This window comes from Flavobacterium sp. Arc3, assembly GCF_041431375.1.
Lineage (GTDB): Bacteria > Bacteroidota > Bacteroidia > Flavobacteriales > Flavobacteriaceae > Flavobacterium.
Window position 1 is genome coordinate 1 of the sequence record NZ_JASMRI010000026.1, and the last position, 54,741, is coordinate 54,741.

A 54,741-nucleotide genomic window follows, 5' to 3' on the forward strand; every position below is an offset into this window, starting at 1 on the left:
AAATGTATAATCATATTTGACTTTTCTTTCCATAAAAATACCCCCAAATAGTGTCTAACTTTTTGGGGGCAGTCTAATTTTCACAGGCTTTTTTATTTGTTTAATTTTTTTGGTATTTCTTTTTCTTCAACATATCCGAAGCAGTTTGATAGAATGAGATCGTTTCGTTTACTAAATCTTCCCTTTCTTTCGCTAAAGGTTTCTGATCATAATACAATTGGAAATCATCTTCAATTCCTTCTTTAGGCAATACTGTCAATTGAAATTGTTTTACTTGTTGTTTAGGAGAAATGATGGTCAAGATATTATCCTTAATCATCCCTAAATCCTGATATGTTGCAATTAAAGCTCTAGGTTTATAATCTGCTTTTAAAACATCTTGCCCAAAAAATTTGCTTTGGTAATTGAAGTTCAACAGTCCAAAAACAGTTGGCATAATGTCAATTTGAGAAACAAGATTAGTATAGCGTTGTGGTTGTATAAAACCGGGGCTATAAATCATAGCAGGAATCCTGTATTTATCAACTGGAAGTTCTGTTTTACCAGCACTTGATGCACAATGATCCGCCAAGATGACAAAAACAGTATTGGCAAACCAAGGTTGTTTTTTGGCCATTTCAAAGAATTTTTTCATGGCATAGTCCGTATATTTCACACCACCATCTCTGGATTTTGCATCTCCAGGAATATCAATTTTATTATTAGGGTAGGTAAATGGCCTATGATTACTAACCGTCATTATGTGATTGAAAAATGGCTTGTTTTCCTTAGCCTCTTCATTCATTACCTTGATAGCTTTATTATACATATCTTCATCACATACACCCCAAATATTGTCGAAAGTGATTTCGTCAGGGGAGAACGTTTTTTTGTCCACAATGTCATAACCATTACCAGAAAAGAAATCTTCCATATTATCAAAGAAAGCATCACCTCCATACAGGTATTTTACATTGTAGCCTTTTTGTTTGAATACATTTCCTGTTGAGAATTTGTCCTTGTTATCTTTTCTTTTTACTACGCTTTCACCGGCAGTAGGAGGCAAACACAAGGTTACAGCTTCCAGACCACGTACCGTTCTATTCCCTGAGGCATAAAAATTAGTAAACAACAAACTTTCTGAAGCTAAACTATCTAAAAATGGGGTTAGGTTCTTATCGCTACCATATATTTTCATGAAATCAGCACTATAACTTTCAATAGTAATTAAAACGACATTTTTATGGTTTTCAGTCGCAGCACTTTTAATGTCTCTTAAGGTAGATTCACCAGTTAGACCAGGAATTTGTTCTCCTAATAAGGCATAGACTTCTTTTTCCGGTAGTGTTTTATAAAATTTAAAATAGTCTAATTCACTATTCATAAAAGCCAAATAAAATTTATAAACTCCATTGGCCTGCAACTCGTTTGAAAATATATTTTGGGAATTTTCATTGGTTGCTAATGATGGAATAGCCAAAAGGGAAAATCCAAACAATACAAAATACAAACCTGAAATTTTGACTTTTTCAACAAAGGTAGGAATACTGTCAATGTAGGATTTTGATCTCCCAACAATAAAATAGGTAACAATTCCCGCAATAATAAATAAGCCTGTAAATAATGGAACTACAGGATAAGACTCCATTATGTTTCCTATTACCTCATTGGTGTAAACCAAATAATTTACTGCTATGAAGTTATATTTTACTCCAAATTCATTCCAGAAAAAATATTCGCTAATTGCATTTTGCAAGATTAAAACGACAAACAAAAACATAACAAAGCTAAACAACCAAAACCTTACTTTGTTACGGTATTTTGGTAGAAAAAGGAGTAAGCCAAATAGAAACGTTTTAATTCCAATGAAGATTAAACCAATTTTAGGCAGTGCACCACCATATTCATTAAGAATTGATTTTCCTGAGGCTATATAAAGAAATAAAGCCAAAAAAAGACCAAAAATGACGTATCCATAAGGTTTTAGGTATTTTGTATTTGATATAAAAATCAAGTACAACCATAGAAAACCAGTTGCGATAATGAATACAAAGAAATCAGAAACGATTCCTAAAGTAAAAATTTTTAAGGAGTCAATAAAAGAAAATGATGCCTGAGTAATGGGATGAAAGAGCAATACAATTCTTAAAATAAAACTGACTACAACATAGAAAAAGATTAGATTGTAGAAAGGGGATAGTTTTTTTAAAAAAGACATAGATATTTTTTTTGGTAAAATTAGGTAATTTGTTAAAACAACCTACTAGTTTACTGTGCTATCTATTCTTAAATTTAGCTTAAGAACATTTAACTTTAACAATAAGTAGCTTAGAATTGAGTTAAATTTGTTGACAATTGAAGTGCAAAATTAGTAATAAATAGTTCTTTATAGAATTTAAAATAATACACAATGAAAAATAAAATGGCATTCTTATTATTGTTCATGGTAACAATAGGATATTCTCAAAAATGGAATACTGATTTTAGTAAAGCGACAACTGAGGCCAATGCTCAGAATAAGCCAGTTATATTAGTTTTTGCAGGCTCAGATTGGTGCGCTCCATGCATAAAATTGGATAAAGCTATTTGGCAATCCGAAGCATTTAAAAGTTATTCGGCAACAAATTATATTCTTGAAAGAGCCGATTTTCCTAAAAAGAAACAAAACCAATTGACAGAAGAATTAAAGAAACAAAATCAAAATTTAGCCGAAAAATACAATCAAGACGGTATTTTTCCCTTAGTTGTTGTTTTGGATTCTAACGGTAAAGTATTAGGTAAAACAAGTTATAAAAACGTGACTCCTGAAGAATATATCGAATTACTTAATTCATTTATAAAGGGATAATAATGCGACAGCTCTCTTTAATTTTAGTCTTATTTGCTAGTGTAGCAGTTACAGCGCAAGTCACGCAAAAAAGAACGTTGTCCATGCTGGGCAGTCCGTTTGAAATGATTGTTGAAGCAAAAGACATTCCTCAAGCTGATACTTATATTGACATGGCTGTAGCCGAAGTGTCCCGCGTTGAGAACTTAATTTCAGATTGGATTCCGACGACGCCAATTTCTGAAGTCAATAGAAATGCAGGAATAAAACCAGTTAAAGTACCTCAAGAAGTATTTGATTTAGTCCAACGTTCCATAAAAATATCTGAATTAACTTCAGGTGCTTTTGACATTAGTTATGCTTCTATGGATAAAATTTGGAAATTTGATGGCAGTATGACCAAAATGCCATCTCCAGAGGAAATTAAAAAATCGGTAGAGAAGGTGGGATACAAAAATATAATTTTGGATGCTAAAAATTCTACTATTTTCCTTAAGAACCCAGGAATGAAATTAGGACTAGGAGGAATTGGACAGGGTTTTATTGCTGATAAAATAAAAGCATTGCTTGTTTCAAAAGGTGTAGTCGCCGGAATCGTAAACATATCTGGTGATATTAATACTTGGGGAAAACAGCTCAATGGAGAAAAATGGAAAGTTGGAATTAAAAACCCATTAAATAAGGACAAAATTTTCGCCACTTTTCCGCTGGAAGACAGTGCTGTGGAAACTTCAGGAAGCTATGAAAAATATGTGACATTCAACGGAATTAGATATTCTCACATAATAGATACCAGAACCGGTTATCCTGCCTCAGGAGTGATTAGTGTTACTGTTTTTGCTAAATCAACAGAATTTGCTGATGCATTAGCTACTGGTGTTTTTGTAATGGGAGTAGATGTAGGGTTGGATTTAGTCAATCAATTACCAGGAATCGGTTGTATATATGTCGATGATAAGGGAAAAATATTCGCTTCAAAAAATATAGATTTAAAAAAATTCAAAAATGAATAAACTAGCTCTTTTTATAATCGTTTTAGTCACTATGCAATCGTGTGTTGCAGTGAAAGAATATGATAAATTATACATTAACGATCCTGACATGAAGTTAGCGGCAAAACCGTCTGAGAAATACGAAACTACTTTTCAGGTGTATCGTGAGGCTGCAGCAGGAGCCAATGGCGGAAAAACAGGTGGTGGATGTGGTTGTAATTAATATACTAAGATGAAAAAAATAATATTTGTGCTGGCTTTGTTAATAAACATGGCTGCTATTGCCCAGGTCAAAGACTCAATGACTACTTTTAAGAAGAGAGTTTTAGAAAATACCGAAGTAGATCTTTTATTGAGTTACTACAATCAAGATGGTGAGCATTCTGCCGTTGGTGGAGGGACAGGCTCAGAGAAACTGTCTGACATCGCTTCAAATATCGTGGTTGCTCTTCCGTTAAATGACGATGATGTCCTAACTTTTGATGTTGGAGTTTCGGCTTATACGTCTGCGTCTTCAAGTAATATTAATCCGTATGATGCTTCAGGAGTTTCAGGAACGGCTAGTCCAACTCCTTGGCAAGCCTCATCGGGAGCTTCAGAAAGTGACCAATTGGCGTCTATTAGTGCAAATTACAGTCATAATTCAGATGATCGAAATAACATCTGGAATGCTGATGTTTCTTTTTCTAATGAGTATGATTACACTTCAGTTGGCTTTGGAGGTGGTTTTACCAAATTATTTAATGAGAAAAACACCGAAATAAGCATTAAAGCCAATGCGTATTTAGATCAATGGAGACCTATTTATCCTACTGAATTAAACGAATATGCAAAGTATGGAGCTAATTTTAAAAATACCGGAATCTTTTCTGGTGTTCCTATATTAGATCAAAATGGTGCGACATCAAATGCATATTTACCATCGGCATTTGAAACTTACGGCAAGTCAAATAGAAATTCGTACTCGGCTTCTTTTTCATTCTCTCAAATTCTTACAAAAAAGATACAAATGTCTATTTTTATGGATATTTTGCATCAGGAAGGTTTGTTAGGAACTCCATATCAAAGAGTGTATTTTGCTGATAAAGCAAATTTTTATATAGGTCAGTCACAATATATTCCAGTATATTCTACCTCAGAAAATAAAGGAGTATATCAATTAGCCGATGACAAAGAGCGACTACCAAGTACCCGTTTTAAAATTCCGATAGGAGCACGAGTAAATTTTTATATTAATGAATACGTAGTCGCCAGAACCTATTATAGATATTATCAAGACAATTGGGGGATTCAAGCGCATACAGCCTCAATCGAGTTACCTATTAAAATTAGCTCCAGCTTCACTGCTTATCCTATGTTCCGCTACTATACTCAAACGGCTTCAGATTATTTTGCGCCTTATGAAAAACACCTTTCAACGGAGAATTATTATACTTCAGATTATGATTTATCAAAATTCAACAGCAGTCAATATGGTTTAGGGTTCACTTATACTGATATTTTTACGCGTGCTAAAATCTTTGTTTTAGGATTAAAATCAATAGATTTACGATTAAATCATTATTCAAGAAGTGATGGGCTTTCGGCAAATATTGCTTCTTTAGGTTTTAAATTTGTAGTGGAATAAAAAACAAGGGTATGCATATTTTAATAGTGGAGGATGAAGCAGGTATTGTTCAATTTCTCCAACAAGGTTTAGAAGAAGAAGGCTATCAAATTACCAGTGCTTCTGATGGATTACAAGGGTTTGAACTCATTCAGAAGCAGCAATTTGATTTGATTCTTTTGGACTGGATGTTACCCAAGATTAGTGGGTTGGATTTGTGTCGAGCTATTCGAAAAAAAGATAGTACCACGCCAATAATATTTTTGACGGCCAAAGATACGGTTCAAGAGACAATTGAAGGCATTAAGGCTGGAGCCAATGATTATATCAAAAAACCGTTTAGTTTTGAAGAGTTAGTGGAACGCATTAAAATTCATTTTCGAAATCAGAATGAACAGGATATTTTAACTCTTGGAAGAATACATATTGATATTGCAAAACACATTGTTTTATCCCATGAAACTGAAGTACAGCTAACTAATAGGGAATTTAATCTTTTATGTTATTTAGTTAAAAATAAAGGTAAAGTATGTACTAGAAATCAAATTATAGAGGATGTTTGGGATATTCATTTTGATTACGACACTGGTGTTATAGATGTTTTCATTAACGCGATCCGCAAAAAATTAAATTTAAAAATAGAAGAGGACTATATAAAAACAATTCGTGGTGTAGGTTACATCGCAAATGACTAAATATTAATGCAACAATTTTCATTCAAAAATAGAATTGCCTTCAATTACATTATCACCACAGCTTTATTGATTTTTGTGGTGTTTTTTACTATTTATTCTATCGTCAAGTTCAGCGTTTACAACCATCTTAATAATGATATTGGTAATGAGGTAAAAAATCACTTAAACGAAATTGAAGTAAGAAATAGTTCTATTTTTCTTATCCATGAGGAAGAATGGAAGGAAAGAGAGCACAACACTGTTGATGTAAACCCCGTTTTTATTCAGTTTTTAGATACTAAAGGAAATCTACTTGAAAAATCACCCAACTTAAAAAAACAAAACTTAACGCTTCATAAGAATATTGAAGACAAGGAATTATTTGACACTAAATTGTTAAATAACAAAATTCGTCAAATACAGATTCCGATATACCAGAATACTGAAAAAATAGGCTATTTATTGATTGCGATGTCTCTGGAAGATGCCACAATGGTCCTTCAAAATTTATTCGAGGTATTGATTATTGCTTATCCCTTAATTCTAATTGTACTCTTTCTGATTGCAAGATTTATTGCCGGAAGAAGTATAAAACCGATCAGTTCTATCATTGAGACTTCTAATATCATTACCAAAGATAATTTAATATCCAGGATTCCATTACCTCAAAACCGTGATGAACTTTATGTTTTATCTAAGACAATAAACAATTTATTAGATAGAATTGAAAATACGATCGAAAGGGAAAAAGAATTCACCTCTGATGCTTCACATGAATTAAGGACTCCGTTGACGGTAATAAAAGGGACGCTGGAAGTTTTAATAAGAAAGCCAAGAAATCCCGCAGAGTACGAAGAAAAAATTAATTTTTGTATTTCTGAAGTAGATCGCTTAAACAATTTGGTAGATCAATTGCTGTTGCTAGCTCGGTTCGAAAATCAAAAACAAAGTTTAAAAAAGGAAAAATTTTGTTTAAATGCAGTTATTCTAGACTCAATTTCAAGATATTCGAATACAATTCAAACTAAAAATATTCAGGTTATAACTGAATTCAAAAAGGACTACTATATTAAAACGGATGTTTATTTATTCTCAATAATAATTAACAATTTGATTTCCAATGCGTTAAAATACTCAGATAAAAATGCTAAATTAGCTATTGCCATTATAGAAAAAAATAACAAGATTGAATGCAGTATAATCGATTCTGGTATCGGGATATCGTCTAAGGATGTTGAAAAAGTGTTTAATGCGTTTTTTAGATCAGATGCAACTGATCATCCTGAAATTAAAGGAACGGGATTAGGTTTGTCAATAGTGAAAAAATTATCCTTATTACTTTCTATTGATATTCAAATTTCAAGTCAGGAAAACGTGGGAACGGCAGCAAAGTTAATCTTCTTAAAAGAAGACCTTAAGTAGTTCTTAAGACAAACCTTACCTATTTACTGTATTTTTGAAATATAAAATAAAGTGAAAAATGCTTGAAAAAATTATTGCTTTTAGTCTTAAAAACAAACTTATTGTTTTATTATTTACCTTAGGAATTTTCGGATTTGGAATCTATTCTATTTTCCAAATTTCTATAGGTGCTGTGCCTGATGTAACTAATAATCAGGTACAAGTGATTACTACTTCAAGTAATCTTTCTACTCAAGATATTGAACAATACATCACGTATCCGGTAGAAATTGAAATGGCAAACTTGCCAGGCGTGCAAGAAATTCGATCTATTTCTAAATTTGGTTTGTCTGTGGTAACCATTGTTTTTGACGATGACTTAGGAACCTATTTACCCAGACAATTAATCGCCGAAAAAATAAAATCGGCATCAGAGAAAATTCCAGCGGGTTTTGGAACACCTGCAATGGGACCGATTACCACAGGACTTGGAGAAATTTATCAATATACGCTAGAAGTAAAACCCGAATTTAAAAACCTCTATTCAGTAACCGATTTAAGAACCATTCAGGACTGGGTTGTAAAACGCCAATTATCAGGGATAAAGGGAGTGGTTGAAATAAATACCTGGGGAGGCTACTTGAAGCAATATGAAATTGCGATTACGCCTTCTAAGTTAAAAGCCATGAACATCAGTGCTACAGATGTTTTTACGGCGCTTGAGAATAACAATAGTATTGCCGGTGGTGCTTATATCGAAAAAGTAAATCAGAGTTACTTCATTCGAGCCGAAGGAAAAGTAAAATCACTAGCCGATATTGAAAATATAGTAGTTAAGAACTTAAACGGAATGCCTGTTTATGTAAAAGATGTGGCTGATGTCCGTTTTGGTTCTGCCAATCGTTTTGGAGCAATTACAGGTAACGGAGAAGGCGAGAAGGTACTCGGACAGGTGATGATGCTGAAGGGTGCCAACTCTAAACAAGTAATAAATGATGTAAAGGACAGAATTGCCGAAATCCAAAAATCTCTACCACAAGGAGTTTATATTAACGGATTCCTAGAGCGTAGTGAGCTTGTTGGTAAAACGACTTTTACAGTTGCAGAGAACCTTATTCTAGGTTGTTTAATCGTAATTTTTGTCGTAGTCCTATTACTGGGTAACTGGCGTTCGGGATTAGTGGTAGCCTCGGTGATTCCGTTGTGTTTATTATTTGCTATTTCGTTGATGAATATTTTTGGAATAGATGCTAACTTAATGAGTTTAGGGGCAATCGATTTTGGGATAATTATTGATGGAGCCGTCATTATCGTTGAGTTTATTGCCTTTCAAATAGCTAGTAAAGCAAACCAATTAGGCCCAATGTCTAACGAAGATCGCCAACTTGAAATTGATCAAATCACCTATAAGAGTGCTTCTAAAATGATGAATTCGGCTATTTTTGGACAATTGATTATCTTGATTGTGTTTATTCCAATTCTTTCTCTATCAGGTATCGAAGGTAAAATGTTCAAACCTATGGCGATGACTTTTAGTTTTGCCCTAGTGGGAGCCATGATTTTTTGCTTTACTTATGTTCCTGTCGTCTCTTCACTTTTTTTGAAACCTAAAGAAGAAAATCCTAACTCATTTTCCAGTAAATTAATTCGAAAATTAAATTCTTGGTATCTTCCTGTTATAACATGGGCTTTAAGTAATACTAAAAAAGTATTGTATGGCGCTTTGGGATTATTAGTGATGGCAGTAGTTCTATTTACTACAATGGGAGGAGAGTTTATTCCCACTTTAGACGAAGGAGATTTTGTTATTCAGCCCGTTTTAAAAACAGGAACTTCCTTGACAAAGACGATTGCTACAACTACTAAAATTGAAAAAATTATTCTAAAAAACTTTCCTGAGGTAGATCAAGTGGTCAGTAGGATAGGTGCCGCCGAAGTTCCTACAGACCCTATGAGTATGGAAGAAAGTGATATTATAGTTAAGCTAAAGCCAAAATCAGAATGGGTATCAGCAAAGAGTAAAGATGAACTTGCAGATAAAATCAAAGCAGCGATTGAGAAACAAATTCCAAATATGGAAATTGAATTTACGCAACCAATCGAAATGCGTTTCAACGAATTAATTTCGGGAACCCGTTCTGATGTGGCTGTAAAAGTATTTGGTGAAGATTTGAATGTATTAGCTAAGAAAGCACATGAAATCAAAAAAGCAATTGAAAAAGTCGAAGGAGCTTCAGATATTATTATTGAAAAAACGGAAGGCTTGCCGCAAATGAGCGTACGATATGATCGTTCTAAAATTGCGCGATATGGTTTGAATATTTCAGAGTTGAATGATATGATTGCGATGGGATTTGCCGGAAAAACAGTGGGTAATGTATTTGAAGGTGAAAAACGATTTGACATGGTAATCCGTTTGGATGAAACCAATAGAACCGATATTAATGACTTGAAAAATTTATATGTTTCAACTTCTACTGGAGAGCAGATTCCGTTACAGGAATTAGCAAATATTGAATATACTGAAGGCCCAGCAAAGATTTCCAGAGACAATACAAACAGACGAATTGTCGTGGGGATTAATGTGAGAAATAGAGATCTACAAAGTGTCGTCACTGATATTCAAAATATTATAAATAAAGAAATCAAACTACCTCCAGGTTATTATGTTCAATATGGAGGACAGTTTGAAAACCTTCAAAGTGCCAAAGCCAGATTAATGGTTGCGGTTCCTATAGCCTTAATCTTGATTTTCATCTTATTGTATTTTGCCTTTGGTTCTATCAAAGAAGCTTTAATGGTATACTCAGCAATTCCGCTTTCGGCAGTGGGTGGAGTACTATTTTTATGGATGAGAGGACTGCCTTTTAGTATATCAGCGGGTGTTGGTTTTATAGCGCTCTTTGGTATTGCAGTATTAAACGGAATCGTATTAATCGAACATTTTAAAGAACTAAAACATCAAGGAATGAAAAATATTGATGAACTTATATTGAAAGGAACTACAGATAGATTGCGCCCTGTTTTGTTAACGGCAGCCGCTGCAGCCTTAGGATTTTTACCAATGGCAATATCTTCTTCTGCAGGAGCAGAGGTTCAAAGACCTTTAGCTACAGTCGTAATTGGAGGATTATTTACAGCAACAATTTTGACTATGGTAGTGCTACCAATATTATTTAAAGTTTTTGATGGAAAAGAGTTTAAAAAGGCAAAGTTTAAAAAACATCATAGTAGCTCCTATTTAATTCTATTGTTGTTGAGTACGTCGTTTGCTTTTTCACAAAATTCAAATCCCGAATTAGACAGTTTGATAGGAAAAGGGATTACTAATAACCAAGGGCTAAAAGCGTATCAATTGCAGGTTGATAAATACCAGGCCAATATAAAAAGTGCTTATACCTTTGACAAAACCAATATTTACTACAATTACGATCAGAATAATTTAGCTTCCAATAATGAACCATTGAAGATTTTTGGAGCGCAACAACGCTTTTCTTTTCCAACGGTTTATGGAGCACAAAAAAAAGTAAATGAAACGGAATATGAAAAGGAAAAAGCCAACTTTGAAATTCAAAAAAACAAACTTTCGTTAGAAATTTCTAAAGTATATTATCACATTGTCTATTTACAAAACCAGGAAAAATTATACTTCTATTTGGATAGTTTATATCAAAATTTTTCAAAAGCAAGCGACAGACGTTTTGAATTAGGTGAAACCAATTATCTCGAAAAAATAACGGCACAAGCCAAATTTCGACAAATAAAAACAAGTCTTTCTCAAATTGAAAATGATAAAAAAGCAAAGTATGATTTGTTGTATTCCTTGATTCAAACGGATGAAAAAATAGTCATAAAAAACAATTCGATCAGTCCGCTATTTAATTCAACTGAAGAATTAAGTAAAAGTATTCATAACAAATATTTAGAGAGTGTTACGAATAATTATAAAAGCCAAATTAAACTTGAAAAACAACATTGGTTACCTGATTTGCATTTGGAATATTTTAGAGGGTCAAACAAAGGCTTGTCACAATCCTTGAATGGTTTTCAGATCGGAATTGGAGTTCCACTTTTATTCTCCGGAAATATTTCGAAATCAAAAGTAGCTGAGCTAGAATTACAAAGCTGGGAGCAACAAAGGCTAAATGAAGAACAAAAAAGAGAGCAGTTTGTAAATCAAAAAAAGAACGAATTAGCAAAGTATCAGGAAGCAATAAATTATTACAATCAATACGGAAAAAAGTTATCGGATGAAATTATTAAGGTGGCGAATTTAAGTTATAAACACGGAGAAATAGATTTCTTTCAATACATTCAAAGTTTAGAGAACGCAACCACTATTCAAGTAGAATATCTAGACAACGTACTTCAATTCAATGCGACCCAACTCGATTCACAATATCTTAATTTCTAATACCTTAAAAATGAAAAAAGCACTATATATATTCGCCTTATCAACCGTTCTATTGTCATGCAAGGATACTAAAACAGAAGAAGCAGTTGTCAAGGATGACACCATGGTTACTGTTACTGCATCGCAATTTAAATCTTCGGGAATGGAAATAGGAAGCCCTACGGAACAAGACTTTGAAGTAACTGTAAAAACAGCTGGAAAGATTGATGTTCCGCCGCAAAACAGAGCCAAAGTAACAACTTTCGTGGGAGGTAATATAAAATCAACTACGCTATTAGTTGGAGATAAAGTGAGAAAAGGACAAGCACTATTAACTTTAGAAAACACAGAATTTTTAGATATTCAAAAAGAATATTTGGAGATAGCAGAACAAATTAAATATCTAAAATCAGAATACGAGCGTCAAAAAACATTGTTTGACGAGAAAATTACTTCTCAAAAAAATTACCTAAAAGCCGAAAGTGATTATCGCAGAGCAAAAGCAATGTATCAAAGTTTAAGAGCCAAATTGCAGCTGTTAAGTATTAATCCTGCAAACGTCGAAAACGGTAAACTGACTTCGGTAATTACCATTTACGCGCCTATTTCGGGTGATATCGTGGTAATGAATGCCAACGTTGGGATGTATGTAGCGCCTTCGGATGTTATGCTTGAAATTATTCAAACAGAACATTTGCATTTAGAGCTAAATGTATTCGAAAAAGACATTTTAAAAGTAAAAGTGGAACAAGATATCAATTTTACGGTTCCAGAAGCTACAAAAGAAGTATTCCATGCCAAAGTACATTTAGTAGGGAAATCTATTGAAGGGAATGACAGAACAATCAATGTTCACGGGCATCTAGATGATAATATAAAACAAAAATTAATTACAGGGATGTTTGTGGAAGCGGCTATTGTGGTAGATTCTAAAAAAGGGCTGGCAATCCCTGCTGAAGCTTTAATTACCGAGGACAACAAAAATTTTGTACTTTTATTGAAGCAAGAAAAAAATGAAAGTTATTTCTTAAAAAAGATAGCGGTAAAAATAGGCGAGAAATCAGAGAAATTTGTTGAAATTCTACCTGACAACCAAATTAATTCTTCCTCTAAAATTTTAACAAAAGGCGTTTTTGACGTGGTTAATTAATTGTAAAATATGGATTTAAGTAAATTGAAAGGTCAATTGCAAACTGAAGTTGACACCGCTTTCCTTTATGATAGTATCGCCAAAATTCAAGAAGATGAGAATTTAAACAGAGTCTTGCGCGGTTTGTCGGACATTGAGAAAGGACATGCGCAACATATGTTGAATAAAGTACGAACAATTGAAGCAGGATATAAAATGCCTGCAGCATCTTCAAGAGCTAAATTTCAACTAAAATTAGGTAAGCTATTTGGTTACGGATCTATAATCAGTAGTTTGTCAAGTATCGAAAAACAATTTGCTGTCAATTCGATAAAGAATAAAATTGAAAAAGGAGAGAAACCTACTGGTTTTGAACACAATCATCTTGACATTATAGAAGCGGTAAATAACAATGCCGCTTTAAATGTGTCTGGAGGTTTTCTTTCTAAATTTGAAAGCCGCCATAAATCAGTAGGAGGGAATGCATTGCGTGCCGCTGTTTTAGGCTCGAATGACGGCTTAGTTTCAAATATGAGTTTGGTCATGGGTGTTGCTGGAGCAGCAGTTTCAAACAATACGATATTACTAACGGGGATAGCAGGCTTAATGGCTGGTGCTATTTCAATGGCATTGGGAGAATGGCTTTCAGTTCAAAGTTCAAGAGAGTTAAATCAACGCCAAATCGACCTAGAAACGGAAGAGTTAGAAGCATCTCCTGAAGAAGAAAAAAAGGAATTGGTTTTATTATATCAGGCCAAAGGAATGAATGTTGTTGAGGCACAGAAACTGGCAGATAAAGCATTTGAAAGCCATGAAACAGCCATTGATGCAATAATTACTGAAGAATTAGGTATCGACAAGGAAGAATTAGGAGGCTCAGCCTGGGAAGCGGCAATTGCTTCCTTTGTTTTATTTTCAATTGGCGCTATTATACCTTTATACCCTTTTATGTTTTTAGATGGGAAAAATGCTATACTTTTGAGTGTCGGTAGTAGTGTTATCGGACTTTTTGGAATTGGGGCTGCCATTACTTTATTGACGGGGAAAGGGGTTCTGTTTTCGGGATTCAGACAAGTTTTTTTCGGATTAGCTGCAGCTGCCATTACTTATGGTATTGGATCGTTGATTGGAGTTTCGCTGGCGGGTTAATGATTACACCATATCAAGTCGCACAAATTTATTCAAAACAGATTATTAATTATTTAAATACAATACTATGAATGATGCACATTTACACCTAGTGGTAAACCATTTTCCAATTATCGGAACAATCTTAGGCTTGGGAATTTTGATTGCTGGATTGCTTTTAAAAAATAATTCAGTCAAAAATACTGCTTACATAGTACTTGTAGTCGCCGCTATTTTTGCATTTTTAAGTATGTATACTGGCGATGGAGCTGAAGAAATGGTGGAAGATATGCCAAATATAGGCAAACAAATCATCCATGAACATGAAGAATTAGCAGAAAAGTTAGCCTTGTTATTATATGCAACAGGAATTTTTAGTTTAGTAGCGCTATACACAAGTGTTAAGAGTCATAAATTTTCTAAAATGGCATCTTATATTACACTTGCCTTAGCTTTAGGTGCCGCAGTGTTAGGATCAAGTGTAGGAACTTCAGGTGGAGAAATTCGTCACACTGAAATTCGTGATAATGCAGTGAATTCAGCTATTGAAAACGGCAATTCGAACTCAGAAAGCACTACTAACGAAAAAGAAGAATAATATTTTTTAACAAATTAGCAAAATTAAGTTAAACTAAAAATTGCTTTTTAATCAAAAAAGCTTTTATATTTGCAGGAGTAAAGAAAAACAAAAAAATTATGTTCGCAATACAATTACATCATCATCATTTCCATTATTGCTCTCAAGCGATGTGTTAATGATATGGTTGTAAGTCATCATATTTTAAAACCCGTTTGAGTACATCAAACGGGTTTTTTATTTAATATCCTTTGTACTCAAACATAATATTATAAACAAACTAAAAAACATTACAATGAGTACATTAAAAATTGCAATCCAAAAATCAGGACGTTTAAACGAAGACAGTATTCAGATCTTGAAAGATTGCGGGATTTCTATTAACAACGGAATCGACCAATTAAAAGCCGAAGCTTCTAATTTCCCTCTTGAAGTTTTATATTTAAGAAACTCAGATATTCCTCAATATTTGATTGATGGAGTGGTAGATATCGCCATTGTTGGTGACAATTTATTGGTAGAAAAAGGAAAAGGAATCCAAGTGATTCAAAAACTAGGTTTTTCTAAGTGTAAAGTATCTGTTGCTGTTCCTAAAGCATTTGAATACAACTCAATTCAAGATTTAAACGGATTACGTATTGCGACTTCTTATCCTAATACTGTGATTGAATATTTCAATTCTTTTGGAGTAAACGTAGATATCCACCAAATATCAGGTTCGGTAGAAATCGCTCCTAATATTGGTCTTGCAGACGCCATTGTTGATATTGTATCCAGCGGAAGTACTTTATTCAAAAACAACTTAAAGGAAGTTGAAATTATTTATAAAAGTGAAGCCGTATTAGCGGTTTCTCCTAAAGTTACTCCTGAAGTTCAAAAACTAATTGACACTTTAAAATTTAGAATAGAATCAGTTTTGAGAGCACGTAGATCAAAATATATTTTGATGAACGTTCCTAATGATAAAATTGAAGCTGTTGGTAAAATCCTTCCAGTATTACGTAGTTTAACCGTTTTGCCTTTAGCGCAAGAAGGATGGAGCAGCGTGCACTCAGTAATTGATAAAGATACTTTTTGGGATGTTATTGATCAGTTGAAAGACGCTGGAGCCGAAGGGATCTTGATCTGCCCAATTGAAAAAATGGTACTTTAATTAAGTAGTAATTCATAAGTATTAAGTTCTTTAATGGTTTTTATGCTCTGAGCAACTTTAAACTCTTAAACTCTTAAACTTTAAACTAAAAATTATGAATAAAATATACAACCCAACACCAGAAACTTGGTCTGACATACTAGAAAGACCAACTAAGACGGTAGACGATATCGAACTTACCGTAAAAGAAATTTTTAAAGAAGTTCAGAAAAAAGGAGACGAAGCTATTGCAAAATACACTTCGATTTTTGACGGTGTCAATTTTGAAACCCTGGAAGTTTCCAGAAAAGAAATTGAAACTGCTGTTGCTGCTGTTCCTGCTGAATTGAAAGAAGCGATTCAGTTAGCTAAAAGCAATATAGAAAAGTTTCATGCGGCTCAAAAAACGGCCAAAGTTGAAGTAGAAACAGTAGAAGGAGTTAATTGTTGGCAAGAAAAAAGACCAATTCAAAAAATCGGATTGTATATTCCTGGTGGGACAGCTCCTTTGTTTTCAACAGTTTTAATGTTAGCTGTTCCTGCAAATATTGCAGGGTGCAAAGAAATTATCTTGTGTTCACCTCCAGATAAACAAGGAAATATAAATCCTGCAATTTTATATGCCGCTCAACTATGTGGTGTTACTAAAATTTTAAAAGTAGGAGGAATTCAGGCGATTGCCGGAATGACCTTTGGTACTGAAACAATCCCGAAAGTATATAAAATATTTGGACCAGGAAATCAATTTGTAACTGTAGCAAAGCAATTAGCAACCCAGTTTGGCGTAGCAATTGATATGCCTGCAGGTCCATCAGAATTATTGATTGTAGCAGATGATACTGCTGTTGCAGCTTTTGTCGCTTCTGATTTATTGTCTCAAGCAGAGCACGGTGCTGACAGCCAAGTGATTTTAGTTTCTACTTCAAAGAAATTAATTGATGAAGTCGAAAACGAAATTCAAATCCAGTTAGACGCTTTACCTAGAAAAGAGATTGCTGAAAAGGCTATTGCCAATTCGAAATTGATTTTTGTAGAGAATGATTCCATTGCATTAGAGCTAATTAATGAATACGGACCAGAACATTTTATTATTTGTTCAGAATCAGAAGCATTTTTTACAGATGGAATTGACAATGCAGGTTCCGTTTTTATTGGTAATTTTACTCCGGAAAGCGCTGGTGACTATGCTTCTGGAACAAATCATACTTTACCGACAAATGGCTATGCGAAGAACTATAGTGGTGTAAATTTAGATAGTTTTACCAAAGCTATGACTTTTCAAAAAATATCCAAAAAAGGGATACAAAATATAGGAAAAGCGATAGAAATCATGGCGGAAGCTGAAGGTTTACAAGCGCACAAAAATGCAGTTTCTTTAAGATTAAAAGCGATTGAAGATGAAAAATAATTTTGATATCAATACATTAGTTCGTGAAAACGTACTAAAAATGAAGCCTTATTCGTCTGCCAGAGATGAATTTGAAGATTTTAATACTGCCGAAATGATTTTTTTGGATGCCAATGAAAATCCTTTTGAGACTGGAGTTAATCGCTATCCTGATCCGCAACAAGCAAGCGTAAAAGCAGTTTTGGCAAAGCAAAAAAATATTCTTCCAAATCAGATATTACTAGGGAACGGAAGTGATGAAGTACTGGACTTACTATTCAGGGCTTTTTGCGAACCGAATAAAGACAATATAATCTCTTTACCTCCAACCTATGGAATGTACGGTGTTTTGGCAAATATTAATGCCGTAGAGAACAAAGAAGTATTTCTTTCCACTGATTTTGAACCGCAAGTAGATGCTATTTTAGATGCTGCAAATGAGTATACGAAAATTCTCTTTTTATGTTCTCCTAATAATCCAACAGGAAATTCCTTTTCAGATGAAAGTGTAGTGAGCTTGCTACAGAATTTTAAAGGTTTAGTCGTAATTGACGAAGCCTATATCGACTTTTCTAATAAACAAAGTTGGCTGAATGAATTAGATGAATATCCAAATTTAATTATTACTCAAACTTTGTCTAAAGCTTATGGTTTAGCAGGTATCCGTTTGGGAATTTGCTATGCTTCAAGTCAGGTGATCACGATTTTAAACAAAATTAAACCACCTTACAATGTAAACGAGCTCACTCAAAAAAGAGCTTTGGAACGTCTATCTGACCAAGAAAAAATACAACTTGAAATTGACTCTATTGTAGTACAAAGAGAGGATTTGATTAAAGTTTTACATAAAGTGAAATTTGTATCTAAAATATATCCGACTGAGGCTAATTTTATTTTAATTAAAGTAGATGACGCTAATAAAAGATACAGTGAGCTAATCGCTAAAGGAATTGTTATTAGAAACAGAACCACACAACCTTTATGCGAAAACACTTTACGTTTAACTATTGGAACAGCAGAAGAAAATAAAAAGTTGATGGAGGCTTTGTTAGCCATTAGTTCATAATTATTTTGATAAAAATTAAAACCATAAAAATGATAACCATAAATAAAAAATTGATCTTGACACTTTTTATTTCATTAAGTGTTAATTGTTTTATGAATGCACAAGACATAGAAAAAACAGAAACTGGAAAAATATATTTTCTGCGTTCGACTGGTTTTGCAGGATCTGCCGCGGCATTCAAAACATTTATTGACGGAGAATTTGTTTGTAAACTAAATAACAAAAAGTACTCTGTACATGAAGTTTCAGTAGGTAGCCATGAATGTTCTGTTCAATTTGGCGGTAAAAAATCAAAAGACAAAGCTGAAAAATTCGAGGTTAAAGTAGAACCAGGTAAGATAACTTATGTACAACTTGTCTTTGAAACTGGAGTTTTAGTTAATAATATTTATTGCGAGGAGGTAACAGAAAATACTGCCAAACAGAAAATGACAAAAATGGAAGAAGATGCAAAATGCTTGTAATATTATAAAAAAGCGTTTTTAATAAATACTTATACAATGAAAAAAGTACTTTTTATAGATCGTGACGGAACTATGGTTTTAGAACCGGAAGGATATCAATTAGACAACTTATCTAAATTGGAGTTTTATCCAAAAGCATTTCAATATTTAGCTAAAATCGCGAAAGAATTGGAATACGAATTGGTAATGGTGACTAATCAAGATGGATTAGGAACGGACAGTTTCCCGGAAGATACTTTCTGGCCTACTCAAAATTTCATTTTAAGAGCTTTCGAAAATGAAGGTGTTCTTTTTGATGATATTTTCGTAGACCGTTCGTTTCCTGAGGATAATGCGCCAACGCGTAAGCCAAGAACTGGAATGCTATTAAAATACATTGATAATCCTGCCTATGATTTAGCGAATTCTTTTGTGTTAGGAGATCGTTTGACTGATGTGGAATTAGCCAAAAATCTAGGTGCAAAAGCAATTTTCCTTAATACAACAGAAGGAATAGGAAGTAATGAAATCGCTTCTAAGCGGGAAGAGTTAGATGAAGTTATTACTTTGCAAACAATGGATTGGAAAGTGATTTACGAATTTTTAAAATTAGAAGCTCGTTCTGCAACGATTGAAAGAAAAACTAGCGAAACGGATATTTTTATCAGTTTAAATCTGGATGGAACTGGGAAGAGCAAAATCGAAACTGGAATTGCTTTTTTTGACCATATGTTAGACCAAATTGCGCGTCACGGGCAAATGGACTTAGAAATCCTTGTTAAAGGCGATTTAGAAGTAGACGAACATCATACAATTGAAGATACGGCGATTGCTTTAGGCGAAGTTTTCGCAAAAGCGTTAGGTAACAAATTAGGCATTGAGCGTTATGGTTTTTGTTTACCAATGGATGATTGCTTAGCACAGGTAGCCATTGATTTTGGAGGCAGAAACTGGTTAGTTTGGGAAACCGAATTCAAACGTGAAATGGTAGGTAAAATGCCAACAGAGATGTTTTTACATTTCTTTAAATCCTTCTCGGATGGAGCCAAAGCTAACATCAACATAAAAGCTGAGGGACAGAACGAACATCACAAGATTGAAGCTATTTTTAAGGCTTTTGCCAAAGCAATAAAAGTTGCCGTTAAACGGGATACCGAGAAAATGATTTTGCCAAGTACGAAAGGAATGCTTTAAAAAAGTTGTTTCAAGTTTAAAGTTTCAGGTTGCCACAAAACAACTTTAAACTTTAAACTTGAAACTTGAAACAATTAAGAAATGAAAATAGTAATAATCAATTACGGGGCAGGAAATATTCAAAGTATTATGTTTGCCATCGAAAGATTGGGATTCAAAGCAGTTTTGAGTAACAATGCTGAGGAAATTAAAGCAGCGGATAAAGTGATCTTTCCAGGTGTAGGTGAAGCTAGTTCAGCAATGAAAATGCTTTTAGAAAGTGGATTAGACAGTTTAATTCCAACCTTGACTCAACCTGTTTTAGGGATTTGTTTGGGAATGCAATTGATGTGCAATGCTTCGGAAGAAGGGAATACACAAGGTTTGGGTATTTTTGATGTCGATGTGATTAAATTCACGCCAAAAGTTAAAGTACCACAAATGGGGTGGAATCAAATATACAATTTGAAGTCGGAGTTATTTGAAGGAATTGCTGAAAACGAATACATGTATTTAGTGCATAGTTTTTATGCACCAGACTGTGCGGAATCTATTGCGACCACAAATTATGAAGTAGAATATGCTTCGGCATTGCAAAAAGATAATTTTTACGGAACCCAGTTTCACCCTGAGAAAAGCGGTGATGTAGGAGAGAAAATTCTAGGGAATTTTCTAAAACTTTAAACTTTAAACCTGAAACAAATTATGCGTATAATACCAGCAATAGACATCATCGACGGGAAATGTGTTCGCTTGTCCAAAGGAGATTACAATACCAAGATAATTTACAATGAAAACCCACTAGAAGTTGCCAAAGAATTTGAAGCTCATGGTATCGAATATTTGCATTTGGTGGATTTAGATGGAGCAAAGTCAAGCCAAATTGTCAATTATAAAATATTGGAGCAAATTGCTTCTAAAACAAAATTGAAAATTGATTTTGGTGGTGGTTTAAAATCGGATGCCGATTTAAAAATCGCTTTTGAAAGCGGAGCAAACCAAATTACAGGCGGAAGTATTGCGGTTAAAAACAGAGCCTTATTCGAAAAATGGATTCAAGAATATGGATCGGATAAAATCATACTTGGAGCAGACGCAAATAATGAAAAAGTAGCTGTGTCAGGTTGGTTAGAAGAATCCGATGAAGACTTAATTCCATTTATACAAGCGTATCAAACTAAAGGAATTCAATATGTTATTTGTACTGATATTGCAAAAGACGGAATGCTTGAAGGACCTAGTTTTGATTTATATAAAAAAATTATAGAGCAATGCAATGTCACTTCGAGCGGAGTCGAGAAGTTGGCGGAAGCCCAAGGAATAAAATTAATCGCCTCAGGTGGAATTTCTACTTTTGATGAATTGCCCAAATTAGCCGAATTAGGATGTGAAGGAACGATTATTGGAAAAGCGATTTACGAAGAAAGAATTTCGCTAAAACAATTGGAAAATTATATAATTGGCAAATAATAAAGCTCAAAATATGATAACTTGTTATTTGAAATACACTATAGACCCTTTTCAGCTAGATGTTTTTGAAGATTATGGTAAAAGGTGGATTAAATTAGTTAACCGTTTTGGAGGACAACATCATGGTTATTTTTTACCTTCTGAAGGGGCGAATAATATAGCATTTGCAATGTTTTCCTTTCCTAGTTTAACCGAATATGAAAATTACAGAAGGTTAATTTTGGAAGATCAAGAATGTATTCAGGCCTTTAAAATTGCAGAGGATACAAGATGCATATTGAGCTATGAAAGAACTTTTTTACGCCCAGTATTTGAATAAAAGACTCTTAACTATAAATAAAATGTTAACAAAAAGAATAATACCTTGTCTCGATATTAAAAACGGAAGAACCGTAAAAGGCATAAATTTCGTAGATTTACGTGATGCTGGCGATCCAGTGGAATTAGCTAAGATATACTCGGATGAAGGAGCCGATGAATTGGTTTTTTTAGATATCTCTGCAACAGAAGAAAGAAGAAAGACCTTAGTTGATTTAGTTCGAAAAGTAGCGTCAACTATTAATATTCCTTTTACAGTAGGCGGCGGAATCTCATCTGTAGCCGATGTTGAGATTTTACTTCAGAATGGAGCCGATAAGGTTTCTATCAATTCTTCGGCAGTAAAAAATCCGCAATTGATTAATGACTTAGCTCAAAAATTTGGCAGCCAATGTGTGGTTGTCGCGATTGATGCCAAGCAGATTGACGGTCGATGGATTGTTCATTTGGTAGGAGGAAAAGTACCAACGGAACTAAACTTATTTGATTGGGCTAAAGAAGTGGAAGAAAGAGGGGCAGGGGAAATCCTGTTTACGTCGATGGATAATGACGGTACAAAAAATGGTTTTGCAAATGAAGCGTTAGCCAAGCTTTCAAGCATAGTTAATATTCCAATCATTGCTTCGGGAGGAGCAGGAAATATAGAGCATTTTGTAGATAGCTTTACAGTAGGAAAAGCAGATGCCGCATTAGCAGCAAGCGTTTTTCACTTTAAAGAAATCGAAATAAAAACATTAAAACAGGAATTGAAGGACAATAATATCGAGGTGAGATTATAGAATATAGAAAAAAGAGAAAAGAAGTCAGATTTGATAATCTTTTAATTTTTCAATCATAAAATTATAAATAATGAATATAGATTTTTCAAAAAGCGCAGAAGGATTAATTCCAGCAATCATACAAGACAGTGAAACGAATGCTGTTTTAATGTTAGGTTACATGAATGCCGAAGCCTATCAAAAAACAATAGATACTAAAAAGGTGACTTTTTACAGCAGATCAAAACAAAGACTTTGGACAAAAGGGGAGGAAAGTGGTAATTTTTTGAATCTGATTGACATCAAAAATGACTGTGACGACGACACTTTATTAATTCAAGTGAAACCTGAAGGACCTACGTGTCACAAAGGAACAGATACGTGTTGGGCTACAGAAAACAAAACCAATTACGGTTTCATTTCTGCTCTGGAAGATACCATTCAAGTACGAAGAGAAAATGCAGATTCTGAAAAGAGTTATGTGGCTTCTTTATTTAAACTAGGTATCAATAAAATTGCACAAAAAGTAGGTGAAGAGGCAGTCGAAGTGGTTATTGAAGCAAAAGATGATAACGACGACTTGTTTTTAAGTGAAAGTGCCGATTTACTTTTTCATTACCTAATTTTGCTTCAAGCGAAAGGATTCAAAATCAACGATGTAGTTGATGTATTAAAAAGTCGCCAGAAATAGAGATTTTTTTCTTGTTAACCATCCTATATAAAAACCCAACAGTAATTTCATTTACTGTTGGGTTTTCTTTTTTCTTTTATTTCAGGTTGCAATCCACTATATTTACTATTATTTTACAAAATACCACAATACACATTATGAATTTTGACAATAAAAGCAACACTTTAGAACCTAACCATACAATCATAAAAACTGGATTACACATAATATTGACCACCGATGAAGATGATTTACGTCCCGTATATCTTTCGGGTAATTTTAATAATTGGTTGACGCAGGATAAGGATTTCATGATGGAAAAAATAGGAAGTGGGTTGTATCATTTCAAATTTACCCACGATTTTGACTATCCAAAAACGTTATTGTATAAATTTACAAAAGGGGATTGGAGTGAAGTGGAAATTGACAGGAATGGCAATCGTACCGAAAATAGATCAACAATGAAGCATACGGGAACACAAAAAGAACATGTTGCAAGATGGAGAAAGAACTGGCTCCCCTACAAACAAAACTATTTGCCGCAAGTTTTACTTATATCTGATGAATTTGAGATTCCTCAGCTGAATAGAACCAGAAAAATTTGGGCTTTGCTTCCTCACGATTATGATACTTCAACAGAAAGCTATCCCGTGATGTATTTGCAAGATGCTCAGAATTTATTTAATGAGAATGCTGAATACGGAAATTGGGAAATTGACAAAAAACTGGCTGTAATGTCGGAGTATAAAATTGGGAAGATTATTATAATCGCCATTGAACACGCTGATGAAGACAGAATAAGAGAATATAGTGTTGGCAAAACAATATTAGGAAAAGGACAGGGTAAAAAGTACATCCGTTTTGTAACCAAAACGTTAAAACCGTTTGTCGATAATAATTTTCGTACCAAAACAGATCGTGCTAATACCGGAATAGGTGGCAGTTCGATGGGCGCTTTAATCAGCATTTTTAGCGGATTGAGATACCCCAAAGTATTTGGTAAATTGATGATTTTTTCTCCTTCACTTTGGGTAAAACCTGATATGAAAATAAAAGTTGACGAAGATGTTACTGAGGATACTAAAATATATTTATATGCTGGTGGCGACGAAAGTGACACCATGATTGAACATGTGAAAAATTTCAAGGATCGCGCCATTGCAAGCGAATTTGTAAAAGATAAAATGAAAATTAATTTGAGCATCAATAAGGAGGGAAAACACAACGAGACCTATTGGAGTGATGAATTTCCTAAAGCTATTGAGTGGCTTTTTTTTAACACAAAAGATAACTAGATGAAAACTAAAGAAATAGATAAATTAGAGAATTTTTCAGGAACCGTTTTAATACCCGTTTTTGAAACCACTGCAAAAAGTATTGTTCCAATTAAGTTTGAAGGTTTAGAAATTTCATCCAAAGTGTTCTATGGCAAGAAGGACACTTATTATTTATCCGAAAAAAACGATAATACTTACCTTTTTATTGGACTAGGTAAAAAAATAGATTATAAGGCCTTAAAAACAATAACCAGGAGAGTTGCTGCTAAGGAAAAAGAAGCTTTTGGAAAAAATGTCGCTTTATTTGTACCCGAAGAATTCAGTACTGACCAAGTGGAAGCTGCAGTTTCCGGCTTATTGTTAGGCACTTATAATTTAGGTCATTTCAAAAAAGTAGATGAGCATCCGTTTTTAAACCCTGATTTTGAATTGGAAATTTTATCTTTTAAAGATTATACTGCAACAATCAATAAAGCGATAAAAATTGCCCGCGCCCAACTTCAAACTTTAGCGTTAGTCGACTTACCGCCTAATAAAGTGACTCCAAAGTATCTTGCAAAATGGGCACAGGATAAAGGAGAGAAATACGGATTTGAGGTCAATGTTCTAGGTCTCGAAGCATGCCGAATAGAAGGACTCGGTGCTTTTTTAGCTGTTGGAAAAGGAAGCCAGAATGAGCCACAATTTGTAGTAATGACTTATACTCCAAAAGAAGATATTCCTCATTTAAAGCATGTTGGCTTGGTGGGAAAAGGAATCACTTTTGACACTGGAGGTTTGAACATAAAAACGGCTGGAATGGTTCACATGAAGTGTGATATGGCTGGTGGTGCTGCAGTATTTGGAGCAATGCAATTGATCGCTGATTTACAATTACCCGTAAAAGTAACTGCTATCGTTCCTTGTGCAGAAAATTCAGTGGACGCAAAAGCATTTTTACCTAGCGATGTGATTCACAGTTACAACGGGACTTCAATCGAAATTATTGATACTGATGCAGAAGGACGTTTAGTCTTGGCAGATGGTCTTTCCTATCTAATAAAAAATTACAAGCCAGAATACATTGTGGATATCGCAACACTTACCGGAAGTAGTGTGGGGACGTTAGGCTATGAATGCGGTGCTTTATTTACCAATAACGATTCTATTTCAAAAAAACTGCAAGAAGCAGGAGATTCAGTAGGGGAGCGCCTATGGCAATTGCCACTTTGGGATGTCTACAAACAGGATATAGAAAGTGACATTGCAGATGTAAAAAACTATAGCGGAAAACCGGTAGCTGGCGCTATTAGTGCGGCTAAATTTTTAGAATATTTCACAAACGAGCATGCTGCTTGGGCACATTTGGATGTTGCTGGCGTAGCATTTGGCGACGATGAATTTGCAAAAAGCAAACATGCTACAGCATATGGAGTACATTTATTAACCAAGTTCATTGAAAATTTATAAGCTTATGCAAAATCCTAAAACTTTCATTTGTATTTCGAATTATTTCAAAGGGGCCGATTTTTTAATTCATTTAAAAAGCCTTGGCAACAAAGTCTACCTCATAACCAGTGAAAAACTGAGAGATAAACCATGGCCACATGATTCTATAGATGAAACCTTTTACATGCAAGGTCAGGATATCGATTGGAATCTAGAGCATTTATTATTGGGTGTTGGGAACTTAATGAAGTCAAATCAAATTGATGCCATTGTAGCATTGGATGATTACGATGTAGAAAAAGCAACCTATCTGAGAGAGAATCTGCGTATTGATGGTATGGGACAAACTACGGGACGTTACTTTAGAGATAAGCTGGCGATGCGTATGAGAGCAAAAAGTTGTGGCATTTCCATTCCTGCTTTTTGTTCTTTATTTAATGATCACGATATTAATACTTTTGCCGATACTGTTTCTCCTCCATGGGTATTAAAACCAAGATCGGAAGCCTCAGCCAATGGTATCATAAAAGTACACGATAAGGAAACGCTGTGGATCCATATTAATGAAATGGGGAATAACCGTTTCAAATACTTATTGGAACAATTTAAACCTGGTGCTGTTTATCATTGTGATAGTTTAATTTCAGATCGTAAAGTCATTTTTAGTTTGACTTCAAAATATTTGGCCACTCCGATGGAAATATCACAGGGAGGAGGCGTTTTTCGAAGCTCAAACATCCCATACAACTCTGAAGATGACAAAGCCATAAAAAAGCTAAATGAGCAGGTCATGAAAGATTTCGGACTGAAACATGGTGCCGCACATACTGAATTTATAAAAAGTGATGAAGATGGAAGAATATATTTCCTAGAAACATCATCTCGAGTAGGCGGAGCGCATCTGGCAGAAATGGTGGAAGCAGCTTCCAACATTAATCTTTGGAAAGAATGGGCCGCCATTGAAGACGCATTGGTAAGAGAACAAAAATATAAGTTACCAAAAGTAAAAAAAGGATATGCTGGAATTGTATTGACTTTGTCTAAATATAAAAATCCTGATTTATCTTCTTTTTCTGATCCAGAAGTTTGCTTTATAGTACCTTTGGATTACCATGCCGGATTAGTGGTTCAGTCTGATAAAAGTGAAAGAGTTTTAGAGTTATTAAATGATTATGTAGACCGTTTAGTCGCTGATTTTACTGTGGTGGTAGCGCAAGAAAAAGTATCAAAACTACATTAGTAGCAATAGATTAGATTTAAAAATAGAGTTATATTAAAAGATTCCGCATTCATGAAAAATTTTTTTGTTGTTATTTGTTCCTTAGTATTTATTTCGAATAGTTCTAACGCCCAAGGTCTTTTAAGTAAGTCGGAAATGGTATTTACCAAACAAGACAGTCTAAGAGGAAGCATTACTAAAGAAAGAGCGTGGTGGGACGTGAAGTACTATCATCTGGACGTTAAAGTGAATCCAAAAGACAGCACTATAACGGGTTCTAACACCATTAAATATAAAGTAGTAGAAGAGTACAACCGCATGCAAATTGATTTGCAAAAGCCTTTAGAAATTTACAAAGTAATTCAGGATGGAGTTGAATTAAAATACAGCAGAGAAGGCAATGCCTTTTTTATTGAGTTGGTCGCGCTTCAAAAACCGGGTACCATTAAAGAACTTACCGTTTTCTATGGCGGAAGACCAAAAGTTGCCGTAAATCCGCCATGGGACGGAGGGATTACTTGGAAGAAAGACAGCAACGGTAACCCATTTATTGCGTCTTCCTGTCAAGGATTAGGTGCTAGCGTTTGGTGGCCCAATAAGGATCATATGTACGACGAGGTAGAAAGTATGCTAATCAGTGTAAATGTTCCTGGAAATCTGACTGATGTCTCTAATGGACGATTAGTTAGCGTAAAAGAACTAAAAGATGGAACTAGGACGTTTAACTGGTATGTATCAAATCCAATCAATAACTATGGTGTAAATATAAATATTGGGGACTACGTTTCGTTCTCAGAGAAATACAAAGGGGAAAAAGGAAATTTAGATTGTAGCTACTATGTCTTGAGAGATAATTTAGCAAAAGCTAAAGAACAATTTAAAGATGTTCCTCGTATGCTGAAAGCTTTTGAGCATTGGTTTGGACCTTATCCGTTTTATGAAGACAGTTACAAGCTAGTAGAAGCTCCTTATCTAGGAATGGAGCATCAAAGTTCAGTTACTTACGGGAATGGCTTCAAAAATGGATACAGAGGCAGGGATTTAAGCGGAACAGGCTGGGGTCTTAAATTTGATTTTATCATTATTCATGAATCTGGTCATGAATGGTTTGCCAATAACATTACAGATAAAGATATCGCAGACATGTGGATTCATGAGAGTTTTACCAACTACTCTGAGAGTCTTTTTGTGGAGTATTATTACGGAAAAGAGGCCGGTAATGAATACGTTCGAGGAATCCGAAAAAATATTCAAAACGATAAACCCATTATTGGTCATTATGGTGTAAATAGTGAAGGCTCGAGTGATATGTACTATAAAGGTGCTAATATGCTACATACTTTGCGTCAAATTGTAAACGACGATGAGAAATGGAGAACCATACTAAGGGGTTTGAATAGCACTTTTTATCATCAAACAGTGACTACAAAACAAATTGAGGATTACTTGAGTACAGCGGTTGGAATGGAATTAAACCCTTTCTTTAATCAGTACTTAAGAGACACTAGAATACCCACATTAGAATATTTCTTTAAGGACAAAACCCTCGGATTTCGATGGACTAACTGTGTTACGGGCTTCAATATGCCACTAAAAATTACCATTAACGGCGTAGAAAAATGGCTCAAACCAACGACAGAATGGAAAAATGATTCTAGTATAGTGGAAAATCCACAACTTAAAATTGATGCAAATTTTTATGTAGCGGAATTTGATATTACAGAATAAAAATAGTTAATTTTACACAGGCATATTAAGAGCCAATTGTCAAATTCCTTTTGTTTTATGAAAAATTCAATTACATTACTATCGTTATTTTTGTTCTTCAGTATTGCTGTTTGTGGTCAAAACAGCACGGAAAATATAGAAGAGTCATTGGATAGTATTGAAAATCCTGAAATGGCTGCTCAAATTAATCTTGATTCAATAGCACTTCCTAAATCAAGTGAAATGCTAAGCGAAGATACTTTCTGGACACTAATTGAAACCTCGCTCAAGGAAACTACAAATCAAGAAGATCAGGAAATTTTTCTGGTTTCGGCAATCGAAAAATTGACTCCGCAGGAAATGATAGGATTTCGTTTAAGAACTGACCAGCTCCTTTATGACAGCTACAATCCGGAATTATGGTGTGCAGCTTATATTGTAAGTGGTGGTTGCTCTGATGGTGGATTTGAATATTTTAGATGTTGGTTAATTTCTCAAGGTAAAGAGGTGTTTTATAAAGTAAAAGCGAATCCTGATACTTTAATTACTGAGGTAGTTGAAGGCAAGGAATCCTATGAATTTGAAGGTTTTTGGTATGTAGCGATGAATGCATTTAAAAACACTACGGGTGAAGATTTGTATTCTTATATTGACTATGATACTTTCTTAACCAATGACGAAAATTATCCATTACTAAAATTTAACTGGAATCCAGATGAACCTGAAACAATGGGGAAAGTTTGCCCGGTTTTATTTCAAAAACTATGGAAATAAAATAATTACTTTTGAAACAAACCGATCGTTCCACCAACCCAGTCTTTGTCTTTATTGAATTTAACCCCAATCATTTCACCACGGCTCAAGCGCACTAGGTTACATAATAGAGTAGGAGCGACATCTTCTTTTTTCCAAACGCAAAGTATACGAACTTCTGCTTTTACCTTACCGTCAGGCGACTGTACAATGGGAATGTAGTTAACCTTTTTTTGCAGAATGTAAAGTTCTTTTTCTACAACAGCTTCAATATCTTCTTTTTTTACATGAAAAATAACACCTGTTCCCGAAAAAGAAAATAAAGGTTTTAAGACGTAATTTTCTAAATCCTCAGGGATTTTAGTTAATTCACTTAACAATGTCGTTTCTATAAAATACTTACCTTTTAAAAAAGGCAGTATGAATTTACTGATTCTGAAAAACCAATTTGGATGTCCTGCCCATTCGACATCAAGATCATCTGAGAAACTGAAATCTAGTTTCAAATCTGTACGCAAATCAAGTTCATCAAAAATTACTCTGTTATAAATCCGCTTTATAAGCACTACCTCATTATTTTCATTTTTATAAAACAGCTGTCTACCTTTTTTGATTACTTCAGTTACACAAACAATCGGTATTCCGATATCTCTTTTACAATAGTAAAAATCAATTTTTGTGTTTTGCTTTTCGGGCTCTATTTCGAGTAAAACAACATTTTCCTTAAGGTGATGGTTACAAATTACTTCCTCAACAATCTTCAGGTACTCTTGTGAGTTGATGCCATTAAAGAATGGAGTCAGCTCGTTAAGAAAAGGGTACTGATTTACAAATTTATCATATAGATTAGTCTGATAATTATACAAGGAAGGAAATCCTTGTACTTCTATCAACTTCGGAATTACAGCTCCGTTCTCTTCGCAGATTCCAAAGTCAATAGCCAAAAAATTGGTGTGCTTATCTTCATTTGGCACTTTGATATTTAATTCTAATGCTTTATATGTTAACGCTTTAAAACCTTCTTCTTGAATTAAAGCTATAACTTCATTGCAACCCTCTATTAATTGTTCTTTCAGTTGGTTAGATATAAAAAAAGGAGTTTCCCCTATTCGAAAAGTAGGTTTATAATCAAAATCAGAGGCGATATCATCTTGTAATTGCTGATATTTTTTTTCTGTGAATTGCTCATTAAATAGTTTTCGATATTTTGAAATCATAACGTCTAGCTGAGATTAATTGGAAATCATCTTTTTTGTTTTCATCAGGTCATTTATCGCCGTGCGAAGAAAATTGGGAATCAAAGTTTCGTTTGTTCTGTAGATTTTATCATCATCCAATAAATCTTCCAGCATATTTCTAAACTTTCTTTTCCCTTTCATCGCTTTTATTTTTTCCTTGGCATCCTTATTTCTCAGGTGAGAAATAAAACTTATGGGATCTGCTTCGGGATGAAATTGAGTTCCCACAAAATAATCTGTGAATCGTACGGCCATTATTGCGCGTTCGTATTGCACATGATCTCTTATTTTTTCTAGGGAAATAATTTTAGCTCCTTTTTTCTTAAAAACACTTAATTTAGGTTGTACCACTTGGTAATCTCTGGAATCAATAGCATAGAAAGGATCGCTTAAACCCTCAAAAAGAGGATCAGTTTCACCTTCTTTCGTTTTATGAATTGTCATAACACCGAAGGAAGTATCATTCCTTTTAGTAATTTCTGCCAGACCAAAGTGCTTACACGCCATCTGAAAGGAATGACAGATGAATAGTACATGCTTTTTTACTGGGTTTTCCAGATTCCATTTCGTTAAGGCATCAATAAATGCATAGTATTTTGTATCCCAAGTGCCGTCACCAATTAAAGGATTTCCCGGCCCTCCAGTAGAGATATAAATGTCGTATTGCTCGATTTCGGGCAATTCGCATTTTCCCCTCACATCATATATTTTGAAGCTTACAATAGGGCTAAATCTGTTTATTATGTCAATTGTACAGCGCATTCCCTGATTAGGTACTCCGTCGTACATGTCTAAAAGGGCAATTGTTATTTTTTTCTTATTCATGGGGCAATCTTTAATTGTAGTAATATGCAAAGGTAATCTAATAATTTACAACCCTTTAGTGAATTCATCGGTTATAAAATCAACCACTTTTGTAATGTCATTTGTTTTCTCAAATACTGCCAATTGTTTTGCTGCTCCAGTTCCGTTTTTCAAAATCTGATGTACATAATTAATTTGTTCACGGCTTCCTAATTCATCTACAACATCATCCACAAAATCCAATAATTCAAGAATCAACACTCTTGTTTCTACCTCTTTCTGAAGTCCGAAATCAATCATATGTCCTTCGATTCCATAGCGAGAAGCACGGAATTTGTTTTCTTTTATTAGTGCCAGTCTGTAAATATTGAAACTCATATTTTGCATATTCAGTTTATATAATTTAGCCACAACAGCTTGTATTACAGCTACAATACACATAGTCTCTTCAACCGTTAAACTCATATCGCAAATGCGAAATTCAATTGTGTCGTAAAAGGGATGCAAACGTAAATCCCACCAAATTTTCTTTGGATTATCGATGCAATTAGTATTTACCAAGGTGTCAAGAAAATTATCATAAGATGCCACCGAATCAAAATATTCTGGCAATCCCGTTCTGGGAAATTTATCAAATACTTTTGTTCTAAAGGATTTGTATCCCGTTTGTCTGCCTTCCCAAAAAGGAGAATTGGTCGACAGCGCAAAAATATGAGGTAAAAAATAGCAGGCTTGATTCATTAATTTTAAGCCTATTTCACGATTTTCGATCCCAACATGACAATGCATTCCAAAAATTAAATTAGAACGTGCCGCATCCTGTAACTCATTCACAATGGTATGGTACCGCGGATCATCAGTAATGGGTTGGTCTTGCCATTTCGAAAAAGGATGTGTTCCAGCGCCACCCACAATTAATCCTTGCTTATCTGCTAGTTCAACAATTTTAGTTCGCAGGAATTTAATTTCTTTTTCGGCCTCATCAACATTCGTACAAATATTAGTACCCACTTCCACGACAGATTGATGCATTTCTGCCTTTACCTGTTCGTTCAATATAATCTTGGCTCCATCAACAATTTTCGACAAATGCGAGCGCAGGTCTCTTGTTTCAGGATCTATAATTTGATATTCTTCTTCAACACCAAGGGTAAAAGCGGGTAGTTTTTTCATTTTTATTTTTTTTTAGGAGCAATTTACTTCGCCAGTTCGCTTCGTTCGTGTCCAGCTATTCGATACAATCCACCTCGTTAAAAAACGAGATTAAATTTTCTCTGCTATCTGGGCTAGGCATTCCGGTTTCTCACAATTTTATTTGCCCGCAACCGCGTCTTTCATAAATGTTCCCCAAGTCAGATTCATTTTTCCTGGCTTTTGTTTTTTTGCAGCAGCAATAGCCATTTTAGCCGATTCTTCCACTACCCATTCAAAATTTTCTGCACCTACAGAAGTTAATTCAGCATCGGGTGCAGGATTACCAAAATCAATTGCATAAGGAATACCATCACGCACAGCAAACTCGACCGTATTGAAGTCATAGCCTAAACCTTTACATAGTTTCAACGTGTAGTCTTTTACGGTTGCCAGTAATTTTTTATCCACTGGTGGACCATCAATTACATAACGCAAATGAGGTGCGTTTCTTGGTTCGTATTGCATGATTCTAACCGCTTTACCGCCCAGACAATACACTCTAAAATATTCAGTAAAAACAATCTCTTCCTGAAGCATCATTACCAGCTGACCAGTTTCCTGATGTTTCTCCCAAAATTCCTCTTTGTTTTCAAGACGGTATACATTTTTCCATCCTCCACCAGAGTACGGTTTCATGTAAGCAGGGAATTTTATGTAATCAAATATTCCTTCCCAGTCCATTGGGTATTTTAAGTTTCTGAATGATTTTCCAGTCGTATCTGTTGGGTGTTCCGCAGAAGGTAGTAAAACTGTATTGGGTAACGGCACTCCAAGTGTATCTGCTAATGAGTTATTAAAAAATTTATCATCGGCACTCCACCAGAAAGGGTTGTTAATGACATTTGTACCCGTTAAAGCGGCATTTTTCAGATACGCACGATAGAAGGGAACATCTTGAGAAATGCGGTCGATAATGACTGCGTATTCTCCATCTTTATTTTGAACTACTTTATCGATCGAAACTGCTTCTGCAATAATTCCTTTTTCGTTTTTTGAATTAACACGGTCTATAAATGCTTGAGGATAGGTGTCTTCCATTCCAAATAAAATTCCAATTTTTTTCATTTTTTATCTATTTTACCTTATTAATATTTTTTTACGTTTAATTTCTCGTTCTAAAAAAACTTGATTTGGGTTAAGTAATGTGGAAACATTTCCTTCCATATCGGCCAGTCATGATTTCTGTCCTGACGAATATCAAGCCAGTGGTGTACGTTTCTTTGACTTAATACTTTGCTTAATTTCAGATTGGCATCAAAACAAATATCCCAATTAGAAGTACCCAGAACAATATCCATTTTCCATAATTCAGGATCTTCTAATCCATATAAGTAATCCTCAGGACTGTGATAAAAAACATCGTCGTTATGAAAACCATCCAGAAAGCTTTTTATATTAAAAGCACCACTCATAGAAAACATATGACTAACATAACCGGGATGTCTAAAAGCAAAATTGGCGGCATGATATCCTCCAAAACTGCAACCGGCAACGGCAACTTTCCCCGACGGTGTATTGTTTTTTACTTTTTCAACAATTTCATGGCAGATCATTTTGTCATAACGCACATGGTTTTCGATGCGATGAACAGGATGAATGTGTTTGTTATAAAAGCTGTCTTTATCAACACTATCTGGACAAAATATTTGTATTAATCCTTGCCTCCATATACCATTTAGCAGATTCTATCAAACCCATGTCTTTATTTTCATGATAACTTCCCATTGAAGTGGGAAATAGGATAACCGGGTATCCGGAATGCCCAAAAACTAACATCTCAATCTCCTTATTTAGGTTAGGAGAATACCACTTGAAATATTCCTCTTTCATATATTTTGCTTTTAACAATAATAACGAAAATATTCTTTCAAAGAGGAGAAAATACATAGCTAATCTCCTTTTTTACATTAAAAATAGTATGAATCCTTAAAGCATTAGATATTTTGATAATTATCGAGTTAAAGCTTGATATAAATGAGAATGTGAGAACAAATTCAATGACACTTCTACTTTAATTTACACTAAAAGGATGTCTAATTTCTATAAAATCAACCTTTTACAGCCTTTACTCCTTAGTGGAGACGGCTTCAAACAATTGAATCTGACTTTTTAATCTTTCAATTAACATATTCATCATTCTTTTGTTGAGATTTGAGGAATTCTTGATATAGAATAAGTATTCTTCTGTTGTGAATAAGCCGATTACCATTCCCTTTAATGTATTACGGTATTTTATGTCTTTTTGAACTGTATTTTCAATGCTAACCAGTTTCTTTTCGCTAGTTTGAGAATAAAAATCGCCCTTGTGTTTAGCCAAATAATTTCTAAAAGAAGCTATAAATAAATCATTTTGCAGCTTTAAAATTGGTCGAAGCACCTCGTTTTGGAACATTTCCTCGGATGAAGATTGTGTACTGACACTTCCTATTGTTACTCCACGGAATTCTACTAAAAAAACATCTCTTGGTTCCATTTTTTTTTCTTTAAAAATATAAAAAAATCAACGGAGATAGGTTACTTTAGCATTATTAAATAAAAAATATGCGATTTCACACTAGAAAATGGATAAAACCAGAAGACCTGAACCCAAATGGAACTTTATTTGGAGGGCAATTATTAGCTTGGATTGATGAAGAATTGGCTTTATATTCTATTATTCAATTAGAAAACCAAAGAGTAGTGACCAAATACATGTCGGAAATTAATTTTAGAAGCTCTGCAAAACAAGGAGATATTATCGAAATTGGTATTGATGTGGTGAAGTTTGGAACTACATCCCTTTCTCTAAAATGCGAGGTTCGAAATATGATGACCCGCGAAACCATTATTTCTATAGCCAATACGACTATGGTCAACTTAGGAGCAGATGGTAAACCTAAAGCGCACGGTAAAACAGAGATTGAATTTGTAAAAAACCGCCTTTAAAAGAAATTACTTAGAAAAACTATTGAGTATTTCCATTGCTTTATTAATATCTTTTTGGTCAACAAATATATGGTCATGATAGTAGCCGGCTACTACATTGCAACTGATCTCTTCTTGAGAAAGGGCATTCGAAAATGCGGCAGTTAAACCCACAGCCTCCAGCGAGGAATGAACCGTTAGCGTGATCCACGCCATAACAGAGGTATATTCGAGGTTTGAGGAATCAGCGCATTCTTTTTTAAGAATAATAGTAGTTGCTTCTTCTTCCTTGAAAAGCATAACAATGACATTCAAATCGATACTTTCAAGTGAATTAATAACACAAAAAACATAATCCCCTTCAATATGCTTGGGTTTCATTGTTTTTAGCAATGTTTCTAAGTCTTTTTCTCCAGCCATAGTGTTTTTATAAATTTGTTTTTCAATTCATAAGCTAGTCTAAATTCAGCATCATTTAGATAATAGAAGCTAAACAAATGATTACAACGTAGGTAATGTTATTATTTCAAGTAATACTTAATTAAAATAGTACGCAGATTTTTGCTAAAATCGGTTAGAAAATCTGCAAAATAGGCACAAAAATAAATTAATATTCCTGAACTTAATACTATCCTTTAATTTGAAGTTCTTTTTCGATCATCCGTTTCCAGAATAGCATATTCAAAATTATCAGACCAACCAGATTTCAATGGCAGTAGCTGTCTTCCTCGCCCTTCTCGTAACATTCCTGCCTTTTCAAGTACTTTAATAGAACCAATATTGTCTACGGCACAACCTGCCTGTATTCGATGCAATTTTAAATCCTCAAACCCAAAATCGAGAATACGGTTTAATGCTTCTGTTCCATATCCTTTTCCCCAATAATCTACATGTAATTTATACCAGACTTCTCCTCGTCGGTACTTCTTAGCTCCTAATTTAAGTCCAAACAAACCAATGAATTGATTAGTTGTACTTTCTTCTATTGCAAAAGTATAGATTTGAATATCTTCTTCCTGATTTGCTGCAATCCAAGGGGTGATTATGCTGCTGGTTTCGGCACTATTTTCAGGAATTCCTAACGCATTAAACTCATCGGTTTCTGGTAAAGAATGCAAAATATGAATTGCATCTAAATCACCATTGTCAATTAATCTCAGTTTTAATCGGAGACTAATGAGTTCCATTTTTTTTGGTAAAAGCATTAAGATAAAATTTTATTGAAGAAAATCATTATTAGAAGGCAATTCATATAACTCTAGTCCAAAGAAAGGTACCGATGCAATTATATGGTCAAAGATATCAGACATGATGTATTCATAATTTTGCCATTGTTTGTCACTTGTAAAAGCATACACTTCTAAAGGAACTCCCTGTGCGGTCGACTGCAATTGACGACAGAGTAGGAGTAGGTCTTTATTTATCGCCGGATGATTGTTCAGGTATTGCGTAATATATTTTCTAAACAGCCCTAAATTAGTAATATTTCGGCCATTTATAGCCAGCGATTTATCAATCGCATTATCGCTATTGTATTTATCGACTTCGGCCATTCTGGTGTCAATAAAGTCGCTAATAAGTGTGATTTTCTTCAGCTTTATCAACTCCTCGTTATTCAGGAAATGGATGCTACTCGTTTTAATAAGGATGTGTCTTTTTATACGTCGCCCATCAGAATGAAACATCCCGCGCCAGTTTTGAAAAGAATCTGAACTCAAGCTATACGTTGGAATAGTCGTAGTTGTATTGTCAAAATTTCGAACTTTTACCGTGGTCAGGTTGATTTCGATTACATCCCCGTCAGCACCAAATTTAGCCATGGTAATCCAGTCACCTATTCGAATCATATCGTTTATAGACACTTGGACACTAGCTACGAAACCTAAAATAATATCCCTAAAAATTAATATAATCAAAGCAGATACGGCCCCAAAAGTCGTTAAAAGCTCAGTATGACCTATTTCAAATACGCGTGATATGATGATGATGATCCCAACGATCCATAACATAATCATAATAACCTGAATGAAGCTATCGATGGGTTTATCGCTGTATCGGGGTTTTAGTTTTAGATAATCCCGTAAGGCATTAAAAATGGTACGAATAATCCAAAGTACTAAAATAACGATATAGATTCCTACTAATTTTCCAAAAACGCTTTCCCAATACTCATAACGCTCCAAAATGACAGGAACAGACTTATAAATGAATAGCAACGGAATTAAATGCGCAATGTATTTGGCTGTTTTGTTAGTTACCAATAAATCATCAAATTTCGTTTTGGTTTTTCGAGCTATAAAAATCATTATAGTCACCAGCAAAAGTCGGAAAACGACATAGATGCTGTAAGCCAAAATGCAGAGTAGTGCTATATTAAGAAATAGACTTAAATAGGACGCAAAACTGTATCCTAAACCCCATTTTCGGAATATTGGATAAAAAAAAGTGAATATTTTTATTATAAGTTTAAGCATTTACACAGTATTTCTTCTCTACATAAAAAGTACCAAATGGAATAAGAGAAGCTAATTGAATAAGAGAAAAAGTTTTAAAATCCCAATTTTGAGGTTTTCTTAATATAAAAGCTAATATTACATAGCCTATAAATAATACACCATGACTCATCCCTATAGGATAAAGTAAGGTTTTATAAAGATCAAAATTATTGGGTTTGATGAACAACATATTCGAGAATAAAACCAAATAAGAGATTCCTTCTAGAATCGCTACCACCTTAAAAATTTTGAGCATTTACTTTATTTTTAGTATTTATGGGCAAAATTAAGTAATTATGATTGAATTTATAGCTATTCCATCTTAAACTCTTTTACTTTTGTAACCTGAACTTTTTAAAATGAGCAAACGCGATTTAAAAAAATACCTGAACGAACTTACAAAAGAGCAACTTGAAGAGCAGATTCTCGAATTGTATGAAAAATTTAGTCCTGTAAAAGTGTATTATAATTTTGTGTTTAACCCAAAGGAAGAAACACTCCTGCAGGAATGTAAGCTTAAGATTTCTAATGAGTATTTTCCAATACAAACGGCTGCCAGGAAGCGTAAAAAACCAAAAATGCGTCGTTCTGTCGCCCAAAAGTACATTAAGCACTTTATCACTTTGGGCGTAGACCCGTTTGTAATAGCAGATGTGATGCTGTATAATATCGAAATCGCCCAAGCTTTCTCCTCCGAAAATACCATCAAACAAGAACTCTTTTTTAAAAGCATGTTCAATTCTTTTGAGCAGGCAGTGGTTTTTATGATTGCAAATGGGGTTCTTAACGAATTCAAATCTAGAATCAATGCGATTCATAAGGAAACGATTACACAAAAGTGGAAAAATGAGCCGGAATTTGACGCAATCATCGAGAGATTCGAGTATTAGTAAGCTCCCCATAACAGAAATTTCTTCAATCCCTCCCTATATTTTAAATTAAATATAACAGAATTACTGTTTTTTAGGCGTATTTTTGCAAAAACCCAACAAAATACAATGTTTGAAAATACTATAGAAATAGAAAAAGAAGACAGAAAAGAACTCTATGGATACCAAAAAGGAGATATTGATTCCATTTTTGAACGAATAGACAATGCACCAAAACAACATCACCTGTTGTATCAACTGCCTACCGGTGGTGGTAAAACGGTTGTATTCTCTGAAATCGTTCGACGCTATTTATCTAAAAGTAACAATAAAGTAGTTGTTTTAACACACAGAATTGAGCTGTGTAAACAAACTTCTAAGATGTTAAAAGGTTTTGGCGTAAAAAACAAAATTATCAATAGTAAGGTAAAAGACCTTCCAGACCAAAACGAATATTCTTGTTTTGTGGCCATGGTAGAAACGCTGAAAAACCGTATCAATGATGAAAAACTTCATTTAGATAATGTAGGACTAGTAATTATCGATGAGGCGCATTACAACTCATTTAGAAAATTATTGAGTTCTTTTACTAATGCATTTATCCTGGGAGTTACAGCAACCCCTTTGAGCTCAAATATTAAACTGCCAATGCACGAAAGCTACGATGAATTAATCGTAGGGGATACCATCAATTCATTGATTGAAAATGGTTTCTTGGCAAAAGCAATAACATACAGTTATGATGTAGGACTTACGTCGTTGAAAGTCGGAATTAACGGAGATTACACCGTGAAATCATCTGATGATTTGTATACTAATATGGCAATGCAAGAGAAATTACTGCATGCTTATACAGAGAAATCTTTAGGTAAAAAGACCCTGATTTTCAATAACGGAATCAATACGTCTCTATACGTTTATGAAACGTTTAGAGAAGCAGGTTATCCTATCCGTCATCTTGACAATACCAGCAGCGCTGAGGAACGTAAAGATATCCTACAGTGGTTCAAGAAAACACCAGATGCGATTTTGACTTCGGTTGGAATCCTTACCACTGGTTTTGATGAGCCGACCGTGGAAACTATCATCCTGAACAGAGCAACAAAATCGTTGACATTATATTACCAAATGATTGGTCGTGGATCTAGAAAACTGCCTAACAAGGATATGTTTACCGTGATCGATTTAGGAAATAATGCAGCCCGTTTTGGTTTGTGGAGTGAGCCTGTGAACTGGCAGCATATCTTTAAATCACCAGAGTTTTATCTAGAAAATTTACGAGATGATACGGAGATAGAATTGTATTTCAAATACTCAATGCCACCAGAATTACGTGCTAAATTCAGTAAAACAGCCGAGGTAGGGTTTGATGTCGATGAAGAGCACAAACTTATCATTGCCCAAAACTTGCGTTCAAAAGTAGTTTTAGACAAATCGCTAGAGCAGCATTCTTCGATGTGTGTAGATAATACTGAAACATTGCAAGAAGCAAAATCATTGTCACGCGAACTGGACGACGATATTGACTGCCGTATCAAACGCTATTCTAAATGTTTGAGTCAGTGTAGTAAAAACTACCGCGAATGGCTGGTTGATGATTACAAATTAAAAATGACATTAATGATCGGGAAGAAGTATCGTGAGAAAATCATGAACGAACCTGATGAAGATTAATATAAGGAGCTAATCCTGCTATTCGTTTCAATCTCTTGTGCCGTCCCGAAGTTTCGGGACCGCCATAAGAGGATTTTCACTTCTATCAGGGCTAGGGATCCAGTACACAAAACAACTATTTTTTTTAAAATAATAAATCCAAAAAAATGCCAAAACAATTCTCTGATTTAGGGATTTCAGCACCAATTCTAAAAGCAATTTCTGAATTGAAAATTGTTGAACCCACAGAAATTCAGCTTAAAGCAATTCCGCTACTTTTAGCAAATACAACTGATTTAGTTGGGCTTGCTAAAACCGGTACCGGAAAAACGGCTGCTTTTGGATTGCCTCTTTTACAATTAATAGATCCCTCTTTACCTACGGTACAAGCGCTAATTCTGGTTCCTACAAGGGAATTAGGACATCAGATTTTTAGAAACCTAGAAGATTTTGCAAAATACCTTCCAGAAGTTTCTATTGCAGCGACTTGCGGTGGAATCCCAATAAAGCCGCAAATCGAACGCCTAGCTGCACCTACACATATTGTGGTAGCAACACCGGGTCGTTTAATTGATTTAATACAGCGCAAAGCAATCAATCTTAAGGAAACCAAATTTCTTGTATTAGATGAGGCTGATGAAATGGTGACTATCTTGAAAGAAAGCCTAGATGAAATTATTGCCGAATTACCTAAGGAACACAAAACATTATTGTTTTCGGCTACAATGCCGGGAACTATAAAACAGTTGATCCAGAACTACTTGAATAAAAATGTAGTTCAGGTAAGCGCTAATATGGAAACAGTAGGAAATCAAGGAATTGATCATGAGTATATTGTGGTGGATCCTATTGAAAAACTAGATGTTTTAATGCATTTCCTGAATTCAAAAGAAGGAGAACGCGGAATCATATTTTGTAAGACCAAAGCAGCGGTAAATAAACTGGCTAAAAACTTAGCAATAAACCGTTTTTCTTCGGGAGCTTTGCACGGTAGCTTATCACAGGGAATTAGAGACCGCATCATGGAGCAATTTCGTGAGGGACACATCAATATCTTAGTAGCGACAGATTTGGCTGCTAGAGGAATTGACGTAAAGGAAATTTCGTATGTGGTTAATTACCATTTGCCTGATGTGTATGAAGCTTACGTACACCGTAGCGGAAGAACAGCCAGAGCAGGAGCAAAGGGACTTTCATTAACGGTATTACAAGAAGAAGAGGTAAAAGAAATCGCCGACTTTGAAAAAGAGCTAGGTATTAAATTCACCGAATTCAAAAAACCAAGCGCGCTAAGCATCGAAGAAAATAATACTCTTTTATGGGCAAAGCAAATATTCAAAACTAAACCCAACCATGAAGTGGATGCAGAATTGAAAACTAAAATTAAAACCGTTTTTCATCATTTGACAAAGGATGAATTGATCGAAAAGCTACTGGCTAATTATTTGTTACAAAACAAAAACGAACCAGTAGAAAAACCGGTAAAAAGACAAAAAATGAAATAGTACTTTTGCTGTTTTATACATGAAAAACCATTGCAATGCTTAAAGAAGCGAGGCAATGGTTTTTTTATGGTTTATATCAATATCAAATGGGAAAATGAAAACAACTTTAGTTAAATCTGTTGTAAATCTATTATAACAACAATAACTAGTTTTATACCTCGTTATTTATTCTAACAATAACTAGTTTTATACTTAGTTATGAATTAAAAGGATTTTAACTCATGAAGAAAATGACAATGGCGGCAGTTGCCGTATTACTTATTACATCAACCATTTTTAGCCAAACTACAAACAAGATTACCGATTCAGGCACTGTAAAATATCAGTTTGAGAATCTTATTGATAAATCAAATAATTTTCAGGGCTATAAAGTGATTAAAGCTACTTCGATACTTAAATTACAATCTAATGTTCTAGACTCTCTTGCCGTTTCAAAAAAGAAGCTTGTAGCTAATACAGACTTTCTGAATTCGCAGAAACGACTTATTGAAAGTTTACAAACGAAATCAACCGCCTCAGAAACTGTTGTTACCAACTTAATCTCTGAAAAGGAAAGTATTTCGCTTTTTGGAATACAATTTGAAAAAACGTTTTTTAAAACATTGTTTTTCCTTATTGTTATTGGATTGATCGCTGCACTGTTATTTTTCATCTTTAAATTTAAACAAAGTAACATCATAACCATAGAAAGTAAGTTGGCGTTACAACAGTCTGAAAAAGAATTTGAAATCTATAAGGAAAAAGCTTTGGAACGCGAACAGAAAGCAATGCGCAAACTGCAGGATGAATTGAATAAAAAGAAAAAAGAATTCTCTGTGGCTCCATCTCGTGGCTAAAAGAGTAACCTTTGAAAACCTAAGGTCCATCAAACAATAATAGAAAATTTAAAAAAGGGCTGTTGAAAACGTATCAACAGCCCTTTTTTTATGGCTATCGCTACGTAATATTCAGGCATCCTAAAAATTTAGTGTTAGAAAGCGAACGCTAAAAGCCACACTCGCTTACAGTTTCTTCACGGAGTGAACTCCGGCCTAAATGACAAAGCACATCGCTGGGATATAGCAAGGCAACTATGGCGCAAGCGGCTCAAACGACAAAAAATTGAAACAGTACTTTATCTGTTTTAGAATTGATAAACTATTGCCTGCGATTCAAGTAGCCGTGATATGGCTTTTTTGTTTTATTAGATTTAATTAAGATGTCAGAATAGTGGTACGCAATTAGTAGTTTGTATTAAACTTTTTATATTTTAGTTCGAAAATTAAATGGGAGGGTTATGGCGTAAAACATCCCTTTTTAGGATGTATTAGAGCCATTTTGTACTAACAATATACAATTTATAACAAATATGAAAAATCTCCTTATTTTAATAACTAAATGACAATTCGGTTGACAAAAAGTCTTCCTTATTAACATTTTTGATTTGGTAGAATTAAGTACCTTTGCCCTCAAAAAAAGTTGTTCTTCTTTTCAACTTTTAATACTTCATAAAATAAAAAAATGGCAGATCAACTTAAAGAACCAGGAATACTCAAAAGTCAATATGTTCCAACTACAGAATTTTATAGTCAGATAATTGATGGTTTACAAGATTATTCCATTTTCACCCTAGATAATGAATTAAAAATTAATAGCTGGAGTTCAGGATCCGTTTCCATTTTCGGATATGAACCGGACGAAGTTTTAGGTAAAGCTTTTGACATCATTTTTACAAATGAAGATAAAAAAAATGGAATTCCTAAGAAAGAAATTGATCAGGCATTAAAAGAAGGCAGGGCAGTAGATAACAGGTGGCATATTTGTAAAGACGAAAGCACATTTTATGCTTACGGTTTAGTTTTTCCAATAACGGGTTTAGATGGAGAAATGTTAGGCTATGTCAAGATACTGCGTGACCTGACAGAAAGAAAGAATGCTGAAGATTCTATTAAAAATTATGTTAAAGAACTGGAAGAATTGAATACACATAAGGAAAACGTCCTTGCCATTCTCTCACATGATTTACGAAGCCCTTTGGCATCAATTATTGGAACAACCAAATATTTGAAAGATAATTTTGAAAAAATGAAGCCTGAAACATTAAAGCAAATGCTAGAGCTTGTTCATGACTCTTCCATTGCCGAATTGAACATGTTGGACAGTTTAGTGGATTGGGCAAGAATTAAATATGCATCAGAAATATTTACTCCCGCAGAAATTGAACTTGGAAAATATGTAGATGAGACTTTTAATAAGTTGGGGGAAATTGCAAATGTGAATGCAATAAGTCTTCATAACGATATTAAAGAAAATGAAACTGTTTTTGCAGATGAGAAAATGTTACTTTCTATTTTGCAAAACTTAATTTCAAACGCTTTACGTCATACAAAATCGGGAGGAAAAATTACAGTTTCGGCAAAAGAAAATGAAGATAAAGATAAACTTATTATAGAAGTTAAAGATAATGGCATTGGAATGTCGAAAGAAATAACGAAAAATCTTTTTACCGCACAAATGGCTTCTCTTTCAAAAACAAGAGCTGAAAATAAAGGAGCCGGAATTGGGTTATTATTAGTAAAAGGTTTTTTAGAAAGAAGCGGTTGTGAAATCTGGGCGGAAAGCATAGAGGGCGAAGGCTCTTCTTTTTATTTTACGTTACCAATAAATAAACCTGTAGACAAAATGGACAGCCTGAATAAACTCGACGTTAATTAAGAATTTTATTTCATAATTCTTGATTTAAGATTGATAAAAAACGTTTGCCAACTCTATATGTAATTTATGCTCAAAACCCGAGCACTGGGATATAGCAAGGCGACGATAGCGCGGATTCAAAAGTGTGTAGTCGTGCTAAAAAATGAAATACTGATTTTACTGTTTTAAATTGAAAAACCATTGCAATGCTAGAAGGAGTAGGGCAATGGTTTTTTTTAGTTTCCTATTTGATGTATTATAGTATAGTTTTTATATTTTAGTATAAAAATAAAACAGCTACTTTGTGGCACAAAGCCGATCTTTTTTGGGTGGATAATAGCCGTTTTAGTACTAGTATAAATGCGTTATCCGTAATTTGACAATGCTCACAGACCGACAATAGACTTACAGAAATTTAATATGAGTAAAATCTTTATACTAATTTTAGCTTCATTTGCTTCTCTTCAATCTTTAGCTCAAAACACGAATGATCTGCGGCAAAAAATAGATAAAATTATTCTAGCAAAAAATGCAACTGTTGGCGTTTCTATTAGAGGAATTGAAGACAAAGACACTTTAAATATCAATGGGAATTTAAACGCACCTTTAATGAGCGTTTTTAAATTTCATATCGCACTAGCAGTTTTAAAGCAAGTTGATAAAGGTAAACTCTCTTTAACACATAAAATATTTATAAAAAAAGAAGATTTACATCAAGGCACTTGGAGTCCAATAAGAGATGATTTTTCAAATGGAAATCTACATATAACATTAGACAGTTTGTTGAGATATACGGTTTCTCATAGCGACAATAATGGTTGCGATATACTTCTCGACTTAATTGGTGGTACGGAACCGGTTCAAAAGTTTGTCCATAGGCAAGGAATAAAAAACTTTACGATTAAAGTTAATGAGCAGCAAATGAGAACCTGGGAAAATCTCTATTTGAATACGACAACACCACTTGCAACAACAGCGCTATTGTATAAGTTTTACAAAGGTAAAATTCTAAAAAGGGGGACAACAGAGTATTTGTATCAAATAATGGTCGAAAGCTCAAGAGGACTTTCTTGGATGAAAGCAGGGCTTCCTGAAGGAACTGAATTAGCGCACCGAACAGGAATGTCAGGAACTAACGAACATAATTTAAGAGTGGCTATGAATGACGTTGGAATTGTAAAACTGCCAAACGGAAAACATTTTATAATTTCGGTGTATTTAAAGGATATCACGGGGGAAATAGAAGAAACTGAAAAAATTATTGCCGACATAACAAGAGCAACTTGGAATTATTTTACAAATAAATTATGATACAAAAATCAATAGAACGTTTAGCCATTTTATGTCAATCCATTCCACCGTTGTTAATTGAAATAGACGACTTGATTTTTTCTAATAAACTAAATGCTTAAAAGTGGAGGAAGAAAGAAATATTAGGTCACTTAATAGATAGTACAACAAATAATCACGAACGTTTTGTGCTTTCTCAATTTAAAATATTCCTACGATTATATACGACCAAAACAATTGGAATAAATACAATTACTATCAGCAAATTGACAAAAACCAAATTACAGAATTTTGGACACTTTACAATAAGCAGTTAGTTGTATTGATTAAAAACACTTCAAGTGAAAATATTACGAGAATGCGTAACTAGCGATGGCAAAGCGTATACAATTGCGTTTTCTTTAAACAATACTGGAAGATTTAGAAAAGGGCTGTTGAAACATTTCAATAGCCCTTTTTTAAATTCATTTTTGTCTAATATTCTGGCATCCCCAAATTAAGTGCTACGAAGTGATTACTAAAACGCTTGAGAACAGAGTATAATTGCGCACAATCGTTACGTTATTCCTACTGCAATACAGTTAAAATCTGACTCACTAAAATGTAAAGGCATCACTTAGAATTTATCCTTGAAATTGAAATAACGAATAGTAAATCGTATTTTGCAGAATATATACCTTCAATAAATTTATAAATGGATAAAATAACTTTTACTATATTAGGACTGGGTAGCCGAAGTACTTCCTTTTATTTAACAGAATTAAATAAATTGTACCATCAGAAAAAAGGGGGGTATAGCACTTGTCCATTTCTTTTATTGAATGCAAATTTCGACAGAATCAATTCCCTTTTACCCAATACTTCAGAATCATTAGACGCAGTCATTAAATATTATATTAGTGAAATTGAAAAAATGGATATTGAAAGTATTTTGATACCTAATATTACACTTCACGAAACGATTGATAGACTTGCAATCACAAAGAAAATACTTCACCCAATTCATTTAACCGCATCAAAAATTAAAAATAACAACTGGCATGAAGTTATTTTATTTGGTTCTCTATTTAGTATGAAATTTGATTATATCCGGTCCATTTTTAATTCAAACGGTATAAAAACAATACTTCCTTCAGAAGAAGACATGTTGTTTATCGATGAATTTCGCAAGCAGGTTTATAATGAAACAGAAACTAAAGAATTGATTAAAAACTATTATTTGCTTATTGAAAAATATACTGCCAACACTCCCGTGGTTTTGGCTTGTACTGAACTGTCTATTTTTAAACCTTTGGCTAATAAAAACCTTTTAGACATGGCATTAGTACAAATGGAAGCGGCAGTAAGTATTATAAAGTAGATAAAAATGCTGCTAATACTATTTTCCTGTTTAGAAGAAGCTTGTAAAAGACCACATAAATAACCATTAAAAATGATCAAATAAATAATAAAATACTAGCTAAAACTTCAGGGAATCTCGGTTTTAAAGGCGTGTTTTTCAGTAGGATTCTGTGTTAACATTAATAAAAAAACGAAATTATGATTGACAATAAGTTTAGTTTAGGTTTCTTTCCCACTCCATTACAAGAGTTAAGTAAATTATCAAAAAAATATCCTGACTACAAACTCTTCATTAAAAGAGATGAAAATACGGGTTTAGCTTTTGGTGGGAATAAAACTAGAAAATTAGAGTATTTAATCAAACAAGCTCTTGATGAAAATTGTGACACCATAATCACAGCTGGAGCACAGCAATCTAATCATTGTAGGCAGACTGCTGCCGCATGTGCAATCGCTGGACTTAGATGTCATTTACTTTTGGGAGGTGAAAAACCAGACGTATATGATGGGAATTTATTGCTATCGTCAATCCTAGGAGCCGAAATCCATTTTACAGCTGAAAATAGGAAAGGAGAAGATGGAGAAATATTGAAAACCAAAATTGAGAACGAAGGAAGGAAATGTTTCGTAATTCCATACGGAGGTTCTAATTTTGCGGGAGCTATGGGATTCGTTACTGCCGTTAAGGAATTAAAAGAGCAATTAATTGAACAAAAACTAAAGATTGATTATATCTTTTTTGCCTCAAGTTCTGGAGGGATGCAAGCCGGACTAACTCTAGGAAAAGAGGTCTATCAATTAGATTCAGAGCTTATTCCAATAAGTATAGACAAAGAGGAATTAAATGGACTTTCGCTCGAAGAAGCAGTTTTAAATCGAATAGAGGTAGGTGCTCTAAAATTGAACGTCAATAAAAAATTCAATCTTTCAGATATTAAATTAATTAGGGATTATGATAAAGAGGGCTATGGTGTAGTCACTACTAATGAAATTAATGCCATCAGTGAACTAGTTAAAAATGAAGGCGTTTTATTAGATCCTGTTTATACAGCTCGAGCTTTTTATGGAATGCTTGATTTCTTAAATAAAAAAAGAATTCCTACTAACACTAATATTCTATTTTGGCATACCGGTGGACTACCCGCCATTTTCAAATATGCTAATGATCTACAATAATTTATACCTATCAAAATAAAATGAATTACACTAACGAAAACATTTCTGTAGTAATGCTTGGAGCAAGTGGTGCTGTAGGAACACAAGTTGTGAAACGGTTCCTAAAGTCAAAACAACCTAAAAACTTGATCCTATTAGGAAGACGTTCTATTGATACTATACAAGCTGATTTTGTACAACAGCATGAAATTAATATTTTTGATCCTAACTCTTATGCTCCTTTTGTGAAAAATACATCCGTTGCCATCTGTACTTTAGGCGTGGGCGAACCCTCAAAAATGAGCAAAGAAGAATTTCTGAAGATAGACAAACAGGCCGTTCTGGATTTTGCTCAAATATGCAAAAAAAATGGGGTCCGACATTTTGAGCTTTTATCTTCTGTTGGAATAAGCGCTACTTCTTCTAACTTTTTTTTGAGAAGCAAAGGAGAATTGGTGGCCGAATTAGAAAAACTTCAATTTGCTCGCTTGAGTATTTTTCAACCTTCAATGATTTTAACACCTACCAACAGATATGGAATTTCACAAGCTATTGTATTAAAAGTATGGCCCAAACTAAATTTGTTTTTACATGGAAACTGGCTAAAATATAGAGGTATAGCAGTAGAAAAATTAGGTGTGGCAATTGCTGAGAACATTTTTTCAAATGGATCTGGATTAGAGATTTTGCAATACGAAGACTTTAATAGAATTAGCGAGCGCGGCTAAAAACGTGTAGCAAGTCCTCATCCAAATAATAAAATAAGAATTCCTTTTCGAAAAAGCAAAATCTGATTCCAAGAAAAGTTCCAAACGATCAACACGATTTAGTGATTTATTTTAAAATTTTTATATTTTAGCCTAAGCATAAATAAATCATTTAAGATGAAAATCATAAGCTTGCTCACTGTATGTGAATCAATAACAAACTTTTAAGGTGAAAACAATAAGATTGTTTTTTGCTTTAGTTATTACATTATTAAGTGTAGACAGCTATTCACAAAATTCTAATGAATTTAGATTGTATTTTGGAACATCTGACGCTGAACTTTTGAAAGAACCTATGCTTGGGGGAGCCGGATATCAAAATGAAAAAATTAATGAATTTGGAATAAAGTATTTAAGACAATTTTCTCCTGGTTTTTCGATTGAAACTGGAATTAATTATTCTAAAAGGGATATAAAAATAACACCTGAGTTTATGGGAACCGCCATTCAGTCACGATATGAAAAGCTAGAAATTGTATCGGTTGCAATTTATGCAAATTATACATTTTGGAGATACATTTTTGTAAACGGAGGGCCGATTATAGATTTTCAATTATCTGATAATTCAACTGACTCTGAGTCCGGAATTGGATTTGGTATAGGAGTTGGTGCAAAATATAACTTTAGTAAGTTTTTAGTGTTTATCAATCCAAATTTAAAAAGACATTCTATACTTTCATTTGAAAAAGAGAATTACGATCAAAATTTAACCGAATTTGGAGTGCAAATTGGAGTCGGTTATAAATTTTAGCTTAAGTTTTAAATTCAAAAAAAAGACTAAACATCTAAATATTAAAGCGTTATACCTATTCTAAATACTATTATATACTCCAAAATGAAACAACCAATAGTAAATCAATAGTACCATAGTTATTTCCTATTTCGAAATTTAATAGCTTCCCTTAAAAAAACGTATATTTATGGAGTATCTTTTTTATTAAAATTATTAAATAACAACATATGAATACTGTCATAATAGGTGGAGGATTTGCAGGGATTAACCTTGCTAAAGAACTTTCAAATCAAAAAGGGGTTCAGGTAACTCTTGTTGACAAAAATAATTATAATTTCTTTCCGCCGCTTATTTATCAGGTAGCTACTGCTTTCTTGGAACCATCCAGTATTAGTTATCCATTTCGTAAATTATTTGCAGGAAAGAAAAACATACAGTTTCGTCTTGGCGAGCTCGTAAAAGTCGTTCCTTCAGAAAATAAAATAATACTGCATAATGGCGAATTGAGTTACGACCACCTAGTTTTTGCAACCGGTGCGGAAACGAGCTATTTCGGAATGGAAAATGTAAAGAAAAATGCAATTCCGATGAAAACACTCAATGATGCCATTGAAATGCGGAATACCATATTAAAAAACTTAGAAAAAGCCGCCATTTGCAAGGACATTCGCAAACGTCGTAAACTGCTAACTATTGTTGTGGCCGGCGGAGGTCCAACTGGAGTTGAAGTTTCGGGTATGTTTGCGGAAATGAGAAAGAGTATATTCCAAAAAGAATATCCAGAACTAGGAACCACAGCCAGTAATATCTATTTAGTTGATGGCGGACCTGCGTTGTTAGCACCTATGAGCAAAGAATCACAAAAGGATACTCTTGAAGCACTTACTAGCTTAGGTGTAATGGTACAATTGAATACCCAAGTGGTAGATTACGTCGATGATACTGTATTTTTATCAAACGGAGAAACGATACAAACTAAGAATTTGATTTGGGCTGCCGGAGTATCAGCAAAAATATTTGATGGTATTCCTACTGAAAGTTACGGCCGAGGAAAACGAATGGCTACCGATGCCTTTAATAAAGTAAACGGAACAGATAATATCTACGCGATAGGGGATACCTGTATTCAAGTAACTGATACCGATTTTCCTAACGGACATCCGCAAGTGGCGCAAGTAGCTATCCAGCAAGGACTGAATCTAGCAGAAAATTTTAAGTTACTGATTCGCAATAAACCGATGGTTCCTTTTAAATATAACGATAAAGGGTCAATGGCGATTATAGGAAAAAATAAGGCTGTAGTAGATTTACCAAAACCAAAATTACATTTTAAAGGTTTCTTTGCTTGGGCTATTTGGTTATTCATCCACTTGGTTTCTTTAATTACATATCGCAACCGAATAAAAACATTCTTTAACTGGATGATTGCTTATTTTGCCAAAGATCAATCCTTACGAATGATCATAAGACCTGATAAAGCAAAAAGCAAAACTAGTAGTGAACCTACTTGCTAATTTTAAACATATAAAAATATAGATTTTACTAATCTGAAACCATGAGTGTTTTTTTTTATAATCCTATAAGTCATATAAGTTTTCTTGTATGACTTATAGGACTATAAAAGCGCCATTAATTAATGTTTTACAGTAATTTTTCGTTTACCAATACTTAAAACGACCAAGGCAGCAATCGTACTCGAAGTCATAATTACCACCATAGGTACCATAGAATCCTTTACAAAAATACCTACTGCAAAGGAAGCAAAAGCACCTAATCCTAATTGGATAGCGCCCATTAATGCCGAGGCACTTCCTGCATTTTTAGAAAACGGAGCCAAAGTCAACGCAGCAGTATTAGGGTTCGAAATTCCCAAACAGGCCAAAAATATAAACAGCATCCCGATCGTTTCATACAATCCTAGAAGACCATTCATAGCCGTAATTAAAAAAGTTATACTAATAACAGATTGCACTATCAGAGCACCAAAAATCATTTGCTCACTACTGTATTTTCTCAGTAACAAAGAATTCAATTGACTGGCGCTGATGAAACTCAATGACATAAAAGCGAAAATCCAACCGTAAGTTGTGGCATCAACTTTAAAAATATCCATAAAGAGAATAGGGGAGGCCGCCACATACGTAAACAAACCAGAGAAAGCAATTGCTCCTGTAAACGCATAGGTATAAAACTGAGGCTCTCTTACGACACTCCAAAAATTAAGAATAATCGGTTTTGGTTTTAACGAAATAGAAGTGTCGGGTTCGTGAGTATTCGGTAAGCCAAACTGAGCCGCCAAAAGAACTACAATACCAATTCCCATTAGAATTAAAAAGACAACATGCCACCCGTAGGCTGCCGTCACATAACCACCAATCGTGGGTGCCAACATTGGCGAAAGCCCAACGACTAACATTAACATCGAGAGTACTTTTGGAATTTCTTTCACTGGAAATAAATCTCGAACCATCGCAATCGAAGCTACCGTAGCAGCACAACTTCCCACGGCTTGTATGAATCGCAAACCAATAAACGTATCAATATCAGTTACAAGTGCGCAACCTAATGAAGCTAAAATATAGACTAACAATCCAATAAATAATGGTTTTTTTCTCCCATAGCGGTCTAATAAAGGGCCATACAGCAATTGTCCTGCAGAAATTCCGATGAAATAACTGGATAGGGTCATGGCGACTTTGGCCACGGTAGTATTCAAATCTATTGCAATTCCAGAAAAACCGGGTAAATACATGTCAATTGAAAACGGGCCGAGCGCAGTAAGAAAACCTAAAATTAAAACTAATTGAAAATATTTAAATTTGGATCTAGTGGCAGTTGTACTCAAAATTGCTTTTTTAATTTTTTGCAAAGGTAAATATTTAAAATACCAAAAGTGCTACCATCTTGAGTAATAAAATCCAGCTTTTTTATATAGGCCTACTTTCAAAAGTTAAATGTTAATGAGATAACTTTCTTTATATGTTTTTTGGTACATCTCTTTACTGAACCTATAAAGTTGAGAAGGTTTTTTTGAAATCCCCACTTGTTTTTCGTCTAAGGCAATGACATACTTTTTAGCAATAACTTTTCTTCGGAAGTTTCTATTGTCTATTTCGACCCCTAAAATAACCTCATATGCATCTTGTAATTCTTTAATCGTAAATTTATCAGCTAAGAGTTCAAATACGATGGGTTTGTACAATGACTTTTCCTTCAAATCACCATAGGCTTCAGCAATGATTCATTTATGGTCAAAGCCCAATTCAGGCAAGTTATTCACTGGAAACCATTGTAGCTTGTGTTTTTTGTTCTCCAGCTTAACTGTATGCGTAGGCAGTAAAAAATAATAGGCGATCGTAATAGTTCGTTGATTAAAATTCTAGTTTTGTACCCAAATAATATCCTTTTGATTCATTAACCGATTGGGATCACCAAAAACTTTGAATTGTTTCTTATATAAATTATCAAGTCCTGTTAATTCCTTTAAAAGCCGTTTAGCAGTTTCGTCTATTGTCTCATCTTCATAAGCGTGAAACCCAGTCAGCACGTAGTCATTTACTAAAGGTTCATCTGTATCTTTTAACTGTAAAAAACGCTCGATCAATAAAACGTTCAATAATTTTGTTTTGTTATCATACCCAAAAACAACACAGTCAACAGATATATTTGGAATTATTTGAGCAATCATAATTTTAATAAATGCATTTTGATACTTCGCTTGAAATTGCATTGCTGCAAACATACTAATTTAATGTTCAATGTATATTCCAAACCTAAATTTCCGCTCTAAAGTTAAATTCTCATACATTCTTAAGTTACTATGTTTGGTTGCTGTGCACTGTAAAGGTACTTCTTGATCTATTTACTACGCAAAACCAAAACAGACGTTAGAGTCTAATTCAGTTTTTTAAGGTAGTACTTGAATTAATAATTCTAATAGTTTTTTTAGGAGCTATTCTCGTTATCCGTTGCAAGCTTTCCAGCTTCAACCCTTTTTCTAGGTCGCGCTAGGAGCTTCTTTTAGTCGCTCTATCGCAACAAGAAAAAAGAGGTTATAAGCTCGTAAAGGCTTTTCACTACTATCGAGGCTATGAAAAAAGCGCATAATAAGTCGTTTAAAATTGGCATAAAACAGTTGTTAATTAAGAACTTATCGCTGATAAATTATAGAAGCCAAGCTGCTTTAATAAGAGGTTTAGTTAAAATACTCTATCTTTGAATATTGATATAAACGCTATCAAATAACTCTAATTCATCCATAAAGGATTTACATACCCTACATTATAAGACACATATACAATTTAACAACGATTAAAAGTATATTAACTAAAGTTCTGCAAATGGAAAAAATTGGATAATAGCAATATCGCTTTTTTAAATAATTACTTTTCTTTTCTGGAGGCCTACAAGTGGTCATTTCAAAAAAAAATAAGGGAACAGTTTTGGGAAAAATAGGAAACGAGACTTTTTTACTGGCAAGGAGCGCTATACACCAGTATCGGAATTACGATTCTAATACTATGTCTTTTATAATGTACTAGATTCAATTAATTAATGCAACTCTCAGGAAAAAAGATAGGATAATTTTTTCAAAAGAAAGGACATTTAAGTCC

At 34.0% G+C, this 54,741-nt stretch carries 52 protein-coding genes; 37 read left to right on the forward strand and 15 right to left on the reverse strand.

The window, feature by feature from the left end; all coding sequences use genetic code 11:
- Positions 1-100: 100 nt before the first annotated feature.
- Complete coding sequence (locus QO200_RS16060; RefSeq protein WP_371542063.1) at positions 101-2,197, reverse strand: LTA synthase family protein; 2,097 nt, start codon at positions 2,195-2,197, stop codon at positions 101-103.
- Positions 2,198-2,389: 192 nt separating this feature from the next.
- Here QO200_RS16060 and QO200_RS16065 point away from each other — a divergent pair, with 192 nt between their 5' ends.
- The 25 genes from QO200_RS16065 to QO200_RS16185 all read left to right on the forward strand — a co-directional run bounded on the left by QO200_RS16065 (position 2,390) and on the right by QO200_RS16185 (position 29,528).
- Positions 2,390-2,827, forward strand: a complete 438-nt coding sequence (locus QO200_RS16065; protein ID WP_371542066.1) for a thioredoxin family protein — start codon at positions 2,390-2,392, stop codon at positions 2,825-2,827.
- 2 nt (positions 2,828-2,829) lie between these two features.
- On the forward strand, positions 2,830-3,819 hold the full coding sequence (locus QO200_RS16070) for an FAD:protein FMN transferase (protein ID WP_371542069.1): 990 nt from the start codon (positions 2,830-2,832) through the stop codon (positions 3,817-3,819).
- Positions 3,812-4,021: a DUF4266 domain-containing protein gene (locus QO200_RS16075; RefSeq protein WP_091429927.1), complete on the forward strand. Its 210-nt coding sequence runs from the start codon at positions 3,812-3,814 to the stop codon at positions 4,019-4,021. The genes QO200_RS16070 and QO200_RS16075 overlap by 8 nt, the downstream gene beginning before the upstream one ends.
- Before the next feature lie 9 nt (positions 4,022-4,030).
- On the forward strand, positions 4,031-5,425 hold the full coding sequence (locus tag QO200_RS16080; protein ID WP_371542072.1) for a DUF3570 domain-containing protein: 1,395 nt from the start codon (positions 4,031-4,033) through the stop codon (positions 5,423-5,425).
- A gap of 11 nt (positions 5,426-5,436) precedes the next feature.
- Positions 5,437-6,099, forward strand: coding sequence for a response regulator transcription factor (locus QO200_RS16085; RefSeq protein WP_371542074.1), 663 nt, complete (start codon positions 5,437-5,439; stop codon positions 6,097-6,099).
- A gap of 6 nt (positions 6,100-6,105) precedes the next feature.
- Positions 6,106-7,500: a sensor histidine kinase gene (locus QO200_RS16090; RefSeq protein ID WP_371542077.1), complete on the forward strand. Its 1,395-nt coding sequence runs from the start codon at positions 6,106-6,108 to the stop codon at positions 7,498-7,500.
- A 58-nt stretch (positions 7,501-7,558) separates the two neighbouring features.
- Positions 7,559-11,893, forward strand: a complete 4,335-nt coding sequence (locus QO200_RS16095; protein WP_371542080.1) for a CusA/CzcA family heavy metal efflux RND transporter — start codon at positions 7,559-7,561, stop codon at positions 11,891-11,893.
- A 10-nt stretch (positions 11,894-11,903) separates the two neighbouring features.
- A complete protein-coding gene (locus QO200_RS16100) occupies positions 11,904-13,022 on the forward strand; it encodes an efflux RND transporter periplasmic adaptor subunit (protein WP_371542082.1) in 1,119 nt (372 codons plus the stop codon).
- A gap of 9 nt (positions 13,023-13,031) precedes the next feature.
- On the forward strand, positions 13,032-14,150 hold the full coding sequence (locus QO200_RS16105) for a VIT1/CCC1 transporter family protein (RefSeq protein ID WP_371542085.1): 1,119 nt from the start codon (positions 13,032-13,034) through the stop codon (positions 14,148-14,150).
- A 67-nt stretch (positions 14,151-14,217) separates the two neighbouring features.
- Positions 14,218-14,727, forward strand: coding sequence for a hypothetical protein (locus QO200_RS16110; protein WP_371542086.1), 510 nt, complete (start codon positions 14,218-14,220; stop codon positions 14,725-14,727).
- A 274-nt stretch (positions 14,728-15,001) separates the two neighbouring features.
- Positions 15,002-15,859: an ATP phosphoribosyltransferase gene (gene hisG, locus QO200_RS16115; protein WP_371542089.1), complete on the forward strand. Its 858-nt coding sequence runs from the start codon at positions 15,002-15,004 to the stop codon at positions 15,857-15,859.
- Between the two features lie 94 nt (positions 15,860-15,953).
- Entirely contained in the window at positions 15,954-17,246 is a 1,293-nt protein-coding gene (gene hisD, locus QO200_RS16120; RefSeq protein WP_371542092.1) for a histidinol dehydrogenase, read from the forward strand.
- The gene (gene hisC, locus QO200_RS16125) at positions 17,236-18,291 is read left to right on the forward strand and encodes a histidinol-phosphate transaminase (RefSeq protein ID WP_371542094.1); all 1,056 of its coding nucleotides are present in this window, start codon (positions 17,236-17,238) and stop codon (positions 18,289-18,291) included. The genes hisD and hisC overlap by 11 nt, the downstream gene beginning before the upstream one ends.
- A gap of 29 nt (positions 18,292-18,320) precedes the next feature.
- A complete protein-coding gene (locus QO200_RS16130; RefSeq protein WP_371542097.1) occupies positions 18,321-18,755 on the forward strand; it encodes a DUF2846 domain-containing protein in 435 nt (144 codons plus the stop codon).
- A gap of 36 nt (positions 18,756-18,791) precedes the next feature.
- On the forward strand, positions 18,792-19,928 hold the full coding sequence (gene hisB / locus QO200_RS16135) for a bifunctional histidinol-phosphatase/imidazoleglycerol-phosphate dehydratase HisB (protein WP_371542100.1): 1,137 nt from the start codon (positions 18,792-18,794) through the stop codon (positions 19,926-19,928).
- 81 nt (positions 19,929-20,009) lie between these two features.
- Positions 20,010-20,591: an imidazole glycerol phosphate synthase subunit HisH gene (gene hisH / locus QO200_RS16140; RefSeq protein WP_371542103.1), complete on the forward strand. Its 582-nt coding sequence runs from the start codon at positions 20,010-20,012 to the stop codon at positions 20,589-20,591.
- A gap of 21 nt (positions 20,592-20,612) precedes the next feature.
- Complete coding sequence (locus QO200_RS16145) at positions 20,613-21,377, forward strand: HisA/HisF-related TIM barrel protein (protein ID WP_371542106.1); 765 nt, start codon at positions 20,613-20,615, stop codon at positions 21,375-21,377.
- A gap of 13 nt (positions 21,378-21,390) precedes the next feature.
- A complete protein-coding gene (locus QO200_RS16150) occupies positions 21,391-21,696 on the forward strand; it encodes an NIPSNAP family protein (protein WP_371542109.1) in 306 nt (101 codons plus the stop codon).
- Positions 21,697-21,718: 22 nt separating this feature from the next.
- Positions 21,719-22,474: an imidazole glycerol phosphate synthase subunit HisF gene (hisF, locus tag QO200_RS16155; protein WP_371542112.1), complete on the forward strand. Its 756-nt coding sequence runs from the start codon at positions 21,719-21,721 to the stop codon at positions 22,472-22,474.
- Between the two features lie 70 nt (positions 22,475-22,544).
- Positions 22,545-23,144, forward strand: a complete 600-nt coding sequence (gene hisIE / locus QO200_RS16160) for a bifunctional phosphoribosyl-AMP cyclohydrolase/phosphoribosyl-ATP diphosphatase HisIE (protein WP_371542114.1) — start codon at positions 22,545-22,547, stop codon at positions 23,142-23,144.
- Positions 23,145-23,281: 137 nt separating this feature from the next.
- Entirely contained in the window at positions 23,282-24,418 is a 1,137-nt protein-coding gene (locus QO200_RS16165; RefSeq protein ID WP_371542118.1) for an alpha/beta hydrolase, read from the forward strand.
- Entirely contained in the window at positions 24,419-25,849 is a 1,431-nt protein-coding gene (locus QO200_RS16170; protein WP_371542121.1) for a M17 family metallopeptidase, read from the forward strand.
- Between the two features lie 4 nt (positions 25,850-25,853).
- The gene (locus QO200_RS16175) at positions 25,854-27,068 is read left to right on the forward strand and encodes an acetyl-CoA carboxylase biotin carboxylase subunit family protein (RefSeq protein ID WP_371542124.1); all 1,215 of its coding nucleotides are present in this window, start codon (positions 25,854-25,856) and stop codon (positions 27,066-27,068) included.
- A gap of 51 nt (positions 27,069-27,119) precedes the next feature.
- Positions 27,120-28,775: a M1 family metallopeptidase gene (locus QO200_RS16180; RefSeq protein ID WP_371542127.1), complete on the forward strand. Its 1,656-nt coding sequence runs from the start codon at positions 27,120-27,122 to the stop codon at positions 28,773-28,775.
- Positions 28,776-28,832: 57 nt separating this feature from the next.
- On the forward strand, positions 28,833-29,528 hold the full coding sequence (locus QO200_RS16185) for a DUF4240 domain-containing protein (protein WP_371542129.1): 696 nt from the start codon (positions 28,833-28,835) through the stop codon (positions 29,526-29,528).
- Between the two features lie 5 nt (positions 29,529-29,533).
- On the opposite strand, the gene QO200_RS16190 is transcribed toward QO200_RS16185, so the two are convergent.
- From QO200_RS16190 to QO200_RS16220, 7 genes are all read right to left on the reverse strand, one after another.
- Positions 29,534-30,724: a hypothetical protein gene (locus QO200_RS16190; RefSeq protein ID WP_371542130.1), complete on the reverse strand. Its 1,191-nt coding sequence runs from the start codon at positions 30,722-30,724 to the stop codon at positions 29,534-29,536.
- A gap of 15 nt (positions 30,725-30,739) precedes the next feature.
- The gene (locus QO200_RS16195; protein WP_371542133.1) at positions 30,740-31,570 is read right to left on the reverse strand and encodes a type 1 glutamine amidotransferase; all 831 of its coding nucleotides are present in this window, start codon (positions 31,568-31,570) and stop codon (positions 30,740-30,742) included.
- 45 nt (positions 31,571-31,615) lie between these two features.
- On the reverse strand, positions 31,616-32,722 hold the full coding sequence (locus QO200_RS16200; RefSeq protein WP_371542136.1) for a carboxylate-amine ligase: 1,107 nt from the start codon (positions 32,720-32,722) through the stop codon (positions 31,616-31,618).
- A 138-nt stretch (positions 32,723-32,860) separates the two neighbouring features.
- Positions 32,861-33,808 carry a RimK family alpha-L-glutamate ligase gene (locus tag QO200_RS16205; RefSeq protein WP_371542139.1) on the reverse strand — a complete coding sequence of 316 codons (948 nt, stop codon included), beginning with the start codon at positions 33,806-33,808 and terminating at the stop codon, positions 32,861-32,863.
- A gap of 50 nt (positions 33,809-33,858) precedes the next feature.
- A complete protein-coding gene (locus tag QO200_RS16210) occupies positions 33,859-34,296 on the reverse strand; it encodes an alpha/beta fold hydrolase (protein ID WP_371542141.1) in 438 nt (145 codons plus the stop codon).
- A 76-nt stretch (positions 34,297-34,372) separates the two neighbouring features.
- Positions 34,373-34,630: a hypothetical protein gene (locus QO200_RS16215; RefSeq protein WP_371542144.1), complete on the reverse strand. Its 258-nt coding sequence runs from the start codon at positions 34,628-34,630 to the stop codon at positions 34,373-34,375.
- Between the two features lie 178 nt (positions 34,631-34,808).
- Entirely contained in the window at positions 34,809-35,216 is a 408-nt protein-coding gene (locus QO200_RS16220) for a glyoxalase (RefSeq protein WP_371542146.1), read from the reverse strand.
- Positions 35,217-35,284: 68 nt separating this feature from the next.
- Between QO200_RS16220 and QO200_RS16225 the strand changes: the two genes are divergently transcribed.
- A complete protein-coding gene (locus QO200_RS16225) occupies positions 35,285-35,668 on the forward strand; it encodes an acyl-CoA thioesterase (RefSeq protein ID WP_371542148.1) in 384 nt (127 codons plus the stop codon).
- Positions 35,669-35,674: 6 nt separating this feature from the next.
- Here QO200_RS16225 and QO200_RS16230 read toward each other — a convergent pair whose 3' ends face one another.
- From QO200_RS16230 to QO200_RS16245, 4 genes are all read right to left on the reverse strand, one after another.
- On the reverse strand, positions 35,675-36,067 hold the full coding sequence (locus QO200_RS16230) for an ACT domain-containing protein (protein ID WP_371542151.1): 393 nt from the start codon (positions 36,065-36,067) through the stop codon (positions 35,675-35,677).
- A 215-nt stretch (positions 36,068-36,282) separates the two neighbouring features.
- A complete protein-coding gene (locus QO200_RS16235) occupies positions 36,283-36,834 on the reverse strand; it encodes a GNAT family N-acetyltransferase (protein WP_371542154.1) in 552 nt (183 codons plus the stop codon).
- 30 nt (positions 36,835-36,864) lie between these two features.
- Positions 36,865-38,121 (reverse strand): mechanosensitive ion channel family protein, encoded by a 1,257-nt coding sequence (locus QO200_RS16240; RefSeq protein WP_371542156.1) that lies wholly within the window; start codon positions 38,119-38,121, stop codon positions 36,865-36,867.
- Positions 38,114-38,398, reverse strand: a complete 285-nt coding sequence (locus QO200_RS16245; RefSeq protein ID WP_371542159.1) for a DUF3817 domain-containing protein — start codon at positions 38,396-38,398, stop codon at positions 38,114-38,116. Before QO200_RS16245 ends, QO200_RS16240 begins: the two co-directional genes overlap by 8 nt.
- Before the next feature lie 103 nt (positions 38,399-38,501).
- On the opposite strand from QO200_RS16245, the gene QO200_RS16250 reads away from it, so the two are divergent.
- The 11 genes from QO200_RS16250 (at position 38,502) to QO200_RS16300 (ending at position 51,642) form a co-directional block, all read left to right on the forward strand.
- Positions 38,502-39,032 (forward strand): DUF6155 family protein, encoded by a 531-nt coding sequence (locus QO200_RS16250; protein WP_371542162.1) that lies wholly within the window; start codon positions 38,502-38,504, stop codon positions 39,030-39,032.
- 108 nt (positions 39,033-39,140) lie between these two features.
- Positions 39,141-40,685, forward strand: coding sequence for a DEAD/DEAH box helicase (locus QO200_RS16255; protein WP_371542165.1), 1,545 nt, complete (start codon positions 39,141-39,143; stop codon positions 40,683-40,685).
- Positions 40,686-40,831: 146 nt separating this feature from the next.
- Positions 40,832-42,169, forward strand: coding sequence for a DEAD/DEAH box helicase (locus tag QO200_RS16260; RefSeq protein WP_371542167.1), 1,338 nt, complete (start codon positions 40,832-40,834; stop codon positions 42,167-42,169).
- 221 nt (positions 42,170-42,390) lie between these two features.
- The gene (locus tag QO200_RS16265) at positions 42,391-43,005 is read left to right on the forward strand and encodes a hypothetical protein (protein ID WP_371542170.1); all 615 of its coding nucleotides are present in this window, start codon (positions 42,391-42,393) and stop codon (positions 43,003-43,005) included.
- A gap of 664 nt (positions 43,006-43,669) precedes the next feature.
- Positions 43,670-44,863 carry an ATP-binding protein gene (locus QO200_RS16270; RefSeq protein WP_371542173.1) on the forward strand — a complete coding sequence of 398 codons (1,194 nt, stop codon included), beginning with the start codon at positions 43,670-43,672 and terminating at the stop codon, positions 44,861-44,863.
- Positions 44,864-45,262: 399 nt separating this feature from the next.
- A complete protein-coding gene (gene bla / locus QO200_RS16275) occupies positions 45,263-46,153 on the forward strand; it encodes a class A beta-lactamase, subclass A2 (protein WP_371542175.1) in 891 nt (296 codons plus the stop codon).
- Positions 46,154-46,826: 673 nt separating this feature from the next.
- Positions 46,827-47,492: an aspartate/glutamate racemase family protein gene (locus QO200_RS16280; protein WP_371542178.1), complete on the forward strand. Its 666-nt coding sequence runs from the start codon at positions 46,827-46,829 to the stop codon at positions 47,490-47,492.
- Between the two features lie 179 nt (positions 47,493-47,671).
- Entirely contained in the window at positions 47,672-48,649 is a 978-nt protein-coding gene (locus QO200_RS16285) for a D-cysteine desulfhydrase family protein (protein WP_371542181.1), read from the forward strand.
- A gap of 20 nt (positions 48,650-48,669) precedes the next feature.
- On the forward strand, positions 48,670-49,356 hold the full coding sequence (locus tag QO200_RS16290; RefSeq protein ID WP_371542184.1) for an NAD(P)H-binding protein: 687 nt from the start codon (positions 48,670-48,672) through the stop codon (positions 49,354-49,356).
- Between the two features lie 208 nt (positions 49,357-49,564).
- Positions 49,565-50,146 carry an outer membrane beta-barrel protein gene (locus QO200_RS16295; protein ID WP_371542187.1) on the forward strand — a complete coding sequence of 194 codons (582 nt, stop codon included), beginning with the start codon at positions 49,565-49,567 and terminating at the stop codon, positions 50,144-50,146.
- Between the two features lie 209 nt (positions 50,147-50,355).
- Positions 50,356-51,642, forward strand: coding sequence for an NAD(P)/FAD-dependent oxidoreductase (locus QO200_RS16300; RefSeq protein ID WP_371542190.1), 1,287 nt, complete (start codon positions 50,356-50,358; stop codon positions 51,640-51,642).
- Positions 51,643-51,761: 119 nt separating this feature from the next.
- On the opposite strand, the gene QO200_RS16305 is transcribed toward QO200_RS16300, so the two are convergent.
- The 3 genes from QO200_RS16305 to QO200_RS16315 all read right to left on the reverse strand — a co-directional run bounded on the left by QO200_RS16305 (position 51,762) and on the right by QO200_RS16315 (position 53,816).
- On the reverse strand, positions 51,762-52,997 hold the full coding sequence (locus tag QO200_RS16305; RefSeq protein ID WP_371542194.1) for a multidrug effflux MFS transporter: 1,236 nt from the start codon (positions 52,995-52,997) through the stop codon (positions 51,762-51,764).
- Between the two features lie 81 nt (positions 52,998-53,078).
- Complete coding sequence (locus QO200_RS16310) at positions 53,079-53,345, reverse strand: hypothetical protein (RefSeq protein WP_371542197.1); 267 nt, start codon at positions 53,343-53,345, stop codon at positions 53,079-53,081.
- Between the two features lie 162 nt (positions 53,346-53,507).
- The gene (locus QO200_RS16315; protein ID WP_371542200.1) at positions 53,508-53,816 is read right to left on the reverse strand and encodes a hypothetical protein; all 309 of its coding nucleotides are present in this window, start codon (positions 53,814-53,816) and stop codon (positions 53,508-53,510) included.
- Positions 53,817-54,741 lie beyond the last annotated feature (925 nt).

What these genes read in the sequence shown, in the direction of transcription:
- QO200_RS16060 (WP_371542063.1), bottom strand. Translation starts at nt 2,197, where the DNA reads ATGTCTTTTTTAAAAAAACTATCCCCTTTCTACAATCTAATCTTTTTC.
- QO200_RS16065 (WP_371542066.1), top strand. Translation starts at nt 2,390, where the DNA reads ATGAAAAATAAAATGGCATTCTTATTATTGTTCATGGTAACAATAGGA.
- QO200_RS16070 (WP_371542069.1), top strand. Translation starts at nt 2,830, where the DNA reads ATGCGACAGCTCTCTTTAATTTTAGTCTTATTTGCTAGTGTAGCAGTT.
- QO200_RS16075 (WP_091429927.1), top strand. Translation starts at nt 3,812, where the DNA reads ATGAATAAACTAGCTCTTTTTATAATCGTTTTAGTCACTATGCAATCG.
- QO200_RS16080 (WP_371542072.1), top strand. Translation starts at nt 4,031, where the DNA reads ATGAAAAAAATAATATTTGTGCTGGCTTTGTTAATAAACATGGCTGCT.
- QO200_RS16085 (WP_371542074.1), top strand. Translation starts at nt 5,437, where the DNA reads ATGCATATTTTAATAGTGGAGGATGAAGCAGGTATTGTTCAATTTCTC.
- QO200_RS16090 (WP_371542077.1), top strand. Translation starts at nt 6,106, where the DNA reads ATGCAACAATTTTCATTCAAAAATAGAATTGCCTTCAATTACATTATC.
- QO200_RS16095 (WP_371542080.1), top strand. Translation starts at nt 7,559, where the DNA reads ATGCTTGAAAAAATTATTGCTTTTAGTCTTAAAAACAAACTTATTGTT.
- QO200_RS16100 (WP_371542082.1), top strand. Translation starts at nt 11,904, where the DNA reads ATGAAAAAAGCACTATATATATTCGCCTTATCAACCGTTCTATTGTCA.
- QO200_RS16105 (WP_371542085.1), top strand. Translation starts at nt 13,032, where the DNA reads ATGGATTTAAGTAAATTGAAAGGTCAATTGCAAACTGAAGTTGACACC.
- QO200_RS16110 (WP_371542086.1), top strand. Translation starts at nt 14,218, where the DNA reads ATGAATGATGCACATTTACACCTAGTGGTAAACCATTTTCCAATTATC.
- hisG (WP_371542089.1), top strand. Translation starts at nt 15,002, where the DNA reads ATGAGTACATTAAAAATTGCAATCCAAAAATCAGGACGTTTAAACGAA.
- hisD (WP_371542092.1), top strand. Translation starts at nt 15,954, where the DNA reads ATGAATAAAATATACAACCCAACACCAGAAACTTGGTCTGACATACTA.
- hisC (WP_371542094.1), top strand. Translation starts at nt 17,236, where the DNA reads ATGAAAAATAATTTTGATATCAATACATTAGTTCGTGAAAACGTACTA.
- QO200_RS16130 (WP_371542097.1), top strand. Translation starts at nt 18,321, where the DNA reads ATGATAACCATAAATAAAAAATTGATCTTGACACTTTTTATTTCATTA.
- hisB (WP_371542100.1), top strand. Translation starts at nt 18,792, where the DNA reads ATGAAAAAAGTACTTTTTATAGATCGTGACGGAACTATGGTTTTAGAA.
- hisH (WP_371542103.1), top strand. Translation starts at nt 20,010, where the DNA reads ATGAAAATAGTAATAATCAATTACGGGGCAGGAAATATTCAAAGTATT.
- QO200_RS16145 (WP_371542106.1), top strand. Translation starts at nt 20,613, where the DNA reads ATGCGTATAATACCAGCAATAGACATCATCGACGGGAAATGTGTTCGC.
- QO200_RS16150 (WP_371542109.1), top strand. Translation starts at nt 21,391, where the DNA reads ATGATAACTTGTTATTTGAAATACACTATAGACCCTTTTCAGCTAGAT.
- hisF (WP_371542112.1), top strand. Translation starts at nt 21,719, where the DNA reads ATGTTAACAAAAAGAATAATACCTTGTCTCGATATTAAAAACGGAAGA.
- hisIE (WP_371542114.1), top strand. Translation starts at nt 22,545, where the DNA reads ATGAATATAGATTTTTCAAAAAGCGCAGAAGGATTAATTCCAGCAATC.
- QO200_RS16165 (WP_371542118.1), top strand. Translation starts at nt 23,282, where the DNA reads ATGAATTTTGACAATAAAAGCAACACTTTAGAACCTAACCATACAATC.
- QO200_RS16170 (WP_371542121.1), top strand. Translation starts at nt 24,419, where the DNA reads ATGAAAACTAAAGAAATAGATAAATTAGAGAATTTTTCAGGAACCGTT.
- QO200_RS16175 (WP_371542124.1), top strand. Translation starts at nt 25,854, where the DNA reads ATGCAAAATCCTAAAACTTTCATTTGTATTTCGAATTATTTCAAAGGG.
- QO200_RS16180 (WP_371542127.1), top strand. Translation starts at nt 27,120, where the DNA reads ATGAAAAATTTTTTTGTTGTTATTTGTTCCTTAGTATTTATTTCGAAT.
- QO200_RS16185 (WP_371542129.1), top strand. Translation starts at nt 28,833, where the DNA reads ATGAAAAATTCAATTACATTACTATCGTTATTTTTGTTCTTCAGTATT.
- QO200_RS16190 (WP_371542130.1), bottom strand. Translation starts at nt 30,724, where the DNA reads ATGATTTCAAAATATCGAAAACTATTTAATGAGCAATTCACAGAAAAA.
- QO200_RS16195 (WP_371542133.1), bottom strand. Translation starts at nt 31,570, where the DNA reads ATGAATAAGAAAAAAATAACAATTGCCCTTTTAGACATGTACGACGGA.
- QO200_RS16200 (WP_371542136.1), bottom strand. Translation starts at nt 32,722, where the DNA reads ATGAAAAAACTACCCGCTTTTACCCTTGGTGTTGAAGAAGAATATCAA.
- QO200_RS16205 (WP_371542139.1), bottom strand. Translation starts at nt 33,808, where the DNA reads ATGAAAAAAATTGGAATTTTATTTGGAATGGAAGACACCTATCCTCAA.
- QO200_RS16210 (WP_371542141.1), bottom strand. Translation starts at nt 34,296, where the DNA reads ATGATCTGCCATGAAATTGTTGAAAAAGTAAAAAACAATACACCGTCG.
- QO200_RS16215 (WP_371542144.1), bottom strand. Translation starts at nt 34,630, where the DNA reads ATGTATTTTCTCCTCTTTGAAAGAATATTTTCGTTATTATTGTTAAAA.
- QO200_RS16220 (WP_371542146.1), bottom strand. Translation starts at nt 35,216, where the DNA reads ATGGAACCAAGAGATGTTTTTTTAGTAGAATTCCGTGGAGTAACAATA.
- QO200_RS16225 (WP_371542148.1), top strand. Translation starts at nt 35,285, where the DNA reads ATGCGATTTCACACTAGAAAATGGATAAAACCAGAAGACCTGAACCCA.
- QO200_RS16230 (WP_371542151.1), bottom strand. Translation starts at nt 36,067, where the DNA reads ATGGCTGGAGAAAAAGACTTAGAAACATTGCTAAAAACAATGAAACCC.
- QO200_RS16235 (WP_371542154.1), bottom strand. Translation starts at nt 36,834, where the DNA reads ATGGAACTCATTAGTCTCCGATTAAAACTGAGATTAATTGACAATGGT.
- QO200_RS16240 (WP_371542156.1), bottom strand. Translation starts at nt 38,121, where the DNA reads ATGCTTAAACTTATAATAAAAATATTCACTTTTTTTTATCCAATATTC.
- QO200_RS16245 (WP_371542159.1), bottom strand. Translation starts at nt 38,398, where the DNA reads ATGCTCAAAATTTTTAAGGTGGTAGCGATTCTAGAAGGAATCTCTTAT.
- QO200_RS16250 (WP_371542162.1), top strand. Translation starts at nt 38,502, where the DNA reads ATGAGCAAACGCGATTTAAAAAAATACCTGAACGAACTTACAAAAGAG.
- QO200_RS16255 (WP_371542165.1), top strand. Translation starts at nt 39,141, where the DNA reads ATGTTTGAAAATACTATAGAAATAGAAAAAGAAGACAGAAAAGAACTC.
- QO200_RS16260 (WP_371542167.1), top strand. Translation starts at nt 40,832, where the DNA reads ATGCCAAAACAATTCTCTGATTTAGGGATTTCAGCACCAATTCTAAAA.
- QO200_RS16265 (WP_371542170.1), top strand. Translation starts at nt 42,391, where the DNA reads ATGAAGAAAATGACAATGGCGGCAGTTGCCGTATTACTTATTACATCA.
- QO200_RS16270 (WP_371542173.1), top strand. Translation starts at nt 43,670, where the DNA reads ATGGCAGATCAACTTAAAGAACCAGGAATACTCAAAAGTCAATATGTT.
- bla (WP_371542175.1), top strand. Translation starts at nt 45,263, where the DNA reads ATGAGTAAAATCTTTATACTAATTTTAGCTTCATTTGCTTCTCTTCAA.
- QO200_RS16280 (WP_371542178.1), top strand. Translation starts at nt 46,827, where the DNA reads ATGGATAAAATAACTTTTACTATATTAGGACTGGGTAGCCGAAGTACT.
- QO200_RS16285 (WP_371542181.1), top strand. Translation starts at nt 47,672, where the DNA reads ATGATTGACAATAAGTTTAGTTTAGGTTTCTTTCCCACTCCATTACAA.
- QO200_RS16290 (WP_371542184.1), top strand. Translation starts at nt 48,670, where the DNA reads ATGAATTACACTAACGAAAACATTTCTGTAGTAATGCTTGGAGCAAGT.
- QO200_RS16300 (WP_371542190.1), top strand. Translation starts at nt 50,356, where the DNA reads ATGAATACTGTCATAATAGGTGGAGGATTTGCAGGGATTAACCTTGCT.
- QO200_RS16315 (WP_371542200.1), bottom strand. Translation starts at nt 53,816, where the DNA reads ATGATTGCTCAAATAATTCCAAATATATCTGTTGACTGTGTTGTTTTT.